General features: G+C 57.4%; 51 protein-coding genes (1 of these 51 only partly in view). 27 read left to right on the top strand and 24 right to left on the bottom strand.

All coding sequences use genetic code 11. The features are described 5' to 3' along the window. Positions 1-367: 367 nt before the first annotated feature. Positions 368-1,567 (bottom strand): tyrosine--tRNA ligase, encoded by a 1,200-nt coding sequence (tyrS, locus tag TU86_RS10770; protein WP_048364269.1) that lies wholly within the window; start codon positions 1,565-1,567, stop codon positions 368-370. A gap of 210 nt (positions 1,568-1,777) precedes the next feature. On the opposite strand from tyrS, the gene TU86_RS10765 reads away from it, so the two are divergent. Then, a complete protein-coding gene (locus TU86_RS10765; RefSeq protein WP_048364268.1) occupies positions 1,778-3,178 on the top strand; it encodes a peptidoglycan DD-metalloendopeptidase family protein in 1,401 nt (466 codons plus the stop codon). A gap of 3 nt (positions 3,179-3,181) precedes the next feature. Beyond that, positions 3,182-4,273: an anhydro-N-acetylmuramic acid kinase gene (locus TU86_RS10760; RefSeq protein WP_048364267.1), complete on the top strand. Its 1,092-nt coding sequence runs from the start codon at positions 3,182-3,184 to the stop codon at positions 4,271-4,273. A 76-nt stretch (positions 4,274-4,349) separates the two neighbouring features. On the opposite strand, the gene erpA is transcribed toward TU86_RS10760, so the two are convergent. Together erpA and argC are read right to left on the bottom strand one after the other, a co-directional pair. After that, positions 4,350-4,700 (bottom strand): iron-sulfur cluster insertion protein ErpA, encoded by a 351-nt coding sequence (gene erpA, locus TU86_RS10755; protein ID WP_048364266.1) that lies wholly within the window; start codon positions 4,698-4,700, stop codon positions 4,350-4,352. A gap of 135 nt (positions 4,701-4,835) precedes the next feature. Then, positions 4,836-5,870 (bottom strand): N-acetyl-gamma-glutamyl-phosphate reductase, encoded by a 1,035-nt coding sequence (gene argC / locus TU86_RS10750; protein ID WP_048364265.1) that lies wholly within the window; start codon positions 5,868-5,870, stop codon positions 4,836-4,838. Positions 5,871-6,004: 134 nt separating this feature from the next. Between argC and hemJ the strand changes: the two genes are divergently transcribed. The 6 genes from hemJ (at position 6,005) to coq7 (ending at position 10,040) form a co-directional block, all read left to right on the top strand. Beyond that, a complete protein-coding gene (gene hemJ / locus TU86_RS10745; RefSeq protein WP_048364264.1) occupies positions 6,005-6,433 on the top strand; it encodes a protoporphyrinogen oxidase HemJ in 429 nt (142 codons plus the stop codon). A gap of 30 nt (positions 6,434-6,463) precedes the next feature. After that, entirely contained in the window at positions 6,464-7,432 is a 969-nt protein-coding gene (locus tag TU86_RS10740; protein WP_048364263.1) for an NAD(P)H-dependent flavin oxidoreductase, read from the top strand. A gap of 57 nt (positions 7,433-7,489) precedes the next feature. Then, complete coding sequence (locus TU86_RS10735) at positions 7,490-8,005, top strand: DUF805 domain-containing protein (RefSeq protein ID WP_048364262.1); 516 nt, start codon at positions 7,490-7,492, stop codon at positions 8,003-8,005. A 76-nt stretch (positions 8,006-8,081) separates the two neighbouring features. Further along, positions 8,082-8,870, top strand: a complete 789-nt coding sequence (locus TU86_RS10730) for an SDR family NAD(P)-dependent oxidoreductase (protein ID WP_048364261.1) — start codon at positions 8,082-8,084, stop codon at positions 8,868-8,870. Positions 8,871-8,936: 66 nt separating this feature from the next. Continuing rightward, positions 8,937-9,275, top strand: a complete 339-nt coding sequence (locus tag TU86_RS10725) for a histidine triad nucleotide-binding protein (RefSeq protein WP_048364260.1) — start codon at positions 8,937-8,939, stop codon at positions 9,273-9,275. Positions 9,276-9,392: 117 nt separating this feature from the next. Next, positions 9,393-10,040 carry a 2-polyprenyl-3-methyl-6-methoxy-1,4-benzoquinone monooxygenase gene (gene coq7 / locus TU86_RS10720; RefSeq protein WP_048364259.1) on the top strand — a complete coding sequence of 216 codons (648 nt, stop codon included), beginning with the start codon at positions 9,393-9,395 and terminating at the stop codon, positions 10,038-10,040. Positions 10,041-10,108: 68 nt separating this feature from the next. On the opposite strand, the gene speD is transcribed toward coq7, so the two are convergent. Continuing rightward, on the bottom strand, positions 10,109-10,900 hold the full coding sequence (gene speD, locus TU86_RS10715) for an adenosylmethionine decarboxylase (protein ID WP_048364258.1): 792 nt from the start codon (positions 10,898-10,900) through the stop codon (positions 10,109-10,111). A gap of 240 nt (positions 10,901-11,140) precedes the next feature. Further along, complete coding sequence (locus tag TU86_RS10710) at positions 11,141-11,563, bottom strand: OsmC family protein (protein WP_048364257.1); 423 nt, start codon at positions 11,561-11,563, stop codon at positions 11,141-11,143. Positions 11,564-11,785: 222 nt separating this feature from the next. Here TU86_RS10710 and crp point away from each other — a divergent pair, with 222 nt between their 5' ends. Beyond that, positions 11,786-12,430: a cAMP-activated global transcriptional regulator CRP gene (crp, locus tag TU86_RS10705; RefSeq protein ID WP_048364256.1), complete on the top strand. Its 645-nt coding sequence runs from the start codon at positions 11,786-11,788 to the stop codon at positions 12,428-12,430. Here crp and TU86_RS10700 read toward each other — a convergent pair. The 7 genes from TU86_RS10700 to rpe all read right to left on the bottom strand — a co-directional run bounded on the left by TU86_RS10700 (position 12,427) and on the right by rpe (position 18,748). After that, a complete protein-coding gene (locus TU86_RS10700) occupies positions 12,427-13,128 on the bottom strand; it encodes a lipoate--protein ligase family protein (RefSeq protein WP_048364255.1) in 702 nt (233 codons plus the stop codon). The two genes, crp and TU86_RS10700, sit on opposite strands and share 4 nt — an antisense overlap. Before the next feature lie 75 nt (positions 13,129-13,203). Then, positions 13,204-14,040 (bottom strand): indole-3-glycerol phosphate synthase TrpC, encoded by an 837-nt coding sequence (gene trpC / locus TU86_RS10695; protein WP_048364254.1) that lies wholly within the window; start codon positions 14,038-14,040, stop codon positions 13,204-13,206. Then, positions 14,037-15,086 carry an anthranilate phosphoribosyltransferase gene (gene trpD / locus TU86_RS10690; protein WP_048364253.1) on the bottom strand — a complete coding sequence of 350 codons (1,050 nt, stop codon included), beginning with the start codon at positions 15,084-15,086 and terminating at the stop codon, positions 14,037-14,039. The genes trpC and trpD overlap by 4 nt, the downstream gene beginning before the upstream one ends. A gap of 9 nt (positions 15,087-15,095) precedes the next feature. Next, entirely contained in the window at positions 15,096-15,689 is a 594-nt protein-coding gene (locus TU86_RS10685) for an aminodeoxychorismate/anthranilate synthase component II (RefSeq protein ID WP_048364252.1), read from the bottom strand. Positions 15,690-15,700: 11 nt separating this feature from the next. Beyond that, the gene (gene trpE / locus TU86_RS10680) at positions 15,701-17,188 is read right to left on the bottom strand and encodes an anthranilate synthase component I (RefSeq protein WP_048364251.1); all 1,488 of its coding nucleotides are present in this window, start codon (positions 17,186-17,188) and stop codon (positions 15,701-15,703) included. Positions 17,189-17,258: 70 nt separating this feature from the next. Further along, complete coding sequence (locus TU86_RS10675; RefSeq protein ID WP_048364250.1) at positions 17,259-18,077, bottom strand: phosphoglycolate phosphatase; 819 nt, start codon at positions 18,075-18,077, stop codon at positions 17,259-17,261. Beyond that, positions 18,074-18,748, bottom strand: coding sequence for a ribulose-phosphate 3-epimerase (gene rpe, locus TU86_RS10670; RefSeq protein ID WP_048364249.1), 675 nt, complete (start codon positions 18,746-18,748; stop codon positions 18,074-18,076). Before rpe ends, TU86_RS10675 begins: the two co-directional genes overlap by 4 nt. Positions 18,749-18,996: 248 nt before the next feature. On the opposite strand from rpe, the gene TU86_RS10665 reads away from it, so the two are divergent. Beyond that, positions 18,997-19,455, top strand: a complete 459-nt coding sequence (locus tag TU86_RS10665; RefSeq protein ID WP_048364248.1) for an REP-associated tyrosine transposase — start codon at positions 18,997-18,999, stop codon at positions 19,453-19,455. Here TU86_RS10665 and TU86_RS10660 read toward each other — a convergent pair. The 6 genes from TU86_RS10660 to TU86_RS10635 form a co-directional block, all read right to left on the bottom strand. Then, positions 19,452-20,276 carry an ABC transporter permease gene (locus tag TU86_RS10660; RefSeq protein WP_048364247.1) on the bottom strand — a complete coding sequence of 275 codons (825 nt, stop codon included), beginning with the start codon at positions 20,274-20,276 and terminating at the stop codon, positions 19,452-19,454. The two genes, TU86_RS10665 and TU86_RS10660, sit on opposite strands and share 4 nt — an antisense overlap. A gap of 10 nt (positions 20,277-20,286) precedes the next feature. Further along, positions 20,287-21,534 carry an ABC transporter permease gene (locus TU86_RS10655; RefSeq protein ID WP_048364246.1) on the bottom strand — a complete coding sequence of 416 codons (1,248 nt, stop codon included), beginning with the start codon at positions 21,532-21,534 and terminating at the stop codon, positions 20,287-20,289. Positions 21,535-21,602: 68 nt separating this feature from the next. Beyond that, positions 21,603-22,643: an ABC transporter substrate-binding protein gene (locus TU86_RS10650; RefSeq protein WP_048364245.1), complete on the bottom strand. Its 1,041-nt coding sequence runs from the start codon at positions 22,641-22,643 to the stop codon at positions 21,603-21,605. A 34-nt stretch (positions 22,644-22,677) separates the two neighbouring features. Beyond that, positions 22,678-23,802, bottom strand: coding sequence for an ABC transporter ATP-binding protein (locus tag TU86_RS10645; protein ID WP_048364244.1), 1,125 nt, complete (start codon positions 23,800-23,802; stop codon positions 22,678-22,680). A gap of 246 nt (positions 23,803-24,048) precedes the next feature. Next, complete coding sequence (locus TU86_RS10640; RefSeq protein ID WP_173427009.1) at positions 24,049-24,732, bottom strand: response regulator; 684 nt, start codon at positions 24,730-24,732, stop codon at positions 24,049-24,051. Beyond that, positions 24,698-27,091 carry a PAS domain-containing sensor histidine kinase gene (locus TU86_RS10635; RefSeq protein WP_048364242.1) on the bottom strand — a complete coding sequence of 798 codons (2,394 nt, stop codon included), beginning with the start codon at positions 27,089-27,091 and terminating at the stop codon, positions 24,698-24,700. The genes TU86_RS10640 and TU86_RS10635 overlap by 35 nt, the downstream gene beginning before the upstream one ends. 74 nt (positions 27,092-27,165) lie before the next feature. Here TU86_RS10635 and TU86_RS10630 point away from each other — a divergent pair, with 74 nt between their 5' ends. Beyond that, on the top strand, positions 27,166-28,164 hold the full coding sequence (locus TU86_RS10630; RefSeq protein ID WP_048364241.1) for an alpha/beta hydrolase family protein: 999 nt from the start codon (positions 27,166-27,168) through the stop codon (positions 28,162-28,164). Positions 28,165-28,167: 3 nt separating this feature from the next. Here the strand turns inward: TU86_RS10630 and TU86_RS10625 are convergent, their stop codons facing one another. Genes TU86_RS10625 through TU86_RS10615 form a run of 3 tightly spaced genes read right to left on the bottom strand, consistent with a single transcriptional unit; the run spans position 28,168 to position 30,628 of the window. Beyond that, a complete protein-coding gene (locus tag TU86_RS10625; protein ID WP_048364240.1) occupies positions 28,168-28,932 on the bottom strand; it encodes a TerB family tellurite resistance protein in 765 nt (254 codons plus the stop codon). Positions 28,933-28,934: 2 nt separating this feature from the next. Beyond that, positions 28,935-29,606: an N-acetylmuramate alpha-1-phosphate uridylyltransferase MurU gene (gene murU, locus TU86_RS10620; protein ID WP_048364239.1), complete on the bottom strand. Its 672-nt coding sequence runs from the start codon at positions 29,604-29,606 to the stop codon at positions 28,935-28,937. Further along, complete coding sequence (locus tag TU86_RS10615; RefSeq protein WP_048364238.1) at positions 29,603-30,628, bottom strand: aminoglycoside phosphotransferase family protein; 1,026 nt, start codon at positions 30,626-30,628, stop codon at positions 29,603-29,605. The genes murU and TU86_RS10615 overlap by 4 nt, the downstream gene beginning before the upstream one ends. A 131-nt stretch (positions 30,629-30,759) precedes the next feature. Between TU86_RS10615 and TU86_RS10610 the strand changes: the two genes are divergently transcribed. The 11 genes from TU86_RS10610 to TU86_RS10560 all read left to right on the top strand — a co-directional run bounded on the left by TU86_RS10610 (position 30,760) and on the right by TU86_RS10560 (position 44,814). Further along, positions 30,760-33,510: an LPS-assembly protein LptD gene (locus TU86_RS10610; RefSeq protein WP_048364237.1), complete on the top strand. Its 2,751-nt coding sequence runs from the start codon at positions 30,760-30,762 to the stop codon at positions 33,508-33,510. After that, positions 33,485-34,825 carry a peptidylprolyl isomerase SurA gene (surA, locus tag TU86_RS10605; RefSeq protein ID WP_193387776.1) on the top strand — a complete coding sequence of 447 codons (1,341 nt, stop codon included), beginning with the start codon at positions 33,485-33,487 and terminating at the stop codon, positions 34,823-34,825. The genes TU86_RS10610 and surA overlap by 26 nt, the downstream gene beginning before the upstream one ends. After that, positions 34,822-35,811 (top strand): 4-hydroxythreonine-4-phosphate dehydrogenase PdxA, encoded by a 990-nt coding sequence (pdxA, locus tag TU86_RS10600; protein ID WP_048364235.1) that lies wholly within the window; start codon positions 34,822-34,824, stop codon positions 35,809-35,811. Before surA ends, pdxA begins: the two co-directional genes overlap by 4 nt. Next, a complete protein-coding gene (rsmA, locus tag TU86_RS10595) occupies positions 35,808-36,626 on the top strand; it encodes a 16S rRNA (adenine(1518)-N(6)/adenine(1519)-N(6))-dimethyltransferase RsmA (protein WP_048364234.1) in 819 nt (272 codons plus the stop codon). Before pdxA ends, rsmA begins: the two co-directional genes overlap by 4 nt. Positions 36,627-36,741: 115 nt before the next feature. After that, positions 36,742-37,122, top strand: a complete 381-nt coding sequence (apaG, locus tag TU86_RS10590; protein WP_048364233.1) for a Co2+/Mg2+ efflux protein ApaG — start codon at positions 36,742-36,744, stop codon at positions 37,120-37,122. Next, the gene (locus tag TU86_RS10585) at positions 37,122-38,006 is read left to right on the top strand and encodes a symmetrical bis(5'-nucleosyl)-tetraphosphatase (RefSeq protein ID WP_048364232.1); all 885 of its coding nucleotides are present in this window, start codon (positions 37,122-37,124) and stop codon (positions 38,004-38,006) included. The genes apaG and TU86_RS10585 overlap by 1 nt, the downstream gene beginning before the upstream one ends. 20 nt (positions 38,007-38,026) lie before the next feature. Next, complete coding sequence (gene glpE / locus TU86_RS10580) at positions 38,027-38,356, top strand: thiosulfate sulfurtransferase GlpE (RefSeq protein WP_048364231.1); 330 nt, start codon at positions 38,027-38,029, stop codon at positions 38,354-38,356. A gap of 298 nt (positions 38,357-38,654) precedes the next feature. Then, positions 38,655-40,577 (top strand): PrkA family serine protein kinase, encoded by a 1,923-nt coding sequence (locus tag TU86_RS10575; RefSeq protein WP_048364230.1) that lies wholly within the window; start codon positions 38,655-38,657, stop codon positions 40,575-40,577. A 113-nt stretch (positions 40,578-40,690) separates the two neighbouring features. Then, a complete protein-coding gene (locus tag TU86_RS10570) occupies positions 40,691-41,965 on the top strand; it encodes a YeaH/YhbH family protein (protein WP_048364229.1) in 1,275 nt (424 codons plus the stop codon). Further along, entirely contained in the window at positions 41,962-43,524 is a 1,563-nt protein-coding gene (locus TU86_RS10565; RefSeq protein ID WP_048364228.1) for a SpoVR family protein, read from the top strand. Before TU86_RS10570 ends, TU86_RS10565 begins: the two co-directional genes overlap by 4 nt. 60 nt (positions 43,525-43,584) lie before the next feature. Next, positions 43,585-44,814 carry a multifunctional CCA addition/repair protein gene (locus tag TU86_RS10560; RefSeq protein ID WP_048364227.1) on the top strand — a complete coding sequence of 410 codons (1,230 nt, stop codon included), beginning with the start codon at positions 43,585-43,587 and terminating at the stop codon, positions 44,812-44,814. A 112-nt stretch (positions 44,815-44,926) separates the two neighbouring features. Here the strand turns inward: TU86_RS10560 and folK are convergent, their stop codons facing one another. After that, the gene (folK, locus tag TU86_RS10555; RefSeq protein ID WP_048364226.1) at positions 44,927-45,463 is read right to left on the bottom strand and encodes a 2-amino-4-hydroxy-6-hydroxymethyldihydropteridine diphosphokinase; all 537 of its coding nucleotides are present in this window, start codon (positions 45,461-45,463) and stop codon (positions 44,927-44,929) included. Beyond that, a complete protein-coding gene (gene folB, locus TU86_RS10550) occupies positions 45,454-45,807 on the bottom strand; it encodes a dihydroneopterin aldolase (protein ID WP_048364225.1) in 354 nt (117 codons plus the stop codon). Before folB ends, folK begins: the two co-directional genes overlap by 10 nt. Positions 45,808-45,881: 74 nt before the next feature. On the opposite strand from folB, the gene plsY reads away from it, so the two are divergent. Beyond that, a complete protein-coding gene (gene plsY, locus TU86_RS10545; RefSeq protein ID WP_048364224.1) occupies positions 45,882-46,451 on the top strand; it encodes a glycerol-3-phosphate 1-O-acyltransferase PlsY in 570 nt (189 codons plus the stop codon). Positions 46,452-46,503: 52 nt separating this feature from the next. Here the strand turns inward: plsY and tsaD are convergent, their stop codons facing one another. Then, positions 46,504-47,529 (bottom strand): tRNA (adenosine(37)-N6)-threonylcarbamoyltransferase complex transferase subunit TsaD, encoded by a 1,026-nt coding sequence (gene tsaD / locus TU86_RS10540; RefSeq protein ID WP_048364223.1) that lies wholly within the window; start codon positions 47,527-47,529, stop codon positions 46,504-46,506. A 198-nt stretch (positions 47,530-47,727) separates the two neighbouring features. On the opposite strand from tsaD, the gene rpsU reads away from it, so the two are divergent. The 4 genes from rpsU to TU86_RS10520 all read left to right on the top strand — a co-directional run. Then, entirely contained in the window at positions 47,728-47,943 is a 216-nt protein-coding gene (gene rpsU / locus TU86_RS10535; RefSeq protein ID WP_002551877.1) for a 30S ribosomal protein S21, read from the top strand. Positions 47,944-48,415: 472 nt separating this feature from the next. Next, positions 48,416-50,365: a DNA primase gene (gene dnaG, locus TU86_RS10530; protein WP_048364222.1), complete on the top strand. Its 1,950-nt coding sequence runs from the start codon at positions 48,416-48,418 to the stop codon at positions 50,363-50,365. Positions 50,366-50,432: 67 nt separating this feature from the next. Then, positions 50,433-52,280, top strand: coding sequence for an RNA polymerase sigma factor RpoD (gene rpoD, locus TU86_RS10525; RefSeq protein WP_048364221.1), 1,848 nt, complete (start codon positions 50,433-50,435; stop codon positions 52,278-52,280). 133 nt (positions 52,281-52,413) lie between these two features. Next, positions 52,414-52,513, top strand: the start of a protein-coding gene (locus TU86_RS10520; protein ID WP_048364220.1) for a bifunctional diguanylate cyclase/phosphodiesterase. Its footprint extends 3,272 nt past the window's final position; the window shows 100 of its 3,372 coding nt (coding positions 1-100); the start codon lies at positions 52,414-52,416; the stop codon falls past the right edge of the window.

The raw sequence follows: 52,513 nt of genomic DNA, 5'->3' as shown, positions 1-52,513 counted from the left end.
CTGACCCCACAAGCACCCACACGAATTGCTTGATTCAGTTGTTAAAGAGCGGTTGGTTAAGCTTTCGCTCAACCGAGGCGCGCATTCTACAGCAGCCCCTGTTGCTGTCAAGCGGTTATTTCAGAAGCTTTCAAAGTTTCCCTTGTAACTTCAACCACTTGCGCTTTCGATCTCTCGTTAGCGGGAGGCGAATTCTACAGCGTTATACGCTGCTGTCAACACCTCATTTCCTGCTTCGATGATTTGAAGCTAGCATCGCCGAAAACCGCTCAACTCATTGATACTCAAGGAGTTTTCCGTTTCGACTACGCCGGAAGTGGGCGCATTATAGGCTAATAAAATGCGCCGTCCAGCAATAATTACAGCTTTATTCGGTTTTCAGCGTAATCCGTGCAAAAGCCTTCTTTCCTGCCTGACATACATGGGTCGAACCCAGTACATATATATAGGTGCGATCAACCACCTCTCCATCTATTCGCACACCACCTGAACCCAGCAAATCACGCGCAACAGCGGAGTTCTTCACCAGCCCTGCCTTATTAAGGACCGCCGCAATCGGCATATCTTCACTCGCAAGCAGTTCAATTTCTGGCAAATCGTCAGGCAGCTCACCCTCTTTCATGCGATTACCCGCCCCACGGTGCGCGTTAGCAGCAGCCTCATCACCATGGAAACGAGCCACAATCTCTTCAGCAAGCTTGATTTTGATATCGCGCGGGTTAGCCCCCGCCTCGACATCAGCTTTAAACGCATTGATTTCGTCCATCGAGCGAAAGCTCAGCAACTCAAAGTAACGCCACATCAACGCATCCGGTATGGACACCAGCTTGCTGTACATCACACCCGGCGCTTCTTGAATACCGACATAGTTACCCAAGGACTTGGACATCTTCTTAACGCCGTCCAAACCCTCCAGCAGCGGCATAGTCACAATGCACTGAGCCTCCTGCCCATAGCCGCGCTGCAACTCACGCCCCATCAGCAAGTTGAATTTCTGATCAGTACCACCCAGCTCTACATCAGCCCGTAAAGCGACCGAGTCATAACCCTGCACTAATGGATATAGGAATTCATGAATCGCGATGGGCTGGTTCGTGGTGTAACGCTTGTCGAAATCATCGCGCTCAAGCATCCGGGCCACGGTGTACTGAGACGTCAAACGAATGAAGTCAGCCGGCCCCATCTGATCCATCCAGGTGGAGTTGAAAGCGACTTCAGTTTTAGCAGGGTCGAGGATCTTGAAGACTTGTGCTTTATAAGTCTCAGCATTATCCAGCACTTGCTCACGCGTCAGCGGAGGACGCGTTGCGCTCTTACCGCTGGGGTCACCAATCATCCCTGTGAAGTCACCAATCAAAAAGATGACGTGATGGCCCATCTCCTGAAACTGACGCAGCTTATTAATAAGGACTGTGTGCCCCAAATGCAGGTCGGGCGCTGTCGGATCAAATCCGGCCTTAATACGCAGCGGCTGGCCGCGCTTTAATTTCTCGACCAATTCAGACTCGACCAGTACCTCTTCGGCACCACGCTTGATTAGCGCTAGCTGCTCTTCAACCGACTTCATATCAGACCCGTAAGGCTCAAATTCAAAGGGAACCAACCATACAAGATCAGCCACTAATTACAAGTTCTCACCTACGTGTGGGCGGCTATCTGTCAGCCAATGCTTCAGCGGCTTGCTTCATGGGTGTTTTGGTTATATTTTATACAGTTATTTCATGTTCACCGTGTCAGTCATCTTTTCCAATTCATCTATCTCAAAGTCAAATTATCTATGACCAGTCAACCGCCTAAAGCGCCGCCGCTTTATCCGAAGACCCACCTGCTTGCCGCTAGTGGAATCGCTGCATTATTAAGCTTGGCCCTGCTGGTATTTCCTTCAAGCGAAGTAGAAGCCAAACGCACGACTCTAAACCTGGAGCTCGAAAGCCCCGCAGAACAACTGACACAAGATCAAGACGCTTCCGAATTGGTTCAAGCCACAACAGAGGCGCCAGCCTCGCCCTTTGCCCAAATCGAACAGCAAGAGACTGCCCCGACCGCAACAGCTAAGGTCGACGAGAAAAAAGAGCCTAACCACCGCGAAGTTATCGTGGCAAAAGGTGACACGCTCTCAACATTGTTCGAAAAGGTGGGACTGCCTTCCGCATCCGTGCATGAGATTTTGGCCAGCGACAAGCAAGCCAAGCAATTTAGCCAACTCAAGCACGGTCAAAAACTTGAGTTTGATATGAGCCCTGATGGTCAACTCAAAAGCCTGCACAGCCGTGTTAGCGACCTTGAAACCATTACCCTGACAAAAACAGCCAAGGGCTATGCGTTTAACCGGGTGACAACATTGCCTACCGTACGCACAGCGTATGTACACGGCGTCATCAGCAGCTCGCTTTCCGCGTCGGGGCAACGTGCAGGCTTGCCGCACAGCATGACAATGGACATGGCCAAGGTATTTGGCTACGACATTGACTTCGCCCAGGACATTCGCCCAGGCGACCAGTTTGAAGTGATCTATGAGCAAAAAGTCGCCAACGGCAAAACGGTCGCGACGGGTAATATTCTGTCCGCACGCTTCACCAACCGCGGTAAGACTTACACCGCCGTGCGCTACACCAACAAACAAGGCATCAGCAATTACTACACCGCTGACGGTAATAGCATGCGTAAAGCGTTTATCCGCACACCGGTAGACTTCGCTCGCATCAGCTCGCGCTTTTCCTCAGGCCGCAAACACCCAATCCTGAACAAGATCCGTGCCCACAAAGGCGTGGACTATGCAGCACCTCGTGGCACTCCGATCAAAGCTGCCGGTGACGGTAAAGTGTTACTCGCAGGTCGCCGCGGTGGTTACGGCAATACCGTGATCATTCAACACGGCAACACCTATCGCACTCTTTACGGCCACATGCAGGGGTTTGCCAAAGGCGTCAAAACAGGCGGTTCTGTTAAGCAAGGGCAAGTGATTGGTTATATCGGCACCACCGGCCTGTCGACCGGCCCCCATCTGCACTATGAATTTCAAGTGAATGGCGTACACGTCGATCCGCTAGGCCAAAAGCTCCCAATGGCCGATCCAATTGCCAAAAACGAACGCGCTCGCTTCCTGCAACAAAGCCAACCCCTGATGGCACGCATGAACCAGGAAAAAGCCACGCTGCTCGCATCGAGCAAACGCTAAATCATGGCGCTCTATATAGGTGTGATGTCCGGGACTAGCCTGGACGGCATGGACATCGCACTCATTGAGATGGGTGCGAGACCCACATTGGTTGCCACTCACTACACGCCGATGCCCGCGGCCCTGCGCGCAGAGTTACTCGGCTTGTGCGCCAGCGGCCCCGATGAGGTCATGCGGTGCGCCGTTGCTGAAAATCACTGGGTCGAACTGGCAGCTCAGGGCGTCAATGCACTCCTTGCACAACAACAGCTCGCACCCGCTTCAATCAGAGCAATCGGGAGTCACGGCCAAACCATCCGCCATGAACCCGCCCTAGGCTTCACGGTGCAAATTGGCAACCCGGCGCTACTGGCAGAACTTACAGGTATATGCGTGGTAGGCGACTTTCGACGCCGAGACGTGGCCGCTGGCGGTCAAGGCGCACCTTTGGTCCCTGCATTCCATGAAGCACTGTTCAATGACGACACTGGCTATCGCGCAGTCTTGAACGTAGGCGGTTTCAGCAATCTCAGCCTGATTACGCCTACATCACCTGTCGCCGGATTTGATTGCGGCCCAGGCAACGTACTACTGGATGCCTGGATACACGACACCTGCGGCGAGCTCTACGACCGTAATGGCCAATGGGCTGCAAGCGGCAAGGTAGAACCGATATTGCTTGAGACACTGCTCAGCGATTCGTTCTTCAAGACAAAAGGCCCAAAAAGCACCGGCCGTGAAGTTTTCAACCTCAGCTGGCTAAAGCATCACCTGCAAAGTTTGCCCACGTTCGCCGCCGAAAACGTTCAGGCAACCTTGCTCGAGCTCACCGCGCTGACCATCGTAGAATCGTTAAAAGCCGCTCAACCGCTCACTGAAGAGCTGCTGGTATGCGGCGGCGGCGCGCACAATGGCACGCTCATGGCACGGCTGGCCGCACTGCTTCCCCACACAACAGTCAGTAGCACACACGCCAAAGGCGTCGACCCGGACTGGGTTGAAGCGATGGCGTTTGCATGGCTCGCACACTGTTGCCTGGAAAACATCCCCACCAACCGCCCGAGTGTCACTGGCGCCCGTGGCCTACGGGTCCTCGGCGCAATCTACCCCGCCTGAAGCCCTCTCAACAATTTGCACACAGCAAAACGCCGCGAACTGACGCGGCGTTTTGAGTACTGCGCGTGCTGAGTGATCAGATCGAGAACGAAGATCCGCAACCACACGTCGTGGTGGCGTTAGGATTGTTGATCACAAAACGCGAGCCTTCCAGGCCTTCCTGATAATCCACCTCGGCTCCCGCCAAGTACTGGAAGCTCATTGGATCGACCACCAGGCTCACGCCTTCGCGCTCAACGATAGTGTCATCTTCGGCCACGTCATCATCGAACGTGAAACCATACTGAAAACCGGAACAACCGCCGCCCGTAACAAACACGCGCAACTTCAAACGATCATTACCCTCTTCATCGACCAGGCTCTTCACCTTGTGCGCAGCACCTTCGGTGAATTGCAAAGCCGTGGGGGTGAAGGATTCGACGCTCATGCTGACTATCTCCCGGCGCTATGCCGCCATAATGCGTGATGACGCGCATTATCCGCTTCTCCTAGAAAAGCGGTCAACTATTCATAAGTATCAACGGCAAGCCAGCGACTTGCCGCTTGAGCATATTGCTTGCCCTTACGGCAGCATCCCGGCATGCGACAAGCCCAAACGCTCATCCAGACCGAACAGGATATTCATATTCTGAACCGCCTGACCCGAAGCGCCTTTGACCAGATTGTCGATGACCGACAACACCACGACCAGATCGCCATCTTGAGGACGATGGATCGCGATTCGGCACACATTCGCGCCACGCACACTGCGAGTCTCGGGGTGGCTGCCGGCAGGCATCACATCGACGAAAGGTTCGTTGGCGTAACGCTTTTCAAACAACGCCTGCAAATCTACGGAACGGTCAACAACGGTCGCATACAGCGTGGAATGGATACCGCGAATCATCGGCGTCAAGTGCGGGACAAACGTCAGCCCCACGTCCTTACCGGCTGCACGACGTAGACCCTGACGGATCTCAGGCAAGTGGCGATGACCTTTTACTGCATACGCCTTCATGCTTTCTGAGGTCTCTGCGTAAAGAGAACCTACGCTAGCCCCACGCCCCGCACCGCTGACACCGGACTTGCAGTCCGCAATCAACACCGAAGTATCGGCAAGCCCAGCTTCCAGCAAGGGAAGAAAGCCCAGCTGGGTAGCAGTCGGGTAGCAACCGGGCACCGCAATCAGGCGCGCCTGCTTGATTTGCTCGCGATTAACTTCCGGCAGGCCATACACCGCTTCTTTCAGCAGTTCTGGGGCGCCGTGCGGCTGACCGTACCACTTGGCCCACTCATCCGCGTCCTGCAAACGGAAGTCCGCGGACAGGTCGATCACCTTGGTGCCCGCAGCCAGTAGCTCACCCGCTAACGCATGGGCAACACCATGCGGCGTGGCGAAAAACACTACATCACACGCGCCCAATGTTTGCGTGTCCGGCACGCTGAAGGCCAGGCCATCGTAATGACCGCGCAGGTTGGGATACAGATTGGCTACCGGCAGGCCCGCCTCGGATCGAGAAGTGATGACCACCACTTCAGCCTGCGGATGCTGTGCCAGCAAACGCAGCAATTCGACCCCGGTGTAACCCGTGCCGCCGACAATACCGACCTTGACCATAACCTGCCCCTCAACGAACCCACTGGAAAGCCCTCGATAATAGGGACAGCGCGCCCCTGCGACAACCGCCAAGGTGACTCTCAAGCGCTCTACTACTACTATTTGGTCTACTGTGAACCTGGGAATAACTAAAAATGCTTTATCTATGGCTCAAAGCCTTCCACATCATCAGCATCGTCTGCTGGTTTGCTGGCCTGTTTTACCTGCCGCGCCTGTTCGTATACCACGCACAAAGCGAAGACACCGTCAGCAAAGAACGCTTCAGCGTCATGGAGCGCAAGCTCTATCGCGGCATTATGGGCCCGGCAATGATCGCCACCCTGATCTTTGGAGGATGGCTAATCAGCCTCAACCCCAGTGGTTACTTCAGCCAAGGCTGGATGCACGCCAAGCTAACGCTGGTCGTACTGCTAATCGGCTATCACCATATGTGCGGCGCCCAGATCAAACGCCTCGCCCGCGGTGAAAATACCCGCAGCCATGTGTACTACCGCTGGTTCAACGAAGTGCCCGTCCTGTTTCTGATCGCTATCGTAATTCTGGTGGTGGTCAAACCGTTCTAACTGCATCTCATCTTTCATCGAGGTTATCCAATGTCACTGCCTGCTCTGCTTGAACAACGCTTGCGCCTGCCGGTGGTGGCCGCGCCGATGTTTCTGATCTCCAATCCGCAACTGGTACTGGCCTGTTGTCGCAATGGGGTGGTGGGCAGTTTCCCTGCACTCAACCAACGCGACAGCAGCGGGTTCAAAGCATGGCTTGAAGAGATCGAAGCAGGGCTGGCGTTGCTGGATAACCCGGCGCCTTACGCCGTTAACCTGATTGTGCACAACAGCAACGAAAGGCTTGAGGCCGACCTGGCCATTTGCATCGAACACAAGGTTCCGATCGTGATTACCAGTCTGGGCGCCGTGAAGGAAGTAGTGGACGCCATTCATGGCTACGGAGGCCTGGTGTTCCACGACGTCACCACACGCCGACATGCCGAAAAAGCGGCACAAGCCGGCGTCGATGGCCTGATTGCAGTCGCCGCGGGCGCTGGCGGGCATGCCGGTACATGGAGCCCGTTCGCACTGGTCGCTGAAATACGTCAGTTTTTCGACAAGACCGTGCTACTGGCAGGGTGCATCAACCACGGCCGGGAGATTCTGGCCGCTCAGGTGGTTGGCGCCGACCTGGCCTACCTGGGCACACGCTTTATCGGCACAACAGAAAGCCATGCACCCGATGCCTATAAAGAGATGCTGCTCGCATCCCGCGCAGCCGATATCATCCACACCCCGGCGGTATCAGGCGTGCCCGCCAGTTTCATGCGCAAAAGCCTCGAAACCGCAGGGTTCGACATGGCAGCCCTGAACAGTAAAGGCGAGGCTGGCAACAAACTGAAACCGCTCAGCGACGAAGCCAAAGCATGGAAAACCGTCTGGTCTGCGGGTCAGGGCGTCGGCGAGATTAGCGACCTGCCATCAACCGATCAGTTAATCGCCCGTCTGGATGAGCAATACCGTCAAGCGTTACACCTCACCCAGCAACTCTCCAGCCATTGGCCACACCCCCGATAGTTCAAAGCCCGCCCCTCGGCGGGCTAGTTTCTTGAGGCACCTGACAAGGAAGTAGCAATGCCGCACCTAAGTTTGAACAAAACACCTCACGAAACGTACGCCCCCCTGGACCCATTAGGGTTCAGCGGTCGAATAGGCCGCATGCGCTTGCTCGCCTGGAGCCTGGTACTTACCCTCATCACGTGGGTTGCGGTATTACCGGTCGCGCTTGCGCTAAAAGTGTCCTACACCCTGGGCTTCACGTGCGCGCTGGCCTTGATACTTGCTTACCTCATGACCCTGGTGAGGATCAGCGCACAACGCCTGCACGACCTTAACTGGTCAGCATGGCTGCTGTTGCTTCACCTGATCCCTGTAGCGACCTTTATTCTGTCCACGATCATGATCCTTACGCCCGGCACGCCCGGCCACAATCAATACGGTCCACCACCACCGCCCAACAGCACCGCAGTCAAAGTGCTGGCCTGGATCTCTATCATTTTGTCGGTTGTGCTTTTCGTTGTGGGGATCCTGCTCTTTGCGTTGGGCATTGCGACCTCGTTCATCGACGCAGCCACCAGCAACAGCCTGTAGACTGCGCACTTTAATGAACGCGCCAACGCCAGGGACAACATTGTCACCGGACTGCACCGTTGCGATGGAGAACAGCATGACCCGTTACGCTTTGATCACTGGCGCCTCAAGCGGCATTGGCCTGGCCCTGGCAGAAGCCCTCGCCCGTCGCGGGCGCAGTTTGATTCTGGTTGCCCGCCAACGCGATGCGCTGGAAGCCATTGCCCTCGAATTCACCCGCCGCTTTGGCGTTGAAGTGCTATTTCGCGCGTGTGATCTGGGCGAACCGTTGCGTTTGTCCGGTTTCCTGCTGGAGCTTGAAGAAGGCGACCGCCAGATCGACTTACTGGTTAACTGCGCGGGCATCGGCACCTGCGGCCCCTTCCTGGCCCACGACTGGAGCGCCGAGCAAGACCTGATCGAGCTCAATGTACTGGCGCTCACTCGCTTGTGCCACGCCATCGGCAACATGATGGCAGTGCAAGGTGGCGGGCAAATCCTCAACGTGTCATCGATCGCGGCCTATCAACCAGGTCCCTGGCTGAGCACCTATTTCGCCAGCAAAGCCTACGTGCTGCATTTTTCAGAAGGCTTGCGCGAAGAAGTCAAAAAGACCGGGATCAAGGTGTCGGTACTCTGCCCCGGTATAACCCGCACCGGTTTCTTCGATGCCGCCAACATGAATACCGCCACGGTCAAAAAAAGTCGTAACGCGCTCAGCCCTGAAGAAGTCGCGCTGTATACCGTGCGCGCCCTCGAAAAGAACAAGGCGATCATCATGCCCGGTTGGCGCAATCGTTGGTTAACCCGCATCCCGCGCGTACTTTCGCGATGGATGACACGCAAAATCGCCGCATCGGTTAACAAGTCTTACTGCCCACGTTAAGTCGGCTGGCCGCCAAACCGTCCTCTGGGTACACTCAGGCCGGACTTCACTTACGGAGATACAGCTTTGGATACTCTGTTCACCAAGATCATCAACCGTGAAATACCCGCCAATATCATCTACGAAGATGATCAGGTGCTGGCCTTTCACGACATCGCCCCACAAGCGCCGGTACATTTTCTGGTCATCCCGAAAAAACCGATCCGCACCCTCAACGACCTCACCGAAGAAGACAAAGCGCTGGCGGGCCACATCCTGTTCACCGCCCAACGCCTGGCGGTCGAACAAGGCTGCGAGAAAGGCTTCCGCGTTGTCATGAACTGCAATGAAGATGGCGGCCAGACCGTCTACCACATTCATATGCACGTTTTGGGTCAGCGCCAGATGAACTGGCCTCCGGGCTGATTTTTAACACTACGCCCTCGTGGGAGCCGCAACGCTCCCACTCACGCATGATCCAGCGCAAACCCTGCCCACCCGATTGGGGTAAACTGGCCGCCGTGATTTTTTCCGGAGGTAAGCATGACTACCCAACGTCACTACTCGCCGATTGACCGTCTTCTGTTACAAGCCGATACCGCGATGCGCACCTTGTTGCCATTCAGTGGCCAGCCGCATCGCCCGTCACCTGCCATCGTCAAACCTGAAAACCCGCTGGGTGAGCAGGCAACACGTCATGTTGCCGGGCTGATGCGTATCAACCACACCGGTGAAGTCTGCGCCCAGGCCCTGTACCAAGGTCAGGCCCTGACCGCCAAGCTGGCGCATGTGCGTGAAGCCATGGAGCATGCCGCAGAAGAAGAAATCGATCATTTGGCCTGGTGTGAGCAACGTATCCGCCAATTGGGCAGCCATCCAAGCGTGCTCAACCCGCTGTTTTACGGCATGTCCTTCGGAATTGGCGCGGTTGCAGGCTTGATCAGCGACAAGGTCAGCCTGGGATTTGTCGCCGCAACGGAAGACCAAGTGTGTAAGCACCTCAATGAACACCTTGAACAATTGCCTGCCGAAGATGAAAAGTCGCGCGCGATTCTTGAGCAAATGCGTATCGACGAAGAACGCCACGCGGAATCTGCACTCGATGCGGGCGGCTACCGCTTCCCTGCCCCGATCAAATTTGGCATGAGCCTGATGGCAAAAGTCATGACTAAAAGCACGTATCGTATTTAATTGTTCCTGCAAAACGCGCACAAAAAAGGCGGCTTACCTCACGGTAGCCGCCTTTTTTTATCAAAACCTTACGACATGTTGCGTGCGTAAAAGATTTCGAGCATTTCGTGCTTAACGCGTTCAGTGACCTGAGCACGTTGCTCCACCGAAAGATTGCTGGTGGCATCGCCGAACAGGTAGTTATCCAGTTCGAAGTCCTTGAGCAGCATTTTGGTGTGGAACAGGTTCTCCTGATACACATTCACATCGGTCATTTGATAACCGGCGCGGGTGTCTTCGGAGAGGTAGTTCTGGATCGAATTGATCTCATGATCAATAAAGTGCTTCTTGCCTTCCACATCACGGGTAAAACCCCGGACGCGGTAGTCGACCGTCACGATATCCGAATCAAATTTATGAATCAGATAGTTGAGAGCTTTAAGCGGTGAAATAACGCCGCACGTCGACACGTCAATATCCACACGGAATGTTGCAATACCGTCCACCGGGTGAATCTCCGGGTAGGTGTGCACCGTAATATGACTTTTGTCGAGGTGAGCCAGAATGGTCTCGGGCAGCGGGCCTGGGGATTCTTCGATCTGGCTTTCGGTAGGTGTTACCGGCTGCTCCGAAATCAGAATAGTCACGCTGGCGCCTTGGGGATCGTAATCCTGACGGGCGATGTTCAGGATGTTGGCACCAATGATATCAACCACATCTGTAAGGATCTGCGTCAGGCGTTCTGCGTCGTACTCTTGATTGATGTACTCAACGTATGCCTGCTGGTCTTGCGGGGTTTCCGCATAGCAGATGTCATAGATGTTGAAGCTCAAGGTCTTTGTCAGGTTATTGAACCCGTGGAGCTTGAGTTTGCTTTTCACCGTAATAAAACTCTCTATGTCGATGCGGCTCGGCCGCGTGATCCAGCATGCCCGTCAAGTGCGTAGGACGCACCTGCGTAGGACGGTTAACACCTCTTCGCGATGGCGATTTTGGTTATCTGTTAGGACACGTGACCGGGAGATATCCCCGCCACGACCCTTAAAAAAGTGGCGCATTATGCAGACGTCCGCGACTGATCGCCAGAGTCTGCAACGCTTTTATGAAAATTGAATGTCCACTCAAGCCAGTTCGATTATTTCGTAGTCATGGCTGATCGCAACGCCAGCCGCGCCGAGCATGATCGACGCCGAGCAATACTTCTCGGCAGACAGCTCGATAGCCCGTTTAACCTGCGTTTCTTTAAGGCCACGCCCTTTGACTACAAAGTGCAGGTGGATTTTGGTGAACACCTTTGGGTCTTCAGTGGCGCGTTCGGCCTCCAAAAAAGCCTCGCAACTTTCAACGGCCTGACGCGACTTTTTGAGAATGCTGACCACATCAAAGTTACTGCAACCGCCGAGTCCCAGTAACAGCATCTCCATCGGCCGCACACCCAGGTTACGGCCACCGCTTTCAGGCGGACCATCCATGACAACGACGTGGCCGCTGCCCGATTCACCCAAAAACATGGCTTCACCAGCCCATTGAATGCGTGCCTTCATTGCTCAGACTCCACTGGTTTAAAAGGGGCGCCAGCTTATCACAGGGCCGAAATTCGATGACTGACCAGCCTGAAGCGATTCTCTGACACAGCTCCAGGAAAATTCTGCAATCGGTAAAGAATTCGTCTGGTAAGCTGGCGCCAAATCGCTGGCGCCAGCCAGCAAGCGCTCTATATAAAAATAGATATAACCCTTACCGTGCACGCTTTCCGGGATACAACCATGGTTGCCCTTACTCCCATACCCAAGATCAAAAACCTCGACAAATTTCTGACTCATTGCCAGCGCAAACGTTATCAAGCCAAGAGCAATATCATTTGTGCCGGCGAGCGTTCGCACACCCTGTTCTTTATCGTCAAAGGCTCAGTCACCATCGTGATCGAGGACGATGATGGGCGTGAAATGATCATCGCTTACCTCAACAGCGGGGACTTTATTGGCGAGTTGGGTTTGTTCGAACAACCGGGCCTGGAGCAGGCGCGCAGTGCATGGGTCAGGGCCAAGACCGAATGCGAAGTTGCAGAAATCAGTTACGCAAAATTCAGAGAGTACGCGCATCAGGAACCTGAAATCCTTTACGCGCTCAGCGGCCAAATCGCACAGCGGTTACGTAATACCACGCGCAAGGTCGGCGATCTTGCGTTCTTCGATGTCACCGGTCGCGTTGCGCGCTGCCTATTGGAGCTGTGCAAGCAACCCGATGCCATGACTCACCCGGACGGAATGCAAATTAAAGTAACGCGTCAGGAAATCGGCCGAATAGTCGGTTGTTCGCGTGAGATGGTTGGGCGGGTGCTGAAGGATTTGGAAGAACAGAACCTGGTCAGCGTCAAAGGCAAGACCATGGTGGTGTTTGGAACTCGCTAGGGCTTGAGTAAGGGCGCCAGTATCTGCTGATAGCGGGCAGTGAGCTGCTCGAAAAAATCCGGTGCCGCACACACTTCATGCAACGCAATGTGACTGTCAGCACGACAACGCTGCGGCAAGTCACAGCGTTGATTGAACTGATTGACCGCCGCCACCATCGATTCGCGTTCGTTATCGAGCAGTAATGCGCCGTGAACCAAGCACACGGGCCGCTGGCCACCCTGACTCTGGCGCCAGCGTTGAGCAGTCCCCACCAACTTGCGAGCGTTCAGATTGACATTGAAACGGCCATCGCAAAAAGCCCCTTCAACCTCACCCAATGACGCAGTACCGCCCAATTCGGTCAACAGATCACAGATCGGCTGACACAGACGACGGTAAGCCGTTTCGATCCGGCCGTGATCGCCTTCGCTGCGAGGCGGTGCGTAGACCAATGCGATGTTCACCGTTGAGGCCGACTGCGGAACGGGTTCGCCGCCGGTTTCACGCAACAGGATCGGCCAGCCACTGGCGGCCAGCTCGACACTCGCGTGCTCAAAACCTGGTGAACGACTCAAGCGCCGAGGCATGACCAGCGACCGGTCAGTGGGCTGCCAGAACAACACACCCGCCTCTAACTCGCCAGCGCAGACCGCCGCCAGCAAATCCTGCTCGGCCTTAAGACCGGCTTCGACGCTAAGTTGTTGAATGACGGTCATGGGATTCCTGCTCAAAATCTGTAGCCACTGGGCGCTGGCAATCGCAGCCCCGTGCCTCGACAGCGGCTACAGGGATTAATCCAGTGTTGAGCCGGTGATGGATGTCCCGCGCTCCGGGAAGAACAAACGCTGCAACTCAGCACCCGGGTTTTCCGCACGCATGAACGCTTCGCCGACCAGGAACGAATACACCTCGCTGATCTCCATCAGCTCAACATCGGCGCGGTTCAGAATACCGCTCTCGGTGATTACCAATCGATCACGCGGCACACGCGGCAACAAATCCAGCGTGGTTTCCAAACTCACCTCAAAGGTGTGCAGGTTACGGTTGTTGATCCCGACCAGCGGCGTGTCCAATGTTTTCAGTGCACGCTCCAGTTCGTCGCCATCATGCACTTCTACCAACACGTCCAGTCCGACGCTTTTAGCCAGGGCGGCCAGCTCGGCCATTTTCACGTCATCCAGTGCAGACACGATCAGCAACACACAGTCGGCGCCCAACGCACGGGCTTCAACGATCTGATACGGATCGATCATGAAATCCTTGCGGATCACCGGCAGCTTGCACGCAGCACGTGCCTGTTGCAGATAGGCGTCAGCGCCCTGAAAGTAATCAATGTCAGTGAGTACCGACAGACAGGTCGCGCCGCCTTTCTCATAACGTTGCGCAATATCGGCAGGCACGAAATGCTCGCGAATCACCCCTTTGCTCGGCGATGCCTTTTTGATTTCGGCAATCACCGCAGGCTGTTTCAACTTGGCCTGCGCCAGCAAAGCCTTGGCGAAACCACGTACAGGATCAGCCTGAGAGGCCAGGCGTTCAACTTCGGCAAAGCTCACGCGGGCGCTGCGCTCAGCCACTTCCTGAACCTTGCGCGCCAGAATGCTTTCCAGAACGGTTGGCACACTCATGCTTCATTCTCCTGCTTGAAAATCGCGGTAAACGCGCCCAGTTCTTCCAGCTTTTCGCGGGCCAGCCCGGTGTGCAGCGCATCGTGCGCCAGCGCCACACCTTCTTTCAGAGTGTAGGCAAGATCAGCAGCGTACAACGCAGCGCCCGCATTAAGTACGATCATTTCAGCGGCTTTCTGGCCGGCCTCTGTTTTACGGCGGCCCAAAGCATCGCGGATCAGTTCCAGCGAGTGTTCAGGGCTGTCGACCACCAGCCCAAACAGGCTTTGGCTCTTGATACCCAAGTCTTCAGGCTGCACCCAATACTCGGTGATTTCGCCTTTACGCAGCTCGGCCACAAACGTGGGCGCCGCCAGGCTGAACTCGTCCAGACCATCTTGCGAATGAACCACCAGCACATGCTTGCTGCCCAGGCGTTGCAGCACTTCAGCCAACGGACGGCAGAGCGCCTGATTGAACACGCCGACCACTTGATGCAACACGCCAGCCGGATTCGTAAGCGGGCCAAGCATATTGAACAGGGTTCGCAGCCCAAGATCGCGACGCGGGATGGCCGCGTGCTTCATGGCGCCGTGATGGGATTGGGCAAACATGAAGCCGATGCCCACGCTGTCGATGCACCGTGCAACTTGTACCGGTGTGAGGTTCAGGTACACACCGGCCGCTTCGAGCAAGTCGGCGCTGCCACTTTTACCGGACACGGCACGATTGCCATGCTTGGCCACCGTGCAACCGGCGGCCGCGATCACCAATGCCGAAGCCGTGGAGACGTTGAAAATATTCGCCCCGTCGCCGCCGGTGCCAACAATGTCGACCACGCCATCGAGGGTATTGAGTTCGACCTTGTCCGCCAACTCGCGCATTACGGTGACGGCACCGACGATTTCGTCGATGCTTTCACTTTTCATACGCATGCCCATCATGAAAGCGCCAATCTGCGCCTCGGTGCATTGGCCGGTCATGATGTCGCGCATGACATCGCGCATTTCATCAGTGGTCAGGTCCAGATGACCGACGATACGGTTCAGGGCAGTCTTGATATCCATATGAAGTCCTTAGCGCGTGCCGCCGGTTTGTTTAAGAAAATTGGCGAACAGTTCATGACCTTGTTCGGTCAGGATCGATTCAGGGTGAAATTGCACCCCTTCGATATTGAGTGTTTTGTGGCGCAACCCCATGATCTCGTCCACCGAGCCATCCGCGTGTTGTGTCCACGCTGTCAGCTCCAGGCACTCAGGCAGGGTTTCGCGCTTGACCACCAGCGAGTGATAACGGGTGACGGTCAATGGGTTGTTCAATCCTTCGAACACCCCCGTATTGAGGTGATACACCGGGCTGGTCTTGCCGTGCATGACTTGGCGTGCGCGAACCACGTCCCCGCCAAAAGCCTGGCCGATAGACTGATGACCCAGGCACACGCCCAGAATCGGCAGCTTGCCCGCAAAGTATTTGATCGCTTGCAATGAGATGCCCGCCTCGTTCGGCGTGCACGGGCCGGGCGACACCACAATGCGCTCAGGGTTGAGCGCCTCGATCTCGGCCACGGTCAGTTCATCGTTGCGCACCACCTTGACCTCTGCACCCAGCTCGCCGAGGTACTGCACAACGTTATAAGTAAAAGAGTCGTAATTATCGATCATCAGCAACATGGCACAGCTCCTCAGGCGTCGGACGCGGGGGTTTGTTCAGCGAGCGCTACGGCGCGAAACATCGCGCGGCGTTTGTTCAGCGTCTCTTCCCACTCCAGGGCCGGTACCGAGTCGGCGACAATGCCGCCGCCCGCTTGCACATGCAATTCACCGTTCTTGATCACCGCCGTACGAATAGCGATGGCCGTGTCCATATTGCCGTTCCAGGCGAAGTAACCGACCGCGCCGCCATAGACACCGCGCTTGACCGGTTCCAGCTCATCAATGATTTCCATCGCCCGAATTTTCGGTGCACCCGACAACGTTCCCGCAGGCAAGATCGCACGCAACGCGTCCATCGCCGTCAGCCCGCTTTTCAGCTGGCCCGTGACGTTGGACACAATGTGCATCACGTTGGAGTAACGCTCGATGACCATTTTTTCAGTGAGCTTGACCGAACCGATCTCAGACACCCGGCCCGTATCGTTGCGGCCCAGATCGATCAGCATCAAGTGTTCGGCGATTTCTTTATCGTCACTGAGCAGGTCTTGCTCCAGCGCCAGATCAGCCTCTTCGGTTGCACCGCGCGGGCGCGTACCGGCAATCGGGCGCACGGTGATCAGGTTGTCTTCAACCCGCACCAGCACTTCCGGCGAACTGCCCACCACGTGGAAGTCACCAAAGTTGAAGAAGTACATATAAGGCGTCGGATTGAAGCAGCGCAACGCACGGTACAGATCAATCGGCGCTGCCTTGAAGTCGATGGACATGCGCTGCGAGGGGACGACTTGCATACAATCGCCCGCGAGGATGTAGTCCTTGATTGTGTCGACCGCTTGCTCGTAATCACCCTGGGTGAAGCTGGAGCGGAACACCGGGTCCGCTGACTGCTGAGCCGTAAAGTCCAGACCGCGACGCGGCGCAATCGGCTGACGCAACTGCTCAAGCAATGCCTCAAGCCGCGCCTGGCCTTCTTCATAAGCATCAGGTTGCGCCGGATCAACCAACACAATCGCGTGCATCTTGCCCGCGAGGTTGTCGAACACCACCACGGCATCCGACACCATCAGCAGAATGTCCGGCACGCCCAGCGGATCAGGGTTCGGGCATTTGCCGAGGCGCTTTTCCACATAACGCACACAGTCATAGCCAAAATACCCCACCAACCCGCCATTGAAGCGCGGCAAACCGGTAATGGTCGGCACGTTGTAGCGCGCTTTAAAGGCCTCGACAAACGTCAGCGGGTCTTCAACCTCGTGCGCTTCAATCTCGACGCCGTCGTGGGTCACGCGAACCTGATGCTCATGCACACGCAATACCGTGCGGCACGGCAAGCCAATGATCGAGTAACGCCCCCACTTCTCACCGCCCTGCACCGACTCCAGCAAATAGGAGTTGGGCTGGTCAGCCAGTTTCAAGTAGATCGACAGCGGCGTGTCGAAGTCGGCCAGGGTTTCGCGGGCAAGCGGGATACGGTTATAGCCGGCAGCGGCCAAACGCAGGAATTCTTCACGGATCATGAGGTGCCTCGTGGTCTGAGGGTCAAACAGTCAGGTGTGCAAACGTGCCGGCTATCCGGCCAGATTCAAGTCAGGCGCGCCAACGCCAACGGGCCAGGGCCTTGATAACTTTCATCCAGAGTTTGCGAGTGACCACCACGATGGAATCTCTACGAGAGGGGTGAACAGAAGTGCCCAACGTTATCTCAGCCGCCGAATCTAAGCAACCGGCTATCAGCTCTTGCAGGTTACCGATCACCATGTCCGGCGACTCTTCTTCAATCGGGCGACCGTGGTTATAGCCATAATTGAGCGCCACACAACGCACACCTGCGGCCTTGGCAGCCAACACGTCATTGCGTGAATCACCAATAAACATTGATTGCTGCGGGGTGACGCCGGCCATTTTCATCACGAACAACAGCGCTTCGGGGTCGGGCTTTTTCTGCGGCAACGTATCGCCACCGATAATCCAGCGAAAAAAGCGCCCCAGCTTCAATTCATCCAGCAGCGGTGCCACAAAGCGCTCAGGCTTGTTGGTGATCAGGGCCATCTCGACGCCCTGTTTTTGCAGCCACTTGAGACTTTCGCGCACACCGGGATAGACCTTGGTCTGACCATGGCCGCCATCGTAGGCCTCCATGAAAATCTCCAGTGCGTGCTCGGCCTCGGCGTCGTCGACACCCGAGGCCTCAAGATTGCCCGCCAACGCACGGCGTACCAGCATCGGCGCACCGTTGCCGATCCACATCTTCACGTTTTCAAGACCGGCAGGCGGACGGCCCAACTTGAGCAGCATGGTTTCTACGGCCGAGGCCAGGTCTGGCACCGAATCAATCAGCGTGCCGTCCAGATCGAACATCACCAGCTTGGGCAATTGCCCCTGAAGGAGCTGCTCAAAACCGCTCACGGACGCGCCAACGCAAGCTCGGCACGCATTTTCTGAATAACTTCTTCGTAGTTGGGCGTGTTGAAAATAGCCGAACCCGCGACGAACGTGTCAGCACCCGCCTCAGCGATTTGACGGATATTGCCGACATTCACGCCGCCGTCGATCTCCAGGCGAATATCACGGCCCGAAGCATCGATCAGCGCCCGCGCTTCACGCAGTTTGTCCAGAGTGCCGGGGATGAACTTCTGGCCGCCGAAGCCCGGGTTAACGCTCATCAGCAAGACCATATCGACCTTGTCCATCACATACTTGAGCACGTCCAGCGGGGTCGCGGGGTTGAACACCAGCCCTGCTTTGCAGCCGCCTTCGCGGATCAATTGCAGCGAGCGGTCGATGTGCTGCGTGGCTTCGGGGTGGAAGGTGATGTACGTCGCGCCGGCTTCGATGAAGTCGCCGATGATCCGATCAACCGGGCTGACCATCAGATGCGCGTCGATTGGAGCGGTCACCCCGTACTTGCGTAATGCGGCGCATACCATCGGGCCGATGGTCAGGTTAGGGACGTAATGGTTGTCCATGACATCGAAGTGAACGAAGTCAGCACCCGCAGCGAGTACGTTGTCTACTTCTTCGCCAAGACGGGCGAAATCGGCAGAAAGAATCGATGGGGCAATAGCGAAGGGCTGCATGACGCACCTTTTAGTGAGCTAAACACGGTGGCGCGCATTGTATACCGCGCGCCCCGACGCGCACACCGCCTTGCGGCCGCTACGCGACCGATCGCAGCCTTCGGCAGCGACTACATAGGCATACATCGCTGCCGAAGGCTGCGATAAGGCCCAACAGCGTCCTGCAATATCTTGCCAATAAAGGCACAAGGCGTTGCCTGATAACCCATCTAACTTTAGAAAACATCCCTCTTCACGAAGGCAAAGGAATGCCAAAATCCTACAACAGCAAACACCTACTCAAAGGCCGCTACTCCGAACCCGGCCGCATCTATATGCTCACTACCGTCACCGACCAACGACGACCCGTATTCAGTGACTTCCATCTGGGCCGCCTCGTGGTCAACCAACTCCGACAAGCTCACGACGAAGGCATCGTTAACTCACTCGCCTGGGTCGTAATGCCTGATCACTGCCATTGGCTCGTAGAGTTACGCACAAAGTCGCTGGGTGAGTTGATGTGCCGAATAAAGTCGCGCAGCAGCGTCGCTGTCAATCTCGCCACCCAATCCACAAGCCGGCTATGGCAAAAGGGCTATCACGACCGAACCTTGCGCCGGGAAGATGATCTCAAGGCCGCCGCCCGCTACCTGATCCAAAACCCGATCCGCGCTCAGTTGACCTCGCGGATCGGCGATTACCCCCTGTGGGACGCCTGCTGGATTTAGACCTGTGCTGTACGCAATTTCTCACTGCGCCCGCGCAACCACTCCAGCGTCAGTAGCAACACGACGGAGAACGCAATCAGCAGCGTGGCCGCTGCGGCAATGGTGGGGCTGAGGTTTTCACGGATGCCGCTGAACATCTGGCGCGGCAACGTCGCTTGCTCCGGCCCGGCCAGAAACAGCGTCACCACCACTTCATCAAACGAGGTGGCAAAGGCAAAAAGAGCACCTGAGATCACGCCCGGCGCAATCAGCGGTAAAGTCACCCGGCGAAAAGCGGTCAGCGGCGAAGCGCCCAAACTGGCCGCCGCCCGCACCAGGTTTTGGTTGAACCCCTGCAACGTCGCCGACACGGTAATGATCACAAACGGCACGCCCAGCACCGCATGCACCACGATCAACGAGAAGTAGCTGTTACCCAGCCCCAAGGGCGCGAAAAACAGGTAGCTGGCCACACCAATAATCACCACCGGCACCACCATCGGCGAGATCACCAGCGCCATGACCAGCGCTTTGCCGGGGAAGTCACCACGGGTCAACCCAATCGCCGCCAACGTGCCAAACACCATTGCCAACACCGTGGCCGCCGGGGCCACGATCACACTGTTTTTCAATGCGCGCATCCATTCGGCCGAGGCGAAGAAGTCCTGATACCAATGCAACGAAAAGCCCTGCAACGGGTAAACCAGAAAACTTCCGGAGTTGAACGACAACGGAATGATCACCAGCACCGGCAAGATCAAAAACAACAGAATCAGCCCGCAAAGGATGCGCAAGCTGTAGAACCACACCCGTTCAACGGGGGACATGTAAGGGCTCAGCATGGCGGCCTCCTTAATTCAGACGCAGGCGGGTGGCGCCCACCAGCCAGTTGTAAATCAGGTACAGCACCACCGTCGCCAGTAGCAGCAAACCGCCCAACGCCGTGGCCATGCCCCAGTTGATGCTGGTATTGGTGTAGAACGCCACGAAATAACTGACCATTTGATCGTTAGGGCTGCCCAGCAATGCGGGGGTGATGTAGTAGCCAATGGCGATGATGAACACCAGCAGGCAACCGGCACCGACACCGGCATACGTCTGTGGGAAATAAACGCGCCAGAAGCTGGCAAATGGATGACATCCCAGTGAGATCGCTGCCCGCATATAGGTCGGCGAAATACCCTTCATCACGCTGTAAATCGGCAAGATCATGAACGGCAATAGGATGTGCACCATCGAGATATAGACCCCGGTGCGGTTAAACACCAACTCCAACGGTTTGTCGATGACGCCCATGCTCATCAGGGCACTGTTGATCAGCCCCCCAGATTGCAGCAAGACGATCCAGGCCGCGACGCGCACCAGCACCGAGGTCCAGAACGGCAGCAGCACCAGAATCATCAACAAGTTGCTTTGGCGTGCGGGCAAGTTGGCCAGCAGGTACGCCAAGGGGTAAGCCAGCACCAGACAGATGCAGGTGATGACCAATCCCATCCAAAAGGTACGGGCGAAGATGTCCAGGTAAATCGCCTGATCCGGTGTAGCCGGAGCCACTTCGCCGAGGTCATCAATACGATGATCGACCGCTGCCAGCAGGTAAAACGGGGTCACGCTTGAGCTATTGCGCTTGATCGCCTGCCAATACGCCGGGTCGCCCCAACGCTCGTCGAGGGTTTCCAGTGCGTCTTTGTAAGATGCCGGCACCGCCTTGAACGGCAGCGCTTTGGCAGTTTTCATCAACAGGCTGCGGTAGCCTGCCAACTCCATGTTCAGACGTTTGGACAAATCGCCCAATACTTGATTCTTGCGTGCCTCGGCCAAGTCCTCGCTGAGCGCCAGATACACCGGCTCAGCCGGTAAGCCTTTGCCATCCCAGCCGTGCACCGCCACCACGGTGCGAGGCAAGCCTTCGACCACTTCCGGGTTGCCGACACTTTTGTACAACAGCGCAGCAATCGGCACCAAAAACACCAGCAGCAGAAAGATCACCAACGGTGCAATCAACGCCTGCGCCTTCCAGCGATTCACACGCTCGGCATGCGCCAGGCGCTTCTTCAAGCTGGGGCTGGAGACTTCGTTCAAGGGGATGGCGAGGGCCATGGCGAACTCCGCAAATCTTTAAACAAGGGCGACACGCCCTGACCGGGCGCGTCGGGTATCAGCGATGCTTACTTGGCAGCCCACGCGTTGAAACGTTGCTCCAGTTGCTCGCCGTTATCAGCCCAGAAGCTGACGTCGATCTGCACCTGATCCTTGATGTTTTCAGGCGCGGTCGGCATGTCGGCTTGCACCTCTTTAGGCAGCAGCGGCATGGCCTCTTTATTCGCCGGGCCATACGCGATGTTTTGCGAGTACACACTCTGCTGTTGAGGTTGAAGCGTGAACTGCATGAACTTTTTCGCAGCCTCAGCTTTGGCCGGGCTCAAACCTTTCGGGATGGCCCACGCGTCGAAGTCGTAAATGCCGCCGTTCCACACGATCTTCAGGTTGCTTTCTTTTTGCACCGCAGCGATGCGGCCGTTGTACGCCGAACTCATCACCACATCACCCGAGGCCAGGTACTGCGGCGGCTGTGCACCGGCTTCCCACCACTGGATGCTCGGTTTCAACTCGTCGAGCTTTTTGAAGGCGCGGTTCTGACCGTCCTTGCTCGCCAGCACCGTGTACACATCTTTGGGCGCAACCCCGTCTGCCATCAGTGCAAATTCCAATGTGTACTTGGCGCCTTTGCGCAGCCCGCGTTTGCCGGGAAAGGTTTTGGTGTCCCAGAAATCCGCCCAACTGGTCGGCGCGGTTTTCAGCTTGTCAGCGTTGTAAGCCATGACCGTGGACCATACGAAGAAGCCTGCGCCGCATGACTGAATGGCGCCAGACACGTACTGATCGGGATTACCAAACAGTGCCGGGTCCAGTTGCTCAAACATGTCTTCGTCACAACCACGGGACAGTTCAGGCGATTCAACCTCAACCAAATCCCACGAGATGCTTTTGGTGTCGACCATCGCTTTGATCTTGGCCATTTCACCGTTGTACTCACCGGCGATGATTTTGCCGTCGCCGCGAGCTTCCCAGGGCGCGTAAAACGCTTTGACCTGAGCGGCCTTGTTCGCCCCGCCAAACGAGACCACGGTCAGGTCAGTGGCCGCCAGCGCATTGGCGGCGCACAACAGGCCCATACTCAGGACCGATAATTTCAGGGATTTATGCATGGTGTTCTCCACAGGGTTGGTGAAGCCGGGGCGATTAATTCGCCTCTAAGAGAGGGTCCAGCGCACGTACGTGTTCAACCTGCCAACCGAGCGGCACCACGTCACCGACGGCCAGCGTCGGGTCCAGTTCGGCAATCGGCTGTTTCACAAAAAAATCGTTCTTGCCGCAAACTTCCAGGCGCACCCGCACGTGGTCGCCCAGGTAGATGAACTCTTCAACTCGCCCCGAGAAACGGTTCACGCAGGACTCACTGGCGCCGTTGAGGCTGATGCGCTCCGGGCGGATCGACAGGGTCACCGGGTCGCCGGTGCGCCCCACATTCACCGCCAGCGCTTGCACCTTCTCACCGCGACCCAATTCGACCACGCAGCGCTCGCCGTCCTGACTGTGCAGGCGGCCATTGAGGCGGTTGTTTTCGCCGATGAAATTGGCAACGAAGGTGTTTTTCGGCTCTTCGTAGAGGCTACGCGGCGGGGCAATTTGCTGGATTTCACCTTGATGGAATACCGCCACCCGATCCGACATGGTCAGCGCTTCGCCCTGGTCGTGAGTCACGTAAACCACGGTCACACCGAGGCGCTGGTGCAGGTGTTTGATCTCCATCTGCATGTGCTCGCGCAGTTGCTTGTCCAGCGCGCCCAACGGCTCGTCCATCAGCACCAGCTGCGGTTCGAACACCAGCGCGCGCGCCAGTGCCACCCGCTGTTGCTGGCCGCCCGAAAGTTGCGCCGGGTAACGTTGGGCAAACGCCTCGAGCTGCACCATGCTCAACACACGCTTGACCCGCTCACTGATATCCGTGCGGTTGAGGCCGCGCACCGACAGCGGAAAGCCCAGGTTTTCGGCCACGGTCATGTGCGGAAACAGCGCGTAGTTTTGAAACACCATGCCAATGTCGCGCTTGTGCGGCGGCACGTTATTGATCGAGCGGCCCGCCAGCAGGATTTCACCCGCGGTGGGCGTTTCAAAGCCTGCGAGCATCATCAGGCTGGTGGTTTTGCCCGACCCTGAAGGCCCGAGCAAGGTCAGAAACTCGCCTTTACGAATGTCCAGATTGAGGTCTTTGACGATCAGGTTTTCGCCGTCATAGCTTTTTTGCACGCCACGAAAGCTGACCAAAATGTCATTCGACCCAGCGCTTGCACCGACCTCACTCATAGCCACACCTTTTGTTTTGGACTGCTGTAGCCCAAGACTAAAGAAGGCGCCAACCCGCAGAAATCGGGGCGCAGGAGAGATTCACATGAGGCAGTTGGAAGATTAGGGGTAGGGCGTGCCCTACACAGACGTCGCGTTTAAGACAGTGGAACGCTTACGGCCAAGCACGATGGCAAATCAATGATACAAAACTGTCGTAATCAGACACGCCCCACTCGGTAGTCGCTGCCGTTGCGTTTGGGTATTTCACACCAGCTTGTGTTCCATCGCGTACTTCACCAACTCCGCCAGCGAGGTGACGTTGAGTTTTTGCATCAAGCGCGCCTTGTGCGTGCTGATGGTCTTGCTGCTCAAGGCCAGCTGCTGCGCGATGTCATTCACGTTTACGCCCTGCGCCAGGCGCTCGAATACAGAAAACTCTCGCTCCGACAACGACGCATGTAACGGCCGCGAATCAGTCAGGCCCACTTCAAACACCATGCGATCCGCCAACTCCGGGTCAATGTAACGCCCCCCTGCCGCCACTTTGCGAATCGCCGTGAGCAGCAACGCCGGATCGCTGTCCTTGGTCGCATACCCCGCCGCACCAAATTTCAACGCCCGCGCCGCCATCTGCGCTTCGTCGTGCATCGATAACACCAAAATCGCGGGGGGGTTGTTCAAGGCTCGTATCCGCGGGATCGCTTCCAGGCCGTTGACACCGGGCATCGAAATATCCAGCAGCACCACTTCGCACGGCACATGACGCAAGGTTTCCAGCAGTTGCTCGCCATTGCTCGCCTCCCCCACTACCAGCAAGTCCTTGGCCAGGCCAATCAATTGCTTGATGCCTTCACGCACGATGGTGTGGTCTTCCGCTACCAGTACACGAATCACAGGTATTTCCTCATCAAGGTCATTTCGACGGCTGAACCAGCGGCACCCGCACATTCAGGGTGGTGCCTTCGCCCGGCACACTGTGCAGCGACAGCGTACCCCCCAACATCAATACGCGTTCGCGCATGCCCACCAACCCGAAAGAGGTTGGCCTGCCGGTGGCGGGAACAAACCCCAGGCCATCATCGCTGATGGTCAGGCACAGCGATTGTTGTTCAATGCTTAAGGTCAACTCAACGGTTTGCGCCTGAGCATGGCGCATCACGTTGGTCAGCGCCTCCTGCAAAATCCGGAACAGACCTACTTCCTTGGCAGCACTCAACGGCGGTAAATGTTCAGGCACCTGCACCAGACACGGAATTTGCGTACGCGCTTCAAAGCGCTGCGCCTGCCATTCGATGGCAGAACTGATGCCCGCGTCCAGAATGGGCGGGCGCAAGGCCGTGGCCACATCACGCACCAACTGAAACAGCTGAGCGATGAGCTTTTTCATACTGTTCAGGCGTTCGCGCAGGCCGGGGTCGAGGTCGGCATACGCCAGCTCACACATGGACGTTTCGAGTTTGAGCACGGTCAACATCTGCCCCAGCTCGTCGTGCACTTCGCGGGCGATACGTGCTTTTTCTTCTTCACGCACACTCTCAAGGTGCGCCGACAGTTCACGCAATTGCCCACGCGAGCTGTCGAGTTCCAGTTCAATGCGCTTGCTTTCGCTGATATCCCACACAATGCCGTCCCACACCACGGTGCCATCGCCCAGCCGCCGGGTGATGGCCTTGATCTCGGCCCAGCGCTGCTGACCATCGCGCGTAACGATGCGACCTTGCCACGCCCAGTCGCTGTCGCTGTCCAGCGCCAAGTCCTGCACGCGGTGGTAATCCGCCTTGTCGTCGGGATGTACCAGGCTGCGCAAACCGACTTCGCGTTTACGTAACGTCGCGGGCGAGAAGCCGGCCAAACTCTCACTGCCTTCACTGATGTAGGGGAAGTCCAACTCACCCGTAAGCAGTGAGCGCTCCAGACGAAACACCAGCCCCGGCACATTGGCCGCGATGCCTTGCAAGCGCGCATCACTCTCTTGCAGCGCGGCCTGCACGCGACGGCGTTCAGTGATGTCATTGAGGTACACGACCAAGTACTCCGCCGCCTGAAAGCGCAGAAAGCTGAGGGTAATGTCCGCCGGAAACGTGCTGCCGTCGGCACGCACACATTGGCTTTCAAAGCGCTGCGCGCCGTCTTCACTGGCCCGTGCGCGCTTCCACAAACCGAGCCAGCGGTCCATCGTCAGCCCCGGTTCAAAATCACTCAAGGGTCGCTCAAGGACCGCACCCGGCGCACACCCGAGCATGTGCTCGGCGGCCTGATTGGCATAGCGCACGTGACTGTCCCAATTGACCCACAGAATGCCGACCGGGCTTTGGTCGATCGAAAACTGGGTCAGGCGCAACGCTTCGGCGCTCGCGACACGCAGCGCGATGTCTTCGCGAGCATTGAGCAGCGCCCGTTCCAGCGCGGTTTGCTGACGCCGCTGCCAGTACACAATCGCCATGCACGCCAACAACAATGCACCGATCAACAGGCTCAGGTTTTGCCAAAAGCCGGGCGAAGGGCCCAGGTGGGGGTATTTGGGCTGCAACCAGCGGGCATGCAGTTGCTCCATGTCGCGTGCCGGTATCGCATGCAGCCCGCGTTCGACGATCCCGGCCAGCTGCGGCCAATCGCGTCGGGTCGCCACGCGTAACAATTGCGGCAAACCGATATCGCCCACCACCGCTAACCCGGCGAACTCCGGCTCAACTGACAAGCGACTGAGTTGCGCTTCATCAATCACAGCATAGGTCGCTTGCTGGCTGAGCAACAATTGCAACGCCTGACGCTCCAGCGGCACGCCTTGCAAATTGAGTCCCGGGTAGCTGCTGCGTAAAAAATCCGCCGTCGCACTGGGCATGCGCACCGCCACGCGAATCTGGCTGTCGAGCCGCTCCAGATCGACCGCTCCGTTGCCGTTGCGCTCGCCTACCACCAACTGCGGCACCCGCATATACGGGTCGGAAAACAGCCACAGGCGCAACCCTGCCGGTGTTTGGGTCAGGCCCGGCACCAGATCAATCTCCCCGGCGCGGGCCGCTGCTTCAAGGTGCGCCAGATCCGGATAATTGCGCCAGCGCAACTCAACGTTCAACGCCTGCGCCAGCCACTTCATCAGCTCCACATTGGCCCCGGAGAGCTGCTGCAAACGCTGATCAAATTTAGCGTAGGGCGCTTGCAGCACCAGGCCGACCCGCAACTGCGGGTGCTGCGCCAGCCAGTGTTGTTGCTCAACGCTCAACTGCGCCGCAGGCACGGGCGCTGCATGGCTCATCAAGGGCAGCCAGAACCAGCCGATAACCAACAGATAGCAAAAACGTGTCATCTGAACGCTCACCCCCTGACAAATACTGATCAACCCTTTAGGCTGCCGGGATTACTTCTGGCCTGGAAAAACTGATGTCTTCTTACCGTCTGGCGCTGCCAGCCCTGTGCCTGTCGTTACTGCTGCCCTTGGCATTACCGGTGTACGCTGCTGAGCCGCAGCCCGCTGCCGAGCCTGCACAACCTCAACCTGTTGAGCGTCAGCCCTTGCTCGAACGTAGCCAGGAAGACGCGACTGCGCTTGAACGACAGCTCCCGCAGCACGAACAGCAACAGCTGCAAGCGGGTGAGGACACCTTCCTTGCGCTGTGGAAACCCGCCAACAGCAACGACCCCAGCGGTGCAGTGATTATCGTGCCCGGTGCAGGCGAAACCGCTGACTGGCCGCTGGCCATCAGCCCGCTGCGCAACAAACTGCCGGACGCCAACTGGGCCAGCCTGAGCCTGAGCTTGCCAGACCTGCAAAGCGAAGCCAGTCAGGCGCGCACCGTTGAACCCGAGAAATTACCTACGCCACAAGCGCCAGACAGTAGCAGTAAAGACGCCAGCACCACAGCCAAACCTATCGAACAGGCAGCCAGCGTCGGCACTGAAAACCCGGCGCCGGACGTCACGCCCCTCGCCACGCGTGAAGAGATGAACACCGCCGATGCCGAGCGCATCTTCGCCCGTATCGAGGCAAGCATTGCCTTCGCACAGCAGCAGAATGTGCGCAGCATCGTATTGCTGGGGCACGGCACGGGGGCGTATTGGGCGGCACGCTATGTGGCCGAAAAACAACCCGCGCACGTGTCGAAACTGGTGATGGTGGCCGCGCAGACACCGGCTCAGGCCCAGGCGGACTTGAGCCAAATGACCCCGACGCTCAAAGTCGCCTTGCTGGACGTCTTCTATAAAGACAACGCTATGGCGCGTAAAGCGGCCCTGCAACGGCTGCAAGCCAGCAAGCGGGTGAATGGCGGAGAGTTTAAACAGGTGGCGTTAGCGGCGATTCCAGGCAACCGCGAGGCCGAGCAAGAACAGTTGTTTCGCCGAATTCGCGGCTGGCTCAGCCCGCAGCCTGTGGATAAGTAACGCTCAAAACCCGCGACGCTGGCGGATCAACGTGTAAGCGTGATGCAGCTCGCGGGTCGTCTCGGTCGCCTCAAGCACTTGGGAGGGGCTTGCACCGGAGCCTGCCACCTTGTCCGGGTGATGACGGCTGAGCAAACGTCGATAGGCGCGCTTGATCTGCGCCGGATCACTCTGGTCGGTGACGCCCAACAGCTTGAGCGACTCTTGATACGTGCCGCCACGCGTTGCCAGCGGCCTTTTTTGAGGCTCGTAATCAGCGCCCAACGCTTGAATCTGTTGCGGGGTCCAACCCAGCCAACGCCCCCAGCGCACAATCAATTCACGCTCCCGGGTGTCGACCCGGCCATCGGCAATGATCATCCGCCAGCACGCGCGCAAAACACCTTCTGCGGCGTGTGGCTGTGACTTGAGGCGCCGCAAATAACCGCGCAATGACTCATTGCCAGACTTGCCACGATTGAAGGCGCCAATCGCCCGCTTCTGCGCAGGCGCGCTCATGTCGAGCAAACGCATCTCTTGGCGCGCCTGCTCAATGTGTTTATCCACCACTCGCCCACCGCTTTTGGCCAGACGACCGAGCAACACAAACAGCAGTTCGTCATTGCGCAGCACTGCACGTCCGCCCAGCCGTTCGCGCAGATGCGCCCAGCTGTGCAGTTGCAGGCGCCGGTCCAGCGCCTGCCCCAGCAATGCACCGAGCATGGCCCCCGGAATACTGGCTATCAAAAAGCCACCTCCGGCTCCGATCAGGGTCCCTGGCCACAGCATAATTAGTGAGCGCCCTTGATCAAGGTCTCAACCTCAGCCAAACGCTCATGCGTACCTACATCTACCCAATGCCCTAGCAAACGCTCTCCTGATACACGGCCGGCGGCCATGGCTGTACGTAATAACGGCGCCAACTTGAACGCGCCGCCCGTGCAGCCGCTGAACAACTGGGGGCTGAGTACAGCGATGCCGCTGTAGGTCAGCGTGGGCGCGTTCGGTTGTGCATCTTTGATCTGCGAGTCCATCAGGCAAAAATCACCTGTGGGGTGGTGCGCCGGGTTATCCACCAGCACCAAATGCGCAAGCCCGGCAAGCGGCTGGCGCAGGGCGCTAAAGTCATAGTCGGTCCAGATATCACCGTTCACCACCACAAACGGGTTATCGCCCAACAACGGCAATGCTTTAAAAATCCCGCCGCCGGTTTCCAAGGGTTCGCCCTCAGCGGAGTACTGAATGCTGACACCCAACTGTGAACCATCACCCAAGTGATCTTCTATCTGCTGACCGAGCCAGGCGTGATTGATCACGATCTCGCTAAAACCTGCGGCGGCCAGCGCACGCAGGTGGTACTCGATCAGAGGCACACCGCCCGCACGAATCAGCGGTTTTGGCGTGTGCAGGGTCAAGGGGCGTAAACGCTCGCCTTTGCCCGCAGCCAGAATCATCGCCTTCATAGGGGCGCCTCGGCGGGCTGACGCAGACTGACAAACAGCTCACCCAATTGCGCCAGTTCAGGACGGCGCGCCAGTACCGCTTCTATATAGGTGAAGAAGCGCGGCACATCCTCCAGGTAACGCGGCTTGCCGTCGCGGTGGCAAATACGCGCGAAGATACCGATCACCTTCAAATGACGTTGCACGCCCATCAGGTCGCTGGCACGCAAAAAGTCCTGCAAGACCGGCTGCACGGGAATCGCCAGATGACGCGCGCTCTCCCAATAGTTGCTCAGCCACTGCAATACCCGCTCCTCTGGCCAACTGAGGAATGCATCCTTGAACAAGCAGGTGATGTCATAGGTCACCGGGCCATATACCGCGTCCTGGAAATCCAGCACGCCGGGGTTGGGGATGCTCAACATCAGATTGCGCGGCATAAAGTCGCGGTGCACCAGCACTTTGGGTTGTGCCAGGGCGCTGTCGATCAACAGATCGCTGACCTGCTGCCACAGCGCCTGCTGTTGCTCATCCAGCTCAATGCCCAAGTGACGGCGTACGTACCATTCAGGGAACAACTCCAGCTCGCGGCGCAGCAAGGCCACGTCATAGCTGGGCAATGGCTCGGTCATTGGCAACTGCTGAAAGGCCAGCAGCGCTTCAATGGCGTCGTCGAACAGCTCATCGGCGTTATCTTCATTAATAACGTCAAGAAAGGTTTTATTGCCCAGGTCATTGAGCAAAAGAAACCCGCGTTCGAGGTCCTGAGCAAAAATTTTCGGCACATTTATTTCGCTTGTGCGCAGTAATTCGGCGATATCGACGAAAGGTTTGCAGTTTTCCTGGGGGGGCGGAGCGTCCATGACGATAAAACTGCGACCCTCGGCCTCCCAGCGAAAATACCGCCGAAAGCTCGCATCGCTGCTGGCCGCAGTCAACGTGGCCGGGGGTACGAGGCCCCAACCTTGATTTAAAAACAGGGCAGATAATTGCTCATCGAGCCAAACTTTCAGGTGTTGCAGGCGTACATCTTGGTCAGGCATTGCGTGGGTCTCCGACGGCCCTAGCCGTCAAGCGGGTCATGCTTTATTATCCAGCATCTTTTCCAGACCATCGAGAGGCGTGCGGTCCCCCACCGCGGGCTGATGGCACGCAGGAAGCCCGGACTAATAAGATGGCATTGAAATCCCCCGCGTTTCGTAAAAAATTTCCGTTGCTGGTAACCGGCAGTTTGCTGGCCATGCAACCTTTAGCTGCGCCATTCGCTGTTGCCGAGGAGCAGTATGACTGTTCCGTGTCGGCTTCGGGCGGCTGGGATTGCGCACCGAAAGCGACGACGGCTCAATTGCCGCCGCGCCCGGTTCACAGCGATGCATCGGTCGGCGCCAGTGGCGAGACGATCGAGCAAGTCGCCCAGACCCCGTTGGTGACAGAAGCCAAAGGCCGTGGTCTGAAAGCGCGCAGTGCCGACTACAGTCACCTCGACTGGGTGGAGCGCGACAAGCTGACCCCTGCACAACTGGCCGAAACCGGCCCGTATTGCTCGGGCGCTTACATCGAGCCAATCCGTCCGGGCATGAATGACCCGACCAGCAAAAGCGACTCCCCGACCTTTATCGGCGCCAAGGCTTCCCGCTACCAGCAGGAAGAGCAGATCGCGACGCTGGCCGGTGACGTTGTCATGCGTCAGGGCAGCATGCAGATCGAAGCCGACGAAGCCAGCCTGTATCAGGCTGAAAACCGGGGCGAGCTGAACGGCAAGGTCCGTCTGCGTGACAACGGTGCGTTGATTGTCGGCGATCACGCCGATGTTCAGCTCGACACCGGCGCAGCCAAGGTCGACAACGCTGAATACATCCTGCACAAGTCGCGCATTCGCGGCAGTGCGCTGTACGCCAAGCGCGGTGAAAACGCCATCATCCGCCTCAAGGATGGTACGTACACCACGTGCGAACCGAACAGCAACGCCTGGCAACTCAAGGGCAACAACATCACGTTGAACCCGGCCACCGGCTTCGGTACGGCCACCAACGTGACGTTGCGGGTTAAAGACATTCCGATCTTCTACACCCCGTACATCTATTTCCCGATCGACGACCGCCGTCAGTCCGGTTTCCTGCCGCCGTCCTTCAGCAGCAGCACCGACACCGGCTTTATGCTCGTGACCCCGTACTACTTCAACCTGGCGCCGAACTACGACGCCACGTTGTACCCGCGTTACATGACCAAGCGCGGCTTGTTGATGGAAGGCGAATTCCGCTACCTGACCGAGTCGAGCGAAGGTCAGTTTGGTGCCGCTTATCTGAACGACAAGGATGACAAGCGCAAAGACCAGACCGACTACAAAGACACCCGCTACATGCTCAACTGGCAGCACAAGGGTGGCCTGGATTCGCGCGTACTGACGCAGGTGGACTACACCAAGATCAGCGACCCGTATTACTTCCAGGACCTGCAAAGCGACCAGATCGGTGTTGAAAGCCGCGAATATGTGAACCAGCAAGGTTCGGTGACCTACCGTGGTGACACCTACAACGCCACGCTGAACGCTCAGGCCTATCAAATGGCCACCGTTACCCAGATCACGCCGTACAACAAGTTGCCGCAAATCACCTTCAACGGTGCGTTGCCGTACCACCCGGGCGGTCTGGACTTCAAATACGACACCGAGATTGTTCGCTTTGAGCGCAGCTTGGAAAACGGCGACTACACCAACGAAGACGGCACTGTCGCTAGCCGACTGGATACCCGTGTCGCAGGCCTGGCCCGCGCAAACGGTACGCGCCTGAACCTTGCGCCGAGCATGAGCTTGCCGATGACCGCGAGCTACGGCTACGTGACCCCATCGCTCAAGTACATGTACACCCAGTACGATCTTGATCTGGACACCAAAGGCAAACAGACCTTGCTGAAAGGGGAGCAATACAATAGTTCTCAAACCCGTAGCGTCCCGATCGCCAGTATCGACAGCGGCCTGTACTTCGACCGCAACACTCAATGGTTTGGCACCAACTACCGTCAGACCCTTGAGCCTCGTGCGTTCTACCTGTATGTGCCCGAGCGCGATCAAAGCGACATTCCAATCTTCGACACCAGCGAAAGCACGTTCAGCTACTCCTCGCTTTGGCGTGACAACCGCTTCACCGGTTCGGACCGCGTGGGTGACGAGAACAAACTGTCGCTGGGCCTGACCAGCCGCTGGATCGAGGACAACGGCTTTGAACGCCAACGCGTCAGCGTCGGCCAGGCCTACTACTTCAAGGACCGCAAAGTTCAGTTGCCGGGCATTTCCGACGACCGTAAAGACGCGACCTCCAACGTTTCCCCGTATGCACTGGAATACGCCTACCGCTTCAACCGCGACTGGCGTGCAACCGCTGACTACAACTGGGACCCGGAAACCCGCAGCCCGCGTTCTGGCAGCGCGATGATGCACTACCAGCCTGAAGACAACCCGAACAAGGTGGTCAACGCTGGCTTCCGTTATCGCAACGACCAGGTTCGCTACGACCAGTACACCGGTAAGTGGACCGTTGGCGGAGGCGATTACCTGTCTCCAGGCCAGCCTGGCTACATCAAGGATTACTACAAGATCAAGCAGCACGACTTCTCGGTGATCTGGCCGATCGTGCCGCAGTGGAACGTGATCAGCCGCTGGCAGTACGACTACAACCGCAACCGTACACTGGAAGCCTTCGGTGGTTTCGAGTACGACAACTGCTGCTGGAAACTTCGTCTGATCAACCGTTACTGGGTCTCCAACGACGAATACACCCAAGAAGCCCCTCAAAACGAGAAGGGCGACCATGGTCTCTTCCTTCAAATTGTGCTGAAAGGTCTCGGTGGCGTTGTTGGCACCAAAGTAGAGAGCTTCCTCGACAAAGGCATCCAAGGTTATCGTGAACGTGAAGATCAAGCTTTCTGAGTGTCTGCGCCCGCTAGTGCTGGGCGCGTTGTTTCTGGGTACCGCGGCTCACGCCGCGGTTCAGCCTCTGGATAAAGTCGTGGCCATCGTCGATAACGACGTGATCATGCAGAGCCAACTGGACCAGCGGGTTCAGGAAGTTCAGAAGACCATCGCCAAGCGCGGTCAGGGCGTACCGCCTGCCAGCGTTCTGGATCAGCAAGTGCTGGAGCGCCTGATCGTCGAAAACCTGCAATTGCAGATCGGCGAGCGCTCGGGCATTCGCATCACCGATGAAGAGCTGAACCAGGCTGTAGGCACGATTGCCCAGCGCAACAACATGACCATTGACCAGTTCCGTCAGGCGCTGGCTCATGATGGCCTGTCGTATGAAGATGCCCGTGACCAGATCCGTCGCGAAATGATCATCAGCCGTGTGCGTCAACGCCGTGTGGCGGAGCGCATTCAGGTGACCGATCAGGAAGTGCAAAACTTCCTCAAGTCCGATCTGGGCAAGATGCAAATGTCCGAAGAGTTCCAACTGGCCAACATCCTGATTCCAACGCCTGAAAGCGCGAATTCGGAAGCGATCCAGAACGCCTACAAACAAGCGGTTGATATCTACAACCAGCTGAAAAAAGGCGCTGACTTCGGCCAAATGGCAATCGCACGCTCGGGCAGCGATACTGCGCTGGAAGGCGGCGACATGGGCTGGCGTAAAGCGGCCCAACTGCCACCACCGTTCGACCGGCTATTGAGTGAAATGCCGGTGGGCGAGATCACTGAGCCTATTCGCACGCCTGGCGGTTTCATCATCCTCAAACTCAATGCCAAACGTGGCGGTGAGTCTGTGGTGGTGGACGAGGTGCATGTACGCCACATTCTGATCAAGCCAAGCGAAATCCGTACCGAAGCGCAGACGCAAGAGCTGATCAAAAGAATCCACGACCGTATCGAAGCGGGCGAAGATTTTGCGACCTTGGCTAAAACCTTCTCCGAAGATCCGGGTTCGGCGCTTAACGGCGGCGATCTGAACTGGGTTAACCCGGATTCGCTGGTGCCTGAGTTCCGCGCGGTCCTGGCTGATACCCCGCAAGGCAAACTGTCCAAGCCGTTTCAGACTCAATACGGCTGGCATGTACTGGAAGTGCTTGGCCGCCGCGCCACTGACAGCACGTCTCAAGCACGCGAACAACAGGCCATGAACGCCCTGCGTAACCGCAAGTACGACGAAGAGCTGCAAACCTGGCTGCGTCAGATCCGCGATGAAGCCTATGTAGAGATCAAACTGCCTGGCGCCACCTCGCAAGAGAACGCCGACCAGGCAGCACAGTGAAAAACCCGCGTTTTGCACTGACACCCGGCGAACCGGCAGGCATAGGTCCAGACCTGTGCCTGCTACTCGCCTCGCAACACCAGCCACATCCCCTGATTGCCATCACCAGCTGCGACCTGCTCACTGAGCGGGCCGCGCAGCTCGGTGTGGCTGTCACCCTGCTGCCGGTCAGCCCCGGCCACTGGCCTGAGCATCCGGCGCCAGCAGGCAGTTTGTATGTTTGGGATACGCCTTTGCACGCCCCTGTCACGGCGGGCACTCTGGACCAGGCCAACGCAGCCTTTGTGCTGCACACCCTGACTCGCGCCGCCCAAGGCTGCCTCGATGGCGACTTTGCAGGCATGATCACCGCCCCGGTACACAAAGGCGTGATCAATGAGGCCGGCATTCCCTTCTGCGGCCATACCGAATTCCTCGCCGACCTGACCCGCACTGAACAAGTGGTGATGATGCTGGCCACCCGCGGACTTCGCGTGGCGCTGGTAACAACGCACTTGCCGCTGCGTCAGGTCGCCGATGCAATCACCCCCGAGCGACTGATGCGCGTTACGCGTATTTTGCACGCCGACCTGCAACACAAATTCGGCATCGCCCAACCGCGCATCCTGGTGTGCGGGCTCAACCCCCACGCTGGCGAGGGCGGACATTTGGGCCATGAAGAAATCGACATCATTGAACCCACCCTGGAGCTACTGCGCAGCGAGGGCATGGACCTGCGTGGCCCGCTGCCTGCTGACACTCTGTTTACCCCCAAATATCTGGAACACTGCGACGCAGTGCTGGCGATGTACCACGACCAAGGCCTGCCCGTGCTGAAATACAAAGGGTTTGGCGCCGCCGTCAACATCACCCTGGGCTTGCCGATTATCCGCACCTCCGTAGACCATGGCACCGCCCTGGACCTGGCGGGCAGCGGCAAGATCGACACCGGCAGCCTGCAAGTCGCCCTGGAAACCGCCTACCAGATGGCCGAGACCCGTATATGAACGAGCAATACCAACACAAGGCGCGCAAGCGTTTTGGCCAAAACTTCCTGCATGACGCCGGTGTTATCGACCGCATTCTGCGTGCTATCAATGCCAAGGCCTGCGACCGACTGCTGGAAATCGGCCCGGGCCAAGGCGCATTGACCGAAGGCATCCTCGACAGCGGCGGCCAGCTCGACGTTGTTGAACTCGACAAAGACCTGATCCCGATCCTGAACCAGCAGTTTGCCGGCATGAGCAACTTCACTCTGCACCAGGGTGACGCGCTGAAGTTCGACTTCAAAAGCCTCAACGCCGCACCGCGCACTCTGCGCGTAGTGGGCAACCTGCCGTACAACATCTCCACGCCGCTGATTTTTCACCTGCTGAAAAACGCCGAGCTGATTCGCGACATGCACTTCATGCTGCAAAAAGAAGTGGTTGAGCGCATGGCCGCAGGGCCTGGCGGTGGCGACTGGGGTCGCTTGTCGATCATGGTTCAGTACCACTGCCGCGTCGAACATCTGTTCAACGTAGGCCCGGGCGCATTCAACCCGCCGCCTAAAGTTGATTCCGCGATTGTCCGTCTGGTGCCGCACGAAGTCCTTCCGCACCCGGCCAAAGACCATCGCCTGCTGGAACGCGTGGTTCGCGAAGCCTTTAATCAGCGTCGCAAAACCCTGCGCAACACCCTTAAAGCCTTGCTCAGCAACGCTGAAATCGAAGCCGCAGGCGTCGATGGCAGCAAACGTCCTGAGCAACTCGACCTTGCCGCCTTTGTGCGCCTGGCTGACAAGCTCAGCGAACAACCGGTTGCAGCGCCCGCTGCCGACTGATTGAACGCGTAAAACGGGTACAGGCCACATCTGGCCTAGTACCCGTGTCTTGGCCTAGACTCAGGCATCAGTTTTATCCCAAGCTGTGTCTCCGCATTCAAGTAAGGCCTTCAGAATGTCTGATCCCCGCTATCAGGTCGACGTCAGCGTCGTCACCCGTTACTTGCCAGAACAATCCCAACCCGATCAGGATCGCTATGCCTTCGCCTATACCATCACGGTGAAGAACAACGGCTCTGTGCCTGCACAATTGTTGTCACGTCATTGGGTGATCACCGATGGCGACGGGCACGTCGAAGAAGTGCGTGGTGCAGGCGTGGTGGGCCTTCAACCGTTGATTCAATCCGGTGAAGAGCACACCTACAGCAGCGGTTCGGTCATCACGACCAAGGTCGGCACCATGCAAGGCAGTTATCTGATGCAGGCTGACGACAACTATCAGTTCAAAGCCACCATCGCGCCCTTCCGCCTTGCCGTACCCGGAGCGTTGCACTGATGACGGTGTATGCCGTTGGCGACCTGCAAGGCTGCCTGCAACCGCTTAAATGCCTGCTGGAGCGGGTAGCGTTCAACCCGACCACCGACACCCTCTGGCTGGTGGGCGACCTGGTCAATCGTGGCCCCGAGTCACTGGAGACCCTGCGTTATCTGTACCGCATGCGCGAATCACTGGTGTGCGTGCTGGGCAACCATGACTTGCACCTGCTTGCAGTGGGCCACAATATTGAGCGCCTGAAAAAAGGCGACACGTTGCGCGAGATCCTTGACGCCCCGGATTGCGCCGAGCTGCTCAATTGGCTACGCCAACAGCCGCTCCTGCACTACGACCTGCTGCGTAATACCGCACTGGTCCATGCGGGCATTCCACCGCAGTGGAGCCTGAAAAAAGCCCTCAAGTACGCCAGCGAAGTGGAACATGCACTAAGGGATGACAGCCTGCTGGGGCCTTTTCTCGACGGCATGTACGGCAACGAACCGGCCAAGTGGGACAACGACCTGACCGGCATCGCACGCCTGCGGGTGATTACCAACTACTTCACGCGCATGCGCTTTTGTACCCGCGACGGCAAACTCGACCTTAAAAGCAAAGAAGGCGTCGGCAGCGCCCCGCCCGATTACGCACCGTGGTTCAGTTACAAAGAACGTAAAACGCAAGACCTGAAGATCATCTTCGGGCATTGGGCCGCACTGGAAGGCCACTGCAAGGAGCCGGGGATTTTCGCCCTCGACACCGGCTGCGTCTGGGGCGGGGCCATGACCCTGCTCAATGTCGACACCGGCCAGCGTTTAAGCTGCGATTGCGACGACCTCCACCTTGCGGCGCCTGTCACGGCTCCCCTCCCTTCCCAACCTTTGGGCGCAACCCCCACGCGCCCGTAGTCAGGCCACAGGAATTTCCCATGACCGAATTCAAACGTATCCCGCCCCAGCAAGCCCACACACTGCGCGAACAAGGCGCCGTAGTGGTTGATATCCGCGACCCGCAAGCCTTTGCCGCCAGACATATCACTGGCGCCAAACACCTGGATAACCATTCGCTGCACGACTTCATTACCAAAGCCGATCTAGACGCGCCACTGATCGTCGCCTGCTACCACGGCAACTCCAGCCAAAGTGCAGCGGCCTATCTGGTTGGCCAAGGCTTTAGCGAGGTGTACAGCCTGGACGGTGGCTTCGAACTATGGCACAAGACTTTTCCGCAAGAAACGTGCGAAGGATCTGCCGAATAATTTTTAATAAACGCCAAGCCCGCGTATTCAGTGGGCTGGCGCCCCCCAGACCAACGGTCTAACGCAACAAATCACGCATCTCGCCTTGACCTCTCCCATAACCAACTATCCTTTAGCTCAGGCCATCCGAATCTGGGGAGAGCCGGTACACCGGCGTATGGATCATCAGTAGTAACTTCAAAGGGTTAGCCCCTTTGATGGTGTCCTGGGGGGTACACAGCGACTGCAACGTTGCTGCATGCCAGCACTCGAACTGACCGATCAATCGCCGGCTCCACGTATCGAGCGAGGTGACGTCATGAGTATTTTTAGCCACTTCCAACAACGCTTTGAATCCACACGCCAAGAAGAGCTCACGCTCCAGGAATACCTTGAGCTGTGCAAAAACGACAAAAGCGCTTACGCCTCTGCCGCCGAAAGGCTGCTGCTGGCCATCGGTGAACCGGAACTGCTGGACACCTCGACCAACTCTCGCCTGTCGCGAATCTTCTCCAACAAAGTGATTCGCCGTTATCCGGCCTTTGCTGACTTCCATGGAATGGAAGAATGCATTGAACAGATCGTCTCGTATTTCCGCCACGCCGCCCAAGGGCTGGAAGAAAAGAAACAAATCCTCTACCTGCTCGGCCCGGTGGGCGGCGGCAAGTCCTCGCTGGCTGAAAAGCTCAAACAGCTGATCGAGAAGGTGCCGTTCTATGCCATTAAAGGCTCGCCCGTATTCGAGTCGCCACTGGGGCTGTTCAACGCCACCGAAGATGGCGCCATCCTTGAAGAAGACTTCGGGATTTCCAAGCGCTACCTGAGCACCATCATGTCGCCGTGGGCCACCAAACGGCTGGCCGAGTTTGGCGGTGACATCAGCCAATTTCGCGTGGTCAAGCTCTATCCCTCCATCCTCAACCAGATCGCAGTGGCAAAAACCGAGCCGGGTGATGAGAACAACCAGGACATTTCTGCGCTGGTGGGTAAGGTTGATATACGCAAACTCGAAGAATTCCCACAGAACGACGCCGATGCTTACAGCTACTCGGGCGCACTGTGCCGGGCCAACCAGGGCCTGATGGAGTTCGTCGAAATGTTTAAAGCGCCGATCAAGGTGCTGCACCCGCTGCTTACCGCCACTCAAGAAGGCAACTACAACAGCACCGAAGGGCTGGGGGCGATTCCGTTTACCGGAGTCTTGCTGGCGCACTCCAACGAGTCGGAGTGGCATACCTTCCGCAACAACAAAAACAACGAAGCGTTTATCGACCGGATTTACATCGTCAAAGTGCCGTACTGCCTGCGCGTCAGCGACGAAGTCAAAATCTACGACAAATTGCTGTTCAACAGCTCGCTGGCCAAAGCCCACTGCGCGCCTGACACCCTGAAGATGCTCGCTCAGTTCACCGTACTGTCACGCCTCAAAGAGCCAGAAAACTCCAATATCTACTCCAAGATGCGCGTGTATGACGGTGAAAACCTCAAAGACACCGATCCGAAAGCCAAATCCATTCAGGAGTACCGCGACACGGCTGGCGTAGACGAAGGCATGAACGGCCTGTCGACCCGCTTTGCCTTCAAGATCCTGTCCAAGGTGTTCAACTTCGACCCGCACGAAATTGCCGCCAACCCGGTGCACCTGCTGTATGTGCTCGAACAGCAGATCGAACAGGAACAGTTCCAGCCTGAAACCCGCGAACGTTATCTGCGGTTCCTGAAAGAGTACCTGGCACCACGCTATATCGAGTTCATCGGCAAAGAGATCCAGACCGCGTACCTGGAGTCCTACAGCGAATACGGACAGAACATCTTCGACCGCTACGTGCTTTACGCAGACTTCTGGATTCAGGATCAGGAGTACCGCGATCCCGAAACCGGCGAAATCCTCAACCGCGTGGCGCTCAACGAGGAGCTGGAAAAAATCGAAAAACCGGCCGGCATCAGCAACCCGAAAGATTTCCGCAACGAAATCGTCAACTTCGTGTTGCGCGCCCGTGCCAACAACAACGGCAAAAATCCGACCTGGCTCAGCTACGAAAAACTGCGGGTCGTGATCGAGAAGAAAATGTTCTCCAACACTGAAGACCTGCTGCCGGTCATCAGCTTCAACGCCAAAGCGAGCAAAGAGGACCAACAGAAACACAACGACTTTGTGACCCGAATGGTCGAACGCGGCTACACCGACAAACAAGTACGACTGCTCTCCGAGTGGTACCTGCGGGTCAGAAAATCGCAGTGATGCAGCGCCAGGCACCCAGCAGCAGGTTGCACGTAAAAAGCGCATAAGCCCCACACCGGGAGCGCTTCAACTTGCAGCTTGCCGCTCACCCCTTGAAGCTGCCCGGAGGGCTTATGAGCTATGTGATCGATCGACGCCTCAACGGCAAGAACAAGAGCACGGTAAACCGCCAGCGCTTCCTGCGCCGCTATCGCGACCACATTAAAAAGGCCGTCGAAGAAGCCGTAGGTCGCCGCTCCATTACAGACATGGAGCATGGCGAACAAATCAGCATTCCAGGCCGCGATATCGACGAGCCGGTGCTCCATCATGGCCGTGGCGGCAAACAAACCGTCGTCCACCCCGGCAACAAGGAGTTCACCAGCGGCGAACATATCCAGCGCCCGCAAGGCGGCTCAGGCGGTGGCGGCGGGCCTGGCAAGGCGGGCAACTCCGGCGAAGGCATGGATGAGTTCGTGTTCCAGATCACACAGGAAGAGTTCCTCGAATTCATGTTCGAAGACCTCGAACTGCCCAACCTGGTCAAACGCAACCTGACCGGCACTGACACCTTCAAAACCGTACGCGCGGGCATCAGCAATGAGGGCAACCCGTCGCGCATCAACATCATTCGCACCCTGCGCTCAGCCCACGCGAGGCGTATCGCCCTGACGGGCAGCAGCCGTAAAAAACTTAAAGAGGCCAACGCTGAACTTGAGCGACTAAAGCGCGAAGAGCCTGACAACTTCGGCGATATCAAAGAAATAGAGAGCGAAATCGAGAAACTCAGCGCGCGGATTCATCGCGTGCCGTTCCTCGACACCTTCGACCTCAAGTACAACTTGCTGGTCAAACAACCCAACCCCAGCTCCAAAGCCGTGATGTTCTGCCTGATGGACGTTTCCGGCTCCATGACGCAGGCCACCAAAGACATCGCCAAGCGCTTCTTCATCCTGCTGTACCTGTTTCTGAAACGGAACTACGACAAGATCGACGTGGTGTTTATTCGCCACCACACCAGCGCCCGTGAAGTGGACGAAGAAGAGTTTTTCTATTCCCGGGAAACCGGCGGCACCATTGTGTCCAGCGCACTCAAACTGATGCAGGAGATCATGGCTGAGCGCTACCCCACCAACGAATGGAATATCTACGCCGCACAAGCGTCCGACGGCGACAACTGGAACGACGATTCCCCCATTTGCCGCGACATTTTGATCAACCAGATCATGCCGTTCGTCCAGTACTACACTTACGTGGAAATTACCCCCCGCGAGCATCAGGCACTCTGGTACGAGTACGAACGCATCAGCGAGGCGTTTAGCGACACCTTCGCCCAGCAGCAATTAGTTTCGGCCGGCGATATCTACCCGGTCTTCCGTGAACTCTTCCAGCGCAGGTTAGTGACATGACCGCCAAAGAGAATAAACGCCATCCCATCTCCACTGGCTCAGAGTGGACCTTTGAACTGATTCAGGCCTATGACCGTGAGATCGGACGCTTGGCCGAACGCTATGCGTTGGACACCTACCCCAACCAGATAGAAGTCATCACCGCTGAACAAATGATGGATGCCTACGCCTCCGTAGGCATGCCGCTTGGCTATCACCATTGGTCCTATGGCAAACACTTCTTGAGCACCGAGAAGTCCTACACCCGTGGACAGATGGGGCTGGCCTACGAAATCGTCATAAACTCAGACCCGTGCATCGCTTATCTGATGGAAGAAAACACCATCTGCATGCAAGCGCTGGTGGTCGCGCACGCCTGCTACGGCCACAACAGCTTCTTCAAGGGCAATTACCTGTTTCGCACCTGGACCGACGCCAGCTCGATCATCGACTACCTGGTGTTCGCCAAGCAGTACATCATGCAGTGCGAAGAACGCCACGGCATTGATGCTGTTGAAGACCTGCTCGACTCCTGCCATGCGCTGATGAATTACGGGGTCGATCGCTACAAACGGCCGTATCCGATTTCTGCCGAGGAAGAACGCCGCCGGCAAAAAGACCGCGAAGAGCACCTGCAAAAACAGATCAACGATCTGTGGCGCACCATTCCCAAAGGCGCAGACAAGTTCAGCGAAAAAGACAACGCTCGCTTCCCCGATGAACCGCAGGAAAACATTCTGTACTTCATCGAAAAACACGCTCCGCTGTTGGAGCCTTGGCAGCGCGAAATCGTACGAATCGTGCGCAAAATCGCTCAGTATTTTTACCCGCAGCGCCAAACCCAAGTCATGAACGAAGGCTGGGCGACCTTCTGGCACTACACCCTGATGAACGACCTCTACGACGAGGGGCTTGTGACCGAAGGCTTCATGATGGAGTTCCTCACGTCCCACACCAGCGTCGTGTTTCAACCCGGCTTCGACAGCCCTTACTACAGCGGCATCAACCCCTACGCGTTAGGTTTTGCAATGTACCGCGACATCCGGCGCATCTGCGAAGCACCCACCGAAGAGGATTATCACTGGTTCCCGGACATGGCCGGCAGCGACTGGCTGTCGAGTATCAAGTTCGCCATGAGCAGCTTTAAAGACGAGAGTTTTATCCTGCAATACTTGTCTCCTAAAGTGATCCGAGACCTGAAGCTGTTCAGCATCATGGATGACGACCAGAAAGACGACTTGCTGGTCCCGGCCATTCACGACGAAAACGGCTATCGCATCATTCGAGAAACCTTGGCCGCTCAATACAATCTGGGCAATCGCGAACCCAACGTGCAAATCTGGAGCATCGACCGGCGCGGCGACCGTTCGCTCACCCTGCGCCACCAACAACATGACCGCAAACCCCTGGGCGAGTCCACCGACGAAGTACTCAAACACCTGCATCGTCTGTGGGGCTTTGATATCCACCTCGAAACCCTGCAAGGCGATCAGATCATGAAAGTCCATCATGTGCCGCCCAAAGGCGAGCATGGCGAGATGGACTACGCGCGACTGGATCTCAGCGCCCTCCACCTGTGACACAAGGGCCTCCGTTTGTGCGGCGCAGCGGTTATCCTGTCGCGCTAACGGAGGTTTTTTATGCAGATCTATAAAGTCGGCGGGGCAGTACGTGATCGCTTGTTGGGCAAACCGGTCACCGACATCGACTGGGTGGTGGTAGGCGCCAGTGCCGAGCAAATGCTCGCCAAGGGCTTTCGCCCTGTAGGCTCCGACTTCCCTGTGTTCCTGCACCCCAAGACGGGTGAGGAGTACGCGCTGGCCCGCACCGAGCGCAAAAGTGGTCATGGCTATGGCGGTTTTGTGTTCCATGCCAGCCCCGACGTCACCCTCGAAGAAGACCTGATTCGCCGCGACCTGACCATCAACGCGATGGCTGAAGATAACGCTGGCAATATCACCGACCCGTATCATGGCCAACAGGACCTGGAAGCCCGGATATTGCGTCACGTTTCACCCGCATTCGCCGAAGATCCGCTGCGAGTGTTGCGCGTTGCACGCTTTGCTGCGCGCTATGCCGGGCTGGGTTTCAAGGTGGCTGCCGAAACCCTGGAACTGATGCGCCAATTGTCTGCCTCAGGCGAACTGCAAGCCCTGACACCCGAGCGCTGCTGGAAAGAAATCTCCCGAGCACTGATGGAAGACCACCCACAGGTATTTATCGAAGTGTTGCGCAGTTGCGGTGCACTGCACGTGCTGTTACCCGAGGTAAACGCACTGTTTGGCGTGCCGCAGCCCCCTGCCCACCATCCCGAAATAGACAGTGGTGTTCACACCCTAAGCGTGCTTGAACAAGCGGCGCGGCATCATCAGCCCCTGACCGTGCGCTGGGCGTGTCTGCTGCATGACGTGGGCAAAGGGCTGACCCGCGAGAGCGAGTGGCCGCGGCACATCGCCCACGAGCACAAGGGACAGCGCCTGATTAAAGCCATCAATGAACGTTTTAAAGTGCCTCGGGACTGTCAGGAATTGGCCATGTTGGTCGGCGAATACCACACCCACGGCCATCGCGCGCTTGAACTCAAGGCATCGACCTTACTGGAGTTGTTGCAACGTTTTGACGTGTACCGTCGGCCGCAACGCTTTGAAGAGTTCATCGTGGCGTGCGAGATGGATGCCAAGGGACGGTTGGGGCTAGAAAACCGGCCTTATCCACAAGCGGATTACCTGCGAGGAGCGGCACAGGCAGCCCTGAGCGTCGCAGTCCAACCCCTGCTTGAACAGGGTTTCAAAGGCCCGGACCTGGGAGAGGCCCTCAAGCGCGAGCGACTCAAGGCACTGCAAGCCTACAAAGACGCCGCCAAAAACTGATGCCGAAACAGGTTGCCACGACCTCGGACGCAAAACCTGTCGCTGACGCGTCATGCGAGGCTGCTTGCGGGGGTGATGCTACCCGCGCCGCAGCCTCGCGCCTCGACAGCGACTACAACAACGGACAGGGGGGCAGCATGTTTGCCGGCGTCAACGGCACACCGCGCCATTCGAATGCGGCGGGTACGAGCACTTGATCGATTTGCGCGTCTGCCCACATTTGGCCCAGCGTTTTACCTGTACCCGGATGAACCCTTTCCGTGGCCATTAGCGACAACGGCCATAGCACGAAGGCATTGGTGAGAATTTCAGCACGCGGCAAGATCAATCCGTCGAAATTGCCCGTGAGGTCACCGTAAAACAACACGTCGATGTCCAAGGGCAAACCTTTGCGATCCTGAGCATATCGTCCGTTATCCGCTTCGATAAGTTTCAAACGTCGACTCAACTCAGGCAACGAAAGATCCGTTTCAGCCGACACTACGAGGTTGAAAAAGGGTCCGCTTTTGATCCCCACCGGCTGACTTTCAAACACTGGCGAGCAATTCACGCCCCGAAGAAAACCCGCCAGTGCATCAAGACCTGCGCGCAAATGCGTTTCGCGCTCGACATTGCTGCCCAGCCCGAGAAAGACCTGAGTTAGCGACATCCGCGCTCTATCTCCACACCCACCCCAGTGGCCGCCGCAACGGCACCAGGCTTGGTCAATTTGAGATGCAGCCAGGGAATATTAAATTCGTTCATCAACACCTCGGCCAAACGCTCGGCAAAGGTTTCAACCAACTGGAATTGAGCCTGGTCGGCAAATGCCTGAATACGCGCCGACACACTGGCGTAGTCCAATGCCAGTGTCAGGTCATCCCCCGCAGCAGCCGGGCGGTTGTCCCACGCAAAACTCAGATCAAGGCGCAAACACTGACGGATGCCACGCTCCCAGTCATAAGCACCGATTACGGTGTCAACTTCCAGGCCTTCGATAAACACTCTGTCCAAGCACTCTTCTCCGCAGCACGACAAGGGCGCAATGCGCCGTTAGAATCAGGGCGTCCTCGCCCGGAATAGTTAGCATGTTTTGGTTACTGGCGATTATCGCCTACCTGCTTGGCTCGCTGTCCTTCGCCATTTTGCTCAGCCGCCTGACCGGTAACCCCGATCCGCGAATGAGTGGCTCAGGCAATGCGGGCGCGACCAATATGTTGCGCCTGGCCGGTAAAAAACTGGCCATCCTCACGTTGCTCGGCGACCTGTGCAAAGGCTTGCTGCCTGTCTTGCTCGCCAACCAACTCGACTTCGCACTCCAGCAACAAGCCTGGATCGGCGTCTTCGCCGTCATCGGCCACATGTACCCGGCCTTCTTCCGCTTCAGGGGCGGAAAAGGCGTCGCCACGGCTGCCGGCATGCTGCTGGCACTGTACCCGCCCGCTGCCCTGCTGGCCGTAGCTGCGTGGCTATTGACCTTTCAACTCACCCGCACCAGCTCACTCGCCGCCCTGATTGCCACCCCTCTGACCCTGCCATTACTGGCCTGGCAAGAACCCGCCGCCCTGCTGCCCATGTGTGCACTGACCGCACTGATTGTGTGGCGCCACCGCGGCAATTTACGCGACCTGCTGGCCGGGCGCGAACGGCATTTCTGAATGCGCCAAATGAAAAAAGCTCATATTCGGCAACGTCCGCGCCCGTTCAACCTCACAGCGGACTCAGTTGCTCCATTGGCCAGCGTGCCTGCACGCTGATTGCCAGGCTTTCGTGCTGACCGGCCTGCAAACGCTGGCAACCTGCAAACGCAATCATCGCGCCGTTGTCTGTACAGAACTCAGGACGCGCATAGAACACGTTGCCATTCATCTCGCCGAGCATTTTCTCCAGTGAAGCGCGCAATGCCGTATTGGCACTCACGCCGCCCGCAATCACCAGACGCTTCATGCCCGCCTGCTTAAGCGCGCGCTTGCACTTGATGGTTAAGGTTTCGACCACTGCCTGCTGGAACGCCAGCGCGATATCGCTGCGCGTTTGCTCACTGTCATCGCCCGCCGTTACGCAGCGCTGCCATGTGTTCAAGGCGAAGGTTTTCAACCCACTGAAGCTGAATGCAAGGCCCGGACGGTCCGTCATCGGGCGTGGGAACACAAAGCGCCCCGCAACCCCGTGAGCGGCCAGACGTGCGATTTCAGGACCGCCTGGATAGTTGAGCCCCATCATCTTCGCGGTCTTGTCAAACGCCTCACCTGCGGCGTCGTCGAGCGTCTCGCCGAGCAACTCGTATTGACCGATGCCATCCACGCGCACCAGCTGCGTGTGACCACCCGAGACCAACAAAGCGACGAACGGGAACTCGGGGGGCTGCTCCTCCAGCATAGGGGCCAGCAAGTGGCCTTCCATGTGGTGCACGCCCAGTGCCGGAATGCCCCAGGCAAAAGCCAGTGCCTGAGCGCACGAAGCCCCGACCAGCAAGGCCCCGACCAACCCCGGACCCGCCGTGTAGGCGATAGCGTCAATCTCTGTGGGCACGCAGTCTGCCTCGGCCAGCACCTGACGAATCAAGGGCAGCATGCGTTTGACGTGATCGCGTGACGCCAGCTCCGGCACCACACCGCCATAAGCGCGGTGCAGGTCGATCTGACTGAACAGCGCATCGGCTAAAAGCCCGCGCTCACTGTCGTATAGCGCGACGCCGGTTTCGTCGCAGGAAGTTTCTAATCCCAGTACTAGCATGGGTTTGCGCCTTGTAGAGGCTAAATTCGAAGGCGCGCATAATAGTCGCCACTACCGCCCCCGGCCAGCGGTTTTCGATCAGAGGCTTTGCATTCCGGGCGATGAGGGGTTAACATCCGCAACCCTTAAAAACCGACGTCTTCCAACGCGATTTTGCCTTGAGACGTTGACCCCGGTAATGAATGAAGGTAGCTCTGGATGCCAGCCGTCAAAGTAAAAGAGAACGAACCCTTCGACGTAGCTCTGCGTCGTTTCAAGCGCTCCTGCGAAAAAGCCGGTGTACTGGCTGAAGTTCGCAGCCGCGAATTTTACGAGAAGCCGACTTCTGAGCGTAAGCGTAAGGCAGCAGCTGCTGTTAAGCGTCACGCGAAGAAAGTTCAGCGCGAGCAGCGCCGCGCCGTTCGTCTGTACTAATACACAGACGTTCGTTGCATGCTTCTGCCAAGCCCGGCCTAAAGCCGGGCCGTAGGCAGTTGCAGCAAGTTACACGCACTATCGTCAAGGCCGCAGATGCGACCGCGACAAAAGCTACACACGTCAGACCTGGCCTATAAGCCAGCGGTGCACGTCTTTACTGACGAGCCTTTCAAGGCTACCGACGAGCACACACCTCTGATTTTCCTTAAAGACGATCAGCCCAAGGCATCTCTCCCCTGCCTGCTTATGAGCTATCCGAGACCAGCCATTGGTCAATGCCGGACTCAGAGCGTGACATTTTCGAACCCATTCACTCAGATTTAAACCCGAGTCTACGGAGCTTCGACAGATACACTTCCCGACATGATTGAGCAGACGCCACACGTTCGAGCAGCGCTTTCGCCTGCACGCCCTGATGACCAAGCCCATTTATTCGGCTATTTTTTTGCGCTGAGATGACGAGAACGCTATGGCAGGGTTAATCCCCCAGAGCTTTATTGACGACCTTCTGAACCGCACCGATATCGTCGATGTCGTCAGCTCACGCGTGCAAATGAAGAAAGCAGGCAAAAACTACACCGCCTGCTGCCCCTTCCACAAAGAAAAGACCCCCTCCTTCAGCGTCAGCCCGGACAAACAGTTTTATTACTGCTTTGGCTGCGGCGCAGGGGGGAACGCTCTCGGCTTCATCATGGACCACGACAACCTGGACTTCCCCCAGGCCGTCGAAGAACTGGCCAAAGCCGCGGGCATGGAAATCCCCCGGGAAGAAAGCGGTCGCCCGCACAAACCACGCCAGCCGACCGACTCCCCGCTTTACCCGTTGCTGACCGCTGCCGCCGACTTTTACCGTCAAGCCCTGAAAAGCCACCCGGCGCGTAAATCGGCTGTGGAGTACCTCAAAGGTCGCGGCCTGACCGGCGAGATCGCCCGCGACTTCGGACTGGGCTTCGCCCCACCCGGCTGGGACAACCTGTTCAAGCACCTGAGCAATGACACGCTCCAGCAAAAAGCCATGATCGATGCAGGCTTGCTGGTCGAAAACGCAGAGACCGGCAAACGCTACGACCGCTTTCGCGATCGCGTGATGTTTCCGATCCGCGACAGCCGTGGCCGCATCATCGCCTTCGGTGGCCGCGTACTGGGCGACGACAAACCCAAATACCTGAACTCCCCGGAAACCCCGGTTTTTCACAAAGGCCAGGAACTGTACGGGCTGTTCGAAGCGCGAAAGTTCAATCGCAGCCTCGATGAAATTATCGTGGTTGAAGGCTATATGGACGTTATTGCACTGGCCCAACAAGGGCTGCGCAATGCCGTTGCAACACTCGGCACCGCGACCAGCGAAGAGCACATGAAACGTCTGTTTCGCGTGGTGCCCAGCGTATTGTTTTGCTTTGACGGCGACCAGGCAGGCCGCAATGCCGCCTGGCGCGCACTGGAAGCCACGCTGCCCTGCTTGCAAGACGGCCGCCGGGCACGCTTCCTGTTTTTACCCGAAGGCGAAGACCCGGACACCCTGGTGCGGTCCGAAGGCAGCGATGCATTCAAGGCGCGAATCAATCAGCACGCTCAGCCGCTGGCCGACTACTTCTTCCAGCAACTGACGGAAGAAACCGATCCGCGCTCGCTTGAAGGCAAGGCCCACATGGCCACGCTGGCAGCGCCGCTTATCGATAAAGTGCCCGGCGCCAACCTGCGCAACTTGATGCGTCAGCATTTAAGCGAAATAACCGGTCTCAACAGCGAAGCGGTCAGCCAACTGGCGCAAAGTGCTCCCCCACCCGCGCAACCCGCCTACGACCCCGGCATTGATTACGACGCCATGCCGGATTACAGCGACTTCCAGCAGCCAGACGCCTACATCCCCCAACAGGAATGGACGCCGAAAAAAACCGGCGCTGGCGGCAAAAAGTGGGAAAACAAACCGTGGGACAAAAAGGGCAAGCGTGGCGGCGAGCGCGAACAGGCGTGGATCCCCGTGGGCGTTGAACCGCCCACCCTGACCGCCCTGCGCACACTGCTGCATCACCCTCAACTGGCTAAAAAAGTTGAGGATGCCGAGCACTTTGCAGCCGAAGATCAGACGAACAACCAGCTATTGATTGCACTGGTAGAGGCTGTACAGAAAAATCCTAAGCTAAGCTCTATCCAGTTACTGTCGCGCTGGCACGGCACTGAACAGGGTCGCTTACTGCAAAGGCTGCTGGAAAAGGAGTGGCTAATTGATGCCGATAACCTTGAACAACAGTTTTTCGACACCATAACAAGCTTGTCAGCTCGTCAACGCGAGCGAAATTTAGAGCAACTTCTTCGAAAAGCACGTCAAGGCGAGCTCAGTACCGAGGAGAAAAATCAGTTACGCGACCTCCTAAGTCGCAATAATCCTGCATCAAACCCGACCTCAACTGGCGCGTGAGGTCATAGCTAAGGTATAATCCTCGGCTTGTTTTTTGCCCGCCAAGACCTTCAGTGGATAGGGTGTTATGTCCGGAAAAGCGCAACAGCAGTCTCGTATCAAAGAGTTGATCACCCTCGGCCGTGAGCAGAAGTATCTGACTTACGCAGAGGTCAACGACCACCTGCCCGAAGATATTTCAGATCCGGAGCAAGTGGAAGACATCATCCGCATGATTAATGACATGGGGATCCCCGTACACGAGAGTGCTCCGGATGCGGACGCCCTTATGTTGGCCGATGCTGACACCGACGAAGCCGCTGCTGAAGAAGCAGCCGCAGCGTTGGCGGCAGTAGAAACCGATATCGGTCGCACTACCGACCCTGTGCGCATGTATATGCGTGAAATGGGCACGGTAGAACTGCTGACACGCGAAGGCGAAATTGAAATCGCCAAGCGTATTGAAGAAGGCATCCGTGAAGTGATGGGCGCAATCGCGCACTTCCCTGGCACGGTTGACCATATTCTCTCCGAGTACACTCGTGTCACCACCGAAGGTGGTCGCCTGTCTGACGTCCTGAGCGGTTATATCGACCCGGACGACGGTATTGCGCCGCCCGCAGCCGAGATTCCGCCTCCTGTCGACCCCAAGGTGAAAGCCGAAGGTGATGACGAAGAGGACGATAAGGAAGAGGCCAGCGAAGAAGAGGAAGAGGTCGAAAGTGGCCCCGACCCAATCATCGCGGCACAGCGCTTTGGCGCCGTTTCCGATCAGATGGAAATTACTCGCAAGGCCCTGAAAAAGCACGGTCGCGACAGCAAGCAGGCAATTGCCGAGCTGGTTGCCCTGGCTGAGCTGTTCATGCCAATCAAGCTGGTCCCGAAGCAATTCGAAGGCCTGGTTGAACGTGTTCGTAGCGCCCTGGAGCGTCTGCGTGCGCAAGAGCGAGCCATCATGCAGCTGTGTGTACGTGATGCACGTATGCCGCGTACCGATTTCTTGCGCCTGTTCCCGGGCAATGAAGTCGACGAAAGCTGGAGCGACGCGCTGGCCAAGGGCAAAAGCAAATACGCTGAAGCCATTGGTCGCCTGCAACCGGACATCATCCGTTGCCAGCAAAAGCTGTCGGCCCTGGAAGCTGAAACCGGCTTGAAGATTGCCGAGATCAAGGACATCAACCGTCGCATGTCGATCGGTGAGGCCAAGGCCCGCCGCGCGAAAAAAGAGATGGTTGAAGCCAACTTGCGTCTGGTGATCTCCATCGCCAAGAAGTACACCAACCGTGGCTTGCAGTTCCTCGACTTGATCCAGGAAGGCAACATCGGCTTGATGAAAGCGGTAGACAAGTTTGAATACCGCCGCGGCTACAAATTCTCGACTTATGCCACCTGGTGGATCCGTCAGGCGATCACTCGCTCGATTGCCGACCAGGCCCGCACCATCCGTATCCCGGTGCACATGATCGAGACGATCAACAAGCTCAACCGTATTTCCCGTCAGATGTTGCAGGAAATGGGCCGTGAACCGACCCCGGAAGAGCTGGGTGAACGCATGGAAATGCCTGAGGATAAAATCCGCAAGGTATTGAAGATCGCTAAAGAGCCGATCTCCATGGAAACCCCGATCGGTGATGACGAAGACTCCCACTTGGGTGACTTCATCGAAGACTCGACTATGCAGTCGCCAATCGATGTCGCCACGGTTGAGAGCCTTAAAGAAGCGACACGCGACGTACTCGGCGGCCTCACAGCCCGTGAAGCCAAGGTACTGCGCATGCGTTTCGGTATCGACATGAATACCGACCACACCCTTGAGGAGGTTGGTAAGCAGTTCGACGTGACCCGTGAGCGGATTCGCCAGATCGAAGCCAAAGCGCTGCGCAAGCTGCGCCACCCGACGAGAAGCGAGCATTTGCGCTCCTTCCTCGACGAGTGATCCCAAAACCCCCGGCCCTGCCGGGGGTTTTGCTATGTGCCCGCCACACGCTTCACCTTCTTTTCCCCTCTGCACATCCTCGCGCCCTGCCCCCGTCTACACTCGACTCACCCGAGCGTAGAGCGAGACGCGCATGCCCCGACTGATAGCCCCCCTCTGCTTACTGTTCATCGCCTGGACGGCAACGGCAAACGCCCTGACGCTGACCGATGAAGAGCGCCAGTGGCTGGATA

This window comes from Pseudomonas weihenstephanensis, from assembly GCF_001043055.1.
Taxonomy (GTDB): Bacteria; Pseudomonadota; Gammaproteobacteria; order Pseudomonadales; family Pseudomonadaceae; genus Aquipseudomonas; species Aquipseudomonas weihenstephanensis.
The sequence above is the reverse complement of the archived record's forward strand: the minus strand, read 5'-3'. Positions and strand labels throughout refer to the sequence as shown.

What these genes read in the sequence shown, in the direction of transcription:
- TU86_RS10660 (WP_048364247.1), bottom strand. Translation starts at nt 20,276, where the DNA reads ATGCTGAGCCCTTACATGTCCCCCGTTGAACGGGTGTGGTTCTACAGC.
- TU86_RS10650 (WP_048364245.1), bottom strand. Translation starts at nt 22,643, where the DNA reads ATGCATAAATCCCTGAAATTATCGGTCCTGAGTATGGGCCTGTTGTGC.
- TU86_RS10710 (WP_048364257.1), bottom strand. Translation starts at nt 11,563, where the DNA reads ATGAAGGCACGCATTCAATGGGCTGGTGAAGCCATGTTTTTGGGTGAA.
- trpC (WP_048364254.1), bottom strand. Translation starts at nt 14,040, where the DNA reads ATGAGTGTGCCAACCGTTCTGGAAAGCATTCTGGCGCGCAAGGTTCAG.
- TU86_RS10685 (WP_048364252.1), bottom strand. Translation starts at nt 15,689, where the DNA reads ATGTTGCTGATGATCGATAATTACGACTCTTTTACTTATAACGTTGTG.
- plsY (WP_048364224.1), top strand. Translation starts at nt 45,882, where the DNA reads ATGTTTTGGTTACTGGCGATTATCGCCTACCTGCTTGGCTCGCTGTCC.
- TU86_RS10655 (WP_048364246.1), bottom strand. Translation starts at nt 21,534, where the DNA reads ATGGCCCTCGCCATCCCCTTGAACGAAGTCTCCAGCCCCAGCTTGAAG.
- rsmA (WP_048364234.1), top strand. Translation starts at nt 35,808, where the DNA reads ATGAACGAGCAATACCAACACAAGGCGCGCAAGCGTTTTGGCCAAAAC.
- dnaG (WP_048364222.1), top strand. Translation starts at nt 48,416, where the DNA reads ATGGCAGGGTTAATCCCCCAGAGCTTTATTGACGACCTTCTGAACCGC.
- trpE (WP_048364251.1), bottom strand. Translation starts at nt 17,188, where the DNA reads ATGATCCGTGAAGAATTCCTGCGTTTGGCCGCTGCCGGCTATAACCGT.
- TU86_RS10625 (WP_048364240.1), bottom strand. Translation starts at nt 28,932, where the DNA reads ATGCTGTGGCCAGGGACCCTGATCGGAGCCGGAGGTGGCTTTTTGATA.
- TU86_RS10645 (WP_048364244.1), bottom strand. Translation starts at nt 23,802, where the DNA reads ATGAGTGAGGTCGGTGCAAGCGCTGGGTCGAATGACATTTTGGTCAGC.
- TU86_RS10585 (WP_048364232.1), top strand. Translation starts at nt 37,122, where the DNA reads ATGACGGTGTATGCCGTTGGCGACCTGCAAGGCTGCCTGCAACCGCTT.
- glpE (WP_048364231.1), top strand. Translation starts at nt 38,027, where the DNA reads ATGACCGAATTCAAACGTATCCCGCCCCAGCAAGCCCACACACTGCGC.
- TU86_RS10730 (WP_048364261.1), top strand. Translation starts at nt 8,082, where the DNA reads ATGACCCGTTACGCTTTGATCACTGGCGCCTCAAGCGGCATTGGCCTG.
- rpoD (WP_048364221.1), top strand. Translation starts at nt 50,433, where the DNA reads ATGTCCGGAAAAGCGCAACAGCAGTCTCGTATCAAAGAGTTGATCACC.
- TU86_RS10765 (WP_048364268.1), top strand. Translation starts at nt 1,778, where the DNA reads ATGACCAGTCAACCGCCTAAAGCGCCGCCGCTTTATCCGAAGACCCAC.
- TU86_RS10740 (WP_048364263.1), top strand. Translation starts at nt 6,464, where the DNA reads ATGTCACTGCCTGCTCTGCTTGAACAACGCTTGCGCCTGCCGGTGGTG.
- argC (WP_048364265.1), bottom strand. Translation starts at nt 5,870, where the DNA reads ATGGTCAAGGTCGGTATTGTCGGCGGCACGGGTTACACCGGGGTCGAA.
- TU86_RS10635 (WP_048364242.1), bottom strand. Translation starts at nt 27,091, where the DNA reads ATGACACGTTTTTGCTATCTGTTGGTTATCGGCTGGTTCTGGCTGCCC.
- TU86_RS10610 (WP_048364237.1), top strand. Translation starts at nt 30,760, where the DNA reads ATGGCATTGAAATCCCCCGCGTTTCGTAAAAAATTTCCGTTGCTGGTA.
- tsaD (WP_048364223.1), bottom strand. Translation starts at nt 47,529, where the DNA reads ATGCTAGTACTGGGATTAGAAACTTCCTGCGACGAAACCGGCGTCGCG.
- rpe (WP_048364249.1), bottom strand. Translation starts at nt 18,748, where the DNA reads ATGCAGCCCTTCGCTATTGCCCCATCGATTCTTTCTGCCGATTTCGCC.
- TU86_RS10630 (WP_048364241.1), top strand. Translation starts at nt 27,166, where the DNA reads ATGTCTTCTTACCGTCTGGCGCTGCCAGCCCTGTGCCTGTCGTTACTG.
- TU86_RS10570 (WP_048364229.1), top strand. Translation starts at nt 40,691, where the DNA reads ATGAGCTATGTGATCGATCGACGCCTCAACGGCAAGAACAAGAGCACG.
- TU86_RS10735 (WP_048364262.1), top strand. Translation starts at nt 7,490, where the DNA reads ATGCCGCACCTAAGTTTGAACAAAACACCTCACGAAACGTACGCCCCC.
- crp (WP_048364256.1), top strand. Translation starts at nt 11,786, where the DNA reads ATGGTTGCCCTTACTCCCATACCCAAGATCAAAAACCTCGACAAATTT.
- rpsU (WP_002551877.1), top strand. Translation starts at nt 47,728, where the DNA reads ATGCCAGCCGTCAAAGTAAAAGAGAACGAACCCTTCGACGTAGCTCTG.
- trpD (WP_048364253.1), bottom strand. Translation starts at nt 15,086, where the DNA reads ATGGATATCAAGACTGCCCTGAACCGTATCGTCGGTCATCTGGACCTG.
- TU86_RS10760 (WP_048364267.1), top strand. Translation starts at nt 3,182, where the DNA reads ATGGCGCTCTATATAGGTGTGATGTCCGGGACTAGCCTGGACGGCATG.
- TU86_RS10665 (WP_048364248.1), top strand. Translation starts at nt 18,997, where the DNA reads ATGCCAAAATCCTACAACAGCAAACACCTACTCAAAGGCCGCTACTCC.
- erpA (WP_048364266.1), bottom strand. Translation starts at nt 4,700, where the DNA reads ATGAGCGTCGAATCCTTCACCCCCACGGCTTTGCAATTCACCGAAGGT.
- apaG (WP_048364233.1), top strand. Translation starts at nt 36,742, where the DNA reads ATGTCTGATCCCCGCTATCAGGTCGACGTCAGCGTCGTCACCCGTTAC.
- tyrS (WP_048364269.1), bottom strand. Translation starts at nt 1,567, where the DNA reads ATGAAGTCGGTTGAAGAGCAGCTAGCGCTAATCAAGCGTGGTGCCGAA.
- TU86_RS10640 (WP_173427009.1), bottom strand. Translation starts at nt 24,732, where the DNA reads ATGTGCGGGTGCCGCTGGTTCAGCCGTCGAAATGACCTTGATGAGGAA.
- TU86_RS10615 (WP_048364238.1), bottom strand. Translation starts at nt 30,628, where the DNA reads ATGCCTGACCAAGATGTACGCCTGCAACACCTGAAAGTTTGGCTCGAT.
- TU86_RS10575 (WP_048364230.1), top strand. Translation starts at nt 38,655, where the DNA reads ATGAGTATTTTTAGCCACTTCCAACAACGCTTTGAATCCACACGCCAA.
- hemJ (WP_048364264.1), top strand. Translation starts at nt 6,005, where the DNA reads ATGCTTTATCTATGGCTCAAAGCCTTCCACATCATCAGCATCGTCTGC.
- TU86_RS10560 (WP_048364227.1), top strand. Translation starts at nt 43,585, where the DNA reads ATGCAGATCTATAAAGTCGGCGGGGCAGTACGTGATCGCTTGTTGGGC.
- TU86_RS10565 (WP_048364228.1), top strand. Translation starts at nt 41,962, where the DNA reads ATGACCGCCAAAGAGAATAAACGCCATCCCATCTCCACTGGCTCAGAG.
- TU86_RS10700 (WP_048364255.1), bottom strand. Translation starts at nt 13,128, where the DNA reads ATGACCGTCATTCAACAACTTAGCGTCGAAGCCGGTCTTAAGGCCGAG.
- murU (WP_048364239.1), bottom strand. Translation starts at nt 29,606, where the DNA reads ATGAAGGCGATGATTCTGGCTGCGGGCAAAGGCGAGCGTTTACGCCCC.
- coq7 (WP_048364259.1), top strand. Translation starts at nt 9,393, where the DNA reads ATGACTACCCAACGTCACTACTCGCCGATTGACCGTCTTCTGTTACAA.
- folK (WP_048364226.1), bottom strand. Translation starts at nt 45,463, where the DNA reads ATGTCGCTAACTCAGGTCTTTCTCGGGCTGGGCAGCAATGTCGAGCGC.